Below are 57,671 nucleotides of genomic sequence, written 5' to 3' on the forward strand. Positions count from 1 at the left end.
TTCACAACGCGGTCGCAGGCCGAACGTTAGAGGCGACAGACAGGAGGACACGGGTCAGCGCACGGGCGCTCCATCCGCATGCATCAATGGACAGCTTCAAGATCGATAGTCGACGAACGGCGCATCTATGCCTGGATATGCAGAAGATGTTCGCCGAGGACACGGAATGGCGAACGCCCTGGATGGACCGTGTGCTTCCGGTGGTCGCCGAGATTGCGGCGCGCCACAAACGCCAGACTTTCTTCACCCGCTTCGTTCCGCCCGCCCGAGCGGAGGACGCCAAAGGCTGCTGGCGGAACTATTTCTCTCGCTGGCGTTCCTTCACGCGCGAGGAGATCAATCCCGAACTCATAGAGCTCGTCGAGCCGCTGAAGCGCCTCGTTCCGCCGGCGAGGCTGATCGACAAACCTGGCTTTTCGCCGTTTTTCGGAACGCCGCTTTACGCCGAACTCCGGAGCCTCGATATCGACACTCTGGTCGTGACAGGCGCGGAAACCGACGTCTGCGTGCTGGCGGCCGTGCTGTCGGCGATCGACCTCGGCTTTTTTGTCGTGCTCGTGAAAGACGGGCTCTGCAGTTCGTCGGACGAAACCCACGACGCGATGCTGACGCTCTACGGCAACCGTTTCAGCCAGCAGCTTCGCATGGTGGACGCCGCGGACCTTATCGAGGTCTGGCCGGAGAGCGCCTGAAGGCTTGGACCCAATGCTGGCGAAGCCAGTCTCGAATCAAAGCCTCCGAGCCGCTCAGTCTCCATTCCGCCGCGTCCCCGGTCCCTTGCTGCGATGGGTAGACGGCTTGTCACAAGCGCTTTCTTCGAAGATGTCGTTTATCAGGTACCGTCGACGCCTTTCGATAGGCGCGCGCCTCGACGCTCGGGAGCAGCATGACATCTGATACCGACAAGAAGGACGTGCTGGGCGCAGACGAGGGCCGATTTCGGCTGCTCGTGGACTCCGTCCTCGACTACGCGATCTTCATGCTCGAGGCGGACGGCACCGTCGCGACCTGGAACCGAGGCGCCGAACGCTTCAAGGGTTATTCGGAAGCCGAGATCGTCGGCCGGCACTTTTCGACCTTCTACACCGACGAAGACCGCGCGGACGGCCTGCCTGAGCGCGCGCTCCGGACCGCCCGCACCGAGGGGCGCTTCGAACAGGAGGGTTGGCGGGTCCGCAAGGACGGCAGCCGGATGTGGGCGCACGTCGTCATCGACCCGATCCTGGGCGCGGGCGGCGATCTGCTCGGCTACGCGAAGATCACCCGCGACCTGACCGAGCGCAGAAGCGCTCAGGAGGCGCTCGGCCGCAGCGAGGACCGCTTCGAGATCCTGGTCCAGGGCGTGCGCGATTACGCGATCTACATGCTCGACCGCGACGGCCGCGTAACGAACTGGAACACCGGCGCGCACCACTTAAAGGGCTACACCGAGGAGGAGATCGTCGGGCAGCACTTCTCGCGGTTCTATACGGATGAGGACCGAGGAGTCGGCCTTCCGGTCCGGGCGTTGCGCATCGCGGCAGAAGAGGGACGGTTCGAGCAGGAGGGCTGGCGCGTCCGCAAGAACGGGACCCGGTTTTGGGCGCACGTCATTGTCGATGCGATCCGCAACGAAGCTGGCGAACTGATCGGCTACGCCAAGGTCACCCGAGACCTGACCGAGAAGCGCGAGGCGCAGATCGCTCTGGAGCAGACGCGCGCGGCGCTTGCCCAAGCGCAAAAGATGGAGGCGATCGGCCAGCTGACCGGCGGCGTCGCGCATGACTTCAACAATCTTCTGGCTGTCATCCTCGGCAACCTCGATCTCGCCCGCAAGCGGCTGTCCCGGGGCTCAGGCGAGATCGCCGCGCTAATCGAGAACTCGATCGACGCAGCCCGGCGGGGCGCCTCGCTCACTCAGCGCATGCTCGCCTTCGCCAGACGGCAGGATCTGAAATCCGAGGCGATCGACGTGCCGCAACTCGTCCACGGCATGGCGCATCTGCTGGAGCATTCCGTCGGCCCCTCGATCCAGATCGAGACGCAGTTTCCCCTAGAACTCCCGGCTGCGCGCGCGGACAGCAACCAGCTGGAGCTCGTCATCCTCAACCTTGTGATCAACGCGCGCGACGCCATGCCGGACGGAGGCAGCATCACGCTGTCCGCCCGCGAGGAAACGGTCGCCGCCGCCGACGGGCCGGTTGCGGCGGGCAGCTATGTTGCGCTGGTCGTCAAGGATACGGGCCACGGCATGGACGCCGGCACCCTGGAGCGCGCCGCCGAACCGTTCTTCACGACCAAGGGCGTCGGCCGCGGGACCGGCCTCGGCCTCTCTATGATCCACGGCTTCGCCGAGCAGAGCGGCGGACGTCTGGTCCTGAAGAGCGCTCCTGGCGAGGGGACCTCGGCGGAGATCTGGCTACCCGCGTCCTCCACGGCTCCCGTGACTGCGTCCGACGCCGGAGATCACGAATCCTCAAGCGAGACGACCGTCGACAGGCTGACGATCCTGGTCGTCGACGATGACGGGCTCGTCCTGACGAACACCGCGACGATGCTCGAGGATCTGGGCCATGACGTGTTGGAGGCCGCGTCCGGCGAGGAGGCGCTCCACATCTTCCGCCAGTCGAACAGCATCGATCTGGTCATAACTGACCAGGTGATGCCCGGGATCACCGGCGCGGAGCTCGCGCGGAAGATCCACACGATCAACCCGAGACTCGCCGTGGTTCTCGCAAGCGGGTTCGTGGAGCTTCCGGAACAGCTGGAGCTGAACCTACCCCGGCTGAACAAGCCCTTCATGCAGGCGGATCTTGCGAAAGTGATCGCGGCGCTGTTCTCGAGCTCGGCCGGTCGCCGTGTCGCGAATGCGATCGAATGAGGACCGTGGCGGCGGCCTTGCGGTTGCGCGTCGAAGACTGTTACGAAACGGCGAAAGCCGTTCGTTCGCAGCATCTTGAGCTATTCTAAAGAGCTGCCGATCGCGGGCCGCCGCAGGACCACAAGCCATGCCAGCCGAACCGTCGCCGGACGCCGCCTTCGCGCTGACCGACGCCTCATTCGCAATCGCCGGCCGGACGCTGCTGCAGCCGCTGACCCTCGAGTTCTCGCCGGGATTGGTGACTGGCCTCATCGGCCATAACGGTTCCGGCAAATCGACGCTGCTGAAGCTGCTCGCCCGCCAGCAATCCGCCTCGGGCGGAGCGGTGCGCTATGGCGGGCGGCCGATCGAGAGTTGGGGCTCCCGCCACTTCGCGCGCGAAGTCGCCTACCTCCCCCAACACCCTCCCGCCGCGACCGGCATGAAGGTCAAGGAGCTGGTCGCGCTCGGCCGATATCCCTGGCATGGCGCGCTCGGCCGCTTCGGCGCTGCTGACGCGGCCGCCGTGGAGGAGGCCATGGAACTCGCCGACGTCGAAATCTTCGCCGACCGCATGGTGGACGAACTCTCCGGCGGCGAGCGCCAGCGCGTCTGGCTCGCGATGCTGGTCGCGCAGCAGGCGCGTTGGCTGCTGCTCGACGAGCCGATCTCCGCTCTCGACGTCGCCCATCAGATCGACGTTCTCGCGCTGGTGCGGCGGCTCTCGGAGGCGCGTGGGCTCGGCGTCGTGGTCGTGCTGCACGAGGTCAACATGGCCGCGCGGTTCTGCGACGACATCGTGGCGCTCCATACCGGCCGGCTGATCGCGCGCGGCGCCCCGTCACGCATCGTCGCGCGGGACGAACTCAGCGCCATCTACGGCGTCGGTATGCACGTCCTGCCGCATCCCGTCACCGGCGCGCCTCTCGCCTTCGCGGACTAACGCCGGCGGCTACCGTGAGAGCTTTCGCCAGGCGGAAGGCGTTCGACCCGTCATTTCCTTGAACACCCGCGTGAAGTGCGGCTGATCGGCGAAGCCCGTCGCCGCCGCGATCTCGGTCAGGGGCAGATCGGCGGCAGCGAGCATCAGCTTCGCTCGGCGGACGCGCGCCCTGAGCTGCCAGCGATGCGGCGGCATACCGGTTGCGGCCTTGAAAGCGTGACTGAAATAGCTCGGCGAAAGTCCTGTGAGAGCCGCCAAGTCTCCGAGCCTGATAAAATCGGCGCAGCGCTCCTCGATATAGGCGATGGAGAGACGGAGCTGCCGATCCGATAGCGCAGTGCGGGGGGGCGCTTCCGCCGATCGTGCGAACACCGCTGAGACCAGCGCCGCCACGAGAGCGTCGCCGTAAAGCCCGCTTTCGGCGGCCTCTCGCGTGCAGGCCGCGTCGAGCAGCCGCGCCAGCCGATGCACGCGCTCGTCCACGAACATGAGCCGGGGAACGCCAAGCGCCGTCTCATTGAGGCCGTCCAGCGGCCCGAGGGTCCCGGGATCGAAATGCAGGTCGAGATGGCGGACTTCGGTCGCGCCGGAGGCCTGAAGGCGAACCGGCGCGCCCGCCGGAACGAAGCTCGCCGACCTGAGACTTGAGCCTACGCGGCCTCCGATTTCCCCGCTGTCGAGCGTGATCGCAGCCTCCAGCGGCTCCAGCACGATGAAGATGCGGGGATCGAGCGAGACGTAGTCGCCGATCGCCCCGGCTTCGCAGCGCGCCCGCCAGACTTCGACCAATCCGCTCTCGGACGCGTGCAATTGCGGCGCCCCGACGACCGAGATCCCCTGCCGGGTCGACATCATCCGAGGTCGAAAAGCGCTCATCCCGCCGACCTCGCAGCGACGCGATGGACGCGTGTGGTGTGTTTATGACGCAATTGGACGCGGAAGTATTGCAAAGCCAAAAACGTTCAAGACGACAGCAGAGGATCGAACTCTTAGTGGCCGAACCGGGGCGGTCAAGTCTGCACTTCTCAGTTTAGATTATATAAATTCTAAACTGAGGACTTCGCTTGGGCGCTTTACGAGATTTCTAGCCGTCGGGGACTCAGGTGATCTACCGTTCAAAGCTGAATGCAGCCTTGCTGGCCGGCGTTGCGTTAGCCGCCATCTCGCATGTACAGAATGTCGCAGCGCAACAATCAGGCGATGCGACGGCTCTCGATCAAATTAATGTGCAGGGCGAGGGCCGGAGCGACGCGGCGGGGGGCAAGGGCTCGGGAACCGCGCCGGTCCAGGGCTACGTTCCGACGGCGACAACGACGGGATCGAAGACCAATACGCCGATTAAGCTGATCCCGCAGTCGATCGGCGTCATCGGCCGCGAGCAGATCGACGATCTGGGCGTACGAAAGCCGGACGAGGCAGTGCGTTATTCGGCGGGCGTCTTCGCGCAGCCCTTCGGCGAAGACACCGACAACAACTGGTTCTACATCCGCGGCTTCGACGCGACACAGACCGGCGTCTATCGCGACGGTATGCAGCTATACAATTACGCCTTCGGCAACTTCTATACCGACAGCTATCTACTGGAGCGCGTGGAAGTGTTGCGCGGTGCGTCTTCGGCGCTCTACGGCGGCGGCAATGTCGGCGGGATCATCAACTACGTCAGCAAGCGCCCGCTCGATTACGACTTTGGCCAGATCGAAGTCGGCATTGACAATTACCCGACCGCCTTTGCGGCCTTTGACATCAACAAGGTCGTGCCGAACGACCTCGTCACCAAAGGCGATCCGCTTCCGCCGGTCTGGAAGTATCGCGTGACAGGCAAGCTCGAGGGCGGAGACGGGTACTCGAAGCACGAGGACGGCATCCGCGGGGTCATCCAGGGCGCCGCGACGTATTCCCCCGACGCCGGTACGGATCTGACCGTCTACGCCAGCTACCAGCACATGGACCAGAAGCACGGCGGCGGCGACTTTCTTCCTTATTACGGCACGGTCAAGAGCACGCAGTTCGGTCGGATCGACCGCGACGAAAACTTCTCCGAGCCAGACCTCGACAAATTCGAGCGTCAGCAGGCGATGGCCGGCTACGAACTGAACACCGATGTCAATGAAATGTGGACCGCGCATTCAAAGGCGCGTTTCGCCTACAGCCACGTCGACGAGGTTCAGCTCTACGCGTTCGGCTATCAGGGGCCGCCCTTCAATTTCAACCCGCAGCCCGACGCGACCAACCTGTTGTCGCGCATCAATTTCGATCACGACACCGAAGCCTACAGCTTCACGACCGACAACAATCTCGTGGGCAAGTTCGCAACCGGCGGCCTAGACCACACGCTGCTGTTCGGCGTCGATTACAAGTTCTACCGGATCGACGAAGTGCAGTCCTCGAACCGGTTTCCGCTGGCCGCGACCCCGATCAGCGCGAGCGATCCTGATTACGGCGCGGCGCAGCCACTCCGGGGGCGATACATCGACGAGGCCTCGAACCTAAACCAGCTTGGCGTATACGTTCAGGATCAGATCCGATTCGGCAACGGCTTCATCGGGACGCTCAATGGGCGCTACGATCGGGTGTGGATTGACGGCAAGTACAAGGCCATTCCAGGCGAGGACACCGGCGAGGACACCGATCTGAACAAGGGCCGCTTCAGCGGCCGCGCGGGACTCGGCTACGAGTTCGACAACGGCGTAGTGCCCTACGTCAGCATCGCGAGCACCTTCAACCCGCTGCTCGGCGGCAACGTCGTCGGCAACGTCGCGCCTTTACCCCCCGGCACGACACGCACGCCGTTCAAGCCCGAGACCGGCATCCAGTACGAGGCGGGAGTGAAATACGCGCCGACCTGGTTCAACGGACTGTTCAGCGCCGCGATCTTCGACTTGACCAAGAAGAACGTCGTCGTCGGCCCGTTCCAGGCGCAGACGCAGCTCGGGAAGGTTCGCTCGCGCGGGGTCGAGTTCGAGGCGCAGGCGAACCTGACCGAAAACTGGAAGTTCCTTGGCGCCTTCACCGCTTACCAGCTGAAGATCCTGAAGGATGACATCGCCGCGAACGTCGGCGACCAGCCGTTTCTAGTTCCCGAGGTGATCGGCTCGGCCTTTCTCGACTACACCGTCACGACGGGCCCCTTGAAGGGCGTCAGCGGGGGCGCCGGCGTCAGGTATATCGGCAAATCGGAGGCCACCCAGCCGAACACGGTTAAGGTGCCGGACGCCACGCTCTTCGACGCCGCCGTGCGCTACGAGTGGGACAAGTACAAGGTCAGCCTCAACGTCACCAACCTGTTCGACAAGCGCTTCGTGTCCGGTTGCCAGGGCATCAATGTGTGCTCCTATGGCGAGGGCCGAAAGGCGCTGGTCAGAGCGAGCTATACGTGGTGACAGACCTGCGGCCGCTTCGGCGGCCGCGCGTATCCCTCTGCCGCCGCGGCGTCCTTTTGGGCGCCGCGGCTTTGTCGTTGGCGAGGCCGGCGGTCGCCGCCGCGCCCTCCCGCATCGCCGCAATCGACTGGGCGATGCTCGAGACGACGCTCGCGCTTGGCGTGACGCCGGTCGCAGCGAGCGAACTGCTGCTGTTCCGCAAGGCGGCGATCGAGCCCGTCGTGCCCGATGCGGTCGCCGACCTCGGCCTCCGCGGCTCGATCGCCTACGAGCAGCTTCACGCCGCACGGCCCGATATCGTGCTGATCTCGCCCTGGTACGAGAACCGCGCGCACATCCTGTCCCGGATCGCTCCGGTCGCGAGTTTCTCGATCTACGAACCTGGGCGGCCGCCTTACGACGCTGCGGTCGCCGCGACGCGCGCGCTCGGCATGCGTCTCGGCCGGACGATCGAGGCCGAGCGCGCGATCGAAGAGGCATCTTTGGAAATCGAGGCATGCCGCAGGTCGCTGTCGGCGCTTGGCGGCCGCTCTGTCCTGATCATGAATCTCGGCGACGCCCGTCACTTCCGCGCCTTCGGCGCCGACAGCATGTTCGGCGACGTGCTGGGACGGCTGGGGCTCGCCTGCGCCTGGATCGAGCCCACGGCCTTCGGCGCGTATCCGACGGTCGGCGTCGAGACGCTCGCCGGCATGACCGACGCGATCGTGGTCAATGTTGGACCGACGCCTCCTTCCGCGCTTGCCGAGATGCGCGCGAGCCCGCTGTGGCGCGCCATGCCGTCGATCGCCGAAGGCCGCTTCGTGGAGATGGAGCCCGTAAACCCCTACGGCGCGCTTCGCGCAGCCCGGCGCTTCGCGCGGCTCCTCACAGGCGCGCTCGGCCCGCTCGCCCATGCCTGACCACGCGAGACGCGCGACGGTCGCGGCATGGCTCGTCTGGCTCGGCTTAGCGGGTCTCGCCGCCGCGGTGTCGCTTCAGGAAATCCTCCCGCGCCTCGGTGCGGGCGCGGGTTCCGTCGATCACGCGCTGCTCGTCTATAGCGCCGCGCCGCGCATCGTGATCGCGCTGCTCGCCGGCGCTGCGCTTGGTCTGGCCGGCGCCCTGCTGCAATCCGCGCTCGACAATCCGCTGGCGGAGCCCTCCACGCTCGGCGTTTTCGCAGGCTCTCAGCTCACGCTCGGCCTCGCGGCGAGCTTCGCGCCGGCCCTTGGCGCGCTTGGCCGCGAGGCGGCGGCGTTCGCCGGCGGCGGCGGCGCGGCGGCGCTTGTCTTGGCGCTGTCATGGCGGCGCAGGCTCGATCCGGTCACCGTGGTGCTCTGCGGCATGGTCGTCGCGATGGTCGCGAGTTCGCTCTCGGCCGCCCTCATTCTCGCACGCGGCGACTACCTGTTCGCGCTGTTGATTTGGGGCGGCGGATCGCTCGTCCAGGAAGGCTGGCGCCCGAGCGCGGCGATCGGCGCGGCGCTCGCCGTCGGCCTCGTGGCCGCGGCCGTCATGAGCCGGCCGCTCGCGACGCTCACCGCCGGCGAAGACAGCGCGCGAAGCCTTGGCGCCCCCGCCCCCGTGATCCGCATCGCCGCGCTCACGATCGGCGTGCTGCTGGCGACGACGGTCGCGGCCGAAATCGGGCTGATCGCCTTTGTAGGGCTCGCGGCCCCGACGCTCGCGCGCGCTTCCGGCGCCCGTGCGCCCCGGCAGTTGTTGGCCGCGGCTCCCGCGGTCGGCGCGATCCTGCTGTGGCTGACGGACGCCGTCGTGCAACTCGTCGGTTCGGGCGAGTCCATTCCGACGGGCGCCGCAACCGCGTTTCTCGGCGCGCCCTTGCTGCTCTGGCTGCTGCCCCGCCTTGCGCTCGCCGACCGCCCGACAGCCGTCCGCCCGCCCTCCCGACGAAACCCGCGCGTGACGCTCGGGCTTCTTGCCGCCTGCGCTCTCGTCGCGATCGTGACGGCTCTCGTGCTCGGCCGGGACATGGACGGATGGAGCGTCGCGACGGACGGCGCCTTTAGCGAACTCCTGCCCTTCCGCTGGCCGCGCGTGACCGCCGCCGGCGCCGCTGGCGCGATGCTCGCGGCGGCCGGCGTCGTCCTCCAGCGCATGACCGGCAATCCCCTGGCCGGGCCGGAAGTGCTCGGCGTCGGCGCGGGCGCGGGCGTGGGGCTCGCGGCGGTGCTGCTGCTGACCGGCGCGGCTTCGCTGCCCCTCCAGATGGCGGGCGCGGCGCTCGGCGCCCTGGCGACAGTCGCGGTCATCCTTCTTCTGGCGGGCGGCGGACGGCTTGGTCCGGAGCGCATGCTGCTGGCGGGCGCGGGGATTTCGGCGTTGTGCCTCGCAGCTCTGAACGCCGTGATCGCGACCGGCTCGCGCGACGCGTTCGCGATCCTCGGCTGGATCGCCGGCGCGACCGACGCCGTCGGCCCCGAGCACGCGATCGCGGCCTGCATTGCCGCCGTCCTGTTCGCATCACCGCTGGCGCTAATGCTGCGTTGGCTGGAGACCTTGCCGCTCGGCCTTGCCCCGGCGCGATCGCTTGGGATCGACGTCCCCGCCGCTCGCCTAGCGCTGACGGTGGCGGCGGCATTGCTGACGGGGGCGGCGGCGTTGATCGCAGGCCCGCTGAGCTTCGTCGGCCTCGTCGCGCCGCACGCGGTTCGCGCGGCCGGTCTCTCGCGGCCGGGAGCGCACCTCGCCGGCTCCATGCTCGCGGGCGCGGCGCTGATGACGACCGCTGATCTACTCGCCCGGACGATCGTGTTTCCCTACCAGCTGCCGCTCGGGCTTTTCGCCTCTCTGATTGGAGGGGGCTATCTCATCGTGGCGCTCAGCCGGCGATGATGTCGCGGATTCCAGGGCAATTAGGCCTTGAGCATATCAGATCCATCTCGTAGGCTGCCTACAGTTGATGCGTGATTATCTTTTGGGCGAACGTTTTCGAACCGGGACTTCCAGCGAATGGCTGAAGTGGGCATGCCGGAGGCCACTCTTCGAGGCAACCAAGCCTACGAGCTGATCCGTCGCGAGATCGTCGCGTGCCGGATCCTTCCCGGCGCGCGCTTCACCGAGCCGGAGTTGATGCATCGCTTCTCGCTGGGCAAGGCAAGCCTCCGGATCGCGCTTCAGCGGCTGGTGCAGGCGGGCCTCGTCGCATCCATTCCGCGCCACGGCTATCGCGTGGCGCCCGTCACCGTGAAGGACGTGGACGAGGTCTTCACGCTGCGCGTTGTGCTGGAGCCGTTCGCGGCGCGGCTCGCCGCCGGAAAGGTCAATCGCGCACAGCTCGAGCGGCTGGAGCGCGCCTGCCGCGGGCAGATGCCGGGCGACGTCGGCAACCAGATCGACTTCTTCCTGGAAGCCAACCGCGGTTTCCACATGGCGATCGCCGCCGCCTCCGGGAACGAGCGTCTCTGCCGAACGCTTTCAGGACTGCTCGACGAGATGACGCGGTTGGTGGCGCTCGGCTTCGGCGTGCAGCGGGTGCGCCCGAACATCGAAGACGATCACGCCTTGCTAATCGAGCACCTCGTGGCCGGCGACGCTGACGCCGCGGAGACGGTCGCGCGCCGCCACGTGGAGACGTTCCGCATGATGACGATGGAAAAGGTCCTGGCGAGTCTGAGGGAAACCGCTCTTTTGGCGCCGATCGGCGACGCGCCGCGTGCGCTGGAAGATCGCTGAGCGATGGCGACCGTCCGGGTCCAGAACGTCAGCAAGTGGTTTCCGCGGCGCGACGGCGAGAGCCTGCATGTTCTGCAGAACATCGAACTCGACGTGCCCGAGAAGACGATCGTGGCGATCGTCGGGGAATCGGGCTCGGGCAAGTCCACCTTGCTCAACATCATCGCCGGCTTGGTCAAGCCGGACCGCGGCTGCGTGCTCCTGAACGGCGTCAAATCGAGCGAGTTCACGGACTGGCGGTCGATGACCTACATGTTCCAGGACGACCGGCTGCTGCCATGGCGGACCGCCGCGGCGAACGTCGCCTTCGGGCTCGAGGCGGCCCATGTCTCGCGCGCCGAGCGCAAGCAGCGGGTCGCCGAGACGCTGGCGCTGGTCGGGCTGTCCGACTTCGCCGACCTCTACCCGCACGAGCTGTCCGGCGGCATGCGCAGCCGCGTCGCGCTCGCCCGCAGCCTTGTGACGCGCCCGACGCTTCTGCTGATGGACGAACCGTTCTCGAAGCTCGATCCCACGATCCGCGCCCAGATGCACGCCGAGGTGCTGCGGATCGCGAGCCTGATGGCGATGACCGTCATCTTCGTCACCCACGATCCGGAGGAGGCGGTGGTTCTGGCGAACAAGGTGGTGCTGCTGAACCCGCGCCCCGGCCGAGTCCGCGAAACCCGGACCATAGATCTTCCCTATCCCCGCGACCCGTCCGCCCCTGAGGTGAACGAGCAGGCGCGCGCGCTCAGGCGGAGTCTCTAGAGATGCCGGTCGCGCCGCCCACGCCGCTCGCGCAGGAACGCGCGGAGACCCGCACGCCGACCCACCTCGCCCGCGAGCGTCGGTTGAGGCTGATCGCGCAGCGCCTCGCCCTGATCGTCCTCCTGCTCATCGTCTGGCAGGTCGCCTCGCTCAACGCGCCGGCTTTCGTGCTGCCGAGCCCGAAGCGCGTCTGGGAGGCGTGGTCCGGCCTCGTCGTCACCGCGAACTTCTGGAAGGACTTCGGGATCACCTTCTCCCGGGTTTTCACCGGTTTCGCCTTCGCGGCGGTGATCGGCGTGCTTTTCGGACTCCTGCTCGGCGCCAACGAGAAGCTCGGCGAGTTCTTCGAGCCGGTGCTGACCATCATCAACACGGTGTCCTCCACCATCTGGGCGATCTTCGCGCTGATCTGGTTCGGCCTGTCGAACTGGACGACGATCTTCGTGGTGTTCATGACGGCGATGCCGCTGATCCTGACCAATGTCTGGCAGGGCACGCGCAGCGTGAACGTCGACTTCATCGAGCTCGCGCAGACATTCCGGATGTCGCGTCTGCAGGTGATGCAGAAGATCTACCTGCCGACCATCCTGCCGCCGTTCTTCTCCGCCGCCAGGCTCGCCTTCGGCTTCGGCGCGCGCGTCAGCCTCGTCGCCGAGACGCTCGGCGCCTCGAGCGGCATCGGCTACCGGCTCAGACAGGCGGCCGACCTCGTTCAGACCGATCAGGTCTTCGCCTGGACCCTGACCCTCGTCGCGCTGATGATCGCGCTTGAGGCGCTCATCCTGAAGCCCATCGAGAACCGCCTCTTCTCCTGGAAGAAGCGCGCCGGCGACCAATGACTCCTTCCATCCTGACCCCTCGATCGGAGCAGCTCACGTGAAACGCATCGCAATCGTCGCCGCAGCGTTCGCGGCCATGCTCGGGGCGGCCGCTCCCGCCCAGGCGGAAAAGGTCCGCATCGGCTACTGGAGCTCGGGCGTCAGCCTCGGCTTCGGCGCGGTGCTCGAATCCGGCAAGTTCATGGAGAAGGAAGGGCTGGAGGTCGAGTACGTCAAGTTCCCGGACGTCAACGCGCCGACCAAGGCGATGGCCGCCGGCGGCATCGACTTTGCGCTGGGCGCGCCGGCGGCGGCCGCGATGAGCGTCGCCGCCGACGGGCTGCCGATGTCGATCGTGCTTGCGACCCAGGTGGCGGAACTCGACTTCGTCGTGCCGGACGACTCCCCGATTAAGTCGATGGCCGACCTCAAGGGCAAGAAGATCGGCGGCTCGCCCGCCGGCAGCGCGACGGCCGCCATCGCCTCCGCGGTCTTCGAGAAGAATTACGGCTTCGCCTCCAGCGACTACACGCTGGTGCCGGGCAACGACCCCCGGCTCGCGCAGTTCCTCGTCCAGAAGGATATCGACGCCGCAGCCCTTCGCACGGTCACGCTGGCGCTCGTCAAGGACGTGAAGCTCCGTAAGATCGGCTCGTTCCGCGAGGAGTGGAAGACGCTGTCGAAGTCCGACGCGCCGCCCGTGCTCGGCGTCGGCCTGATGCGCAACGACTGGCTAAAGGCCAATCCCGACGCCGCCGCAAAGGTCGTCGCGGCGATGCGCAAGTGCTTCGAGTTCGGCAAGAGCGACAAGGCCGCCGTGGCGAAGGCGCTGATCGACGCCGCCAACATGAAGGAGGACGACGCCAAGGCCTACGCGGCGCTGTGGGACGGCATCTACACCGTCTCGATGGAGCCCGCGGACGTCGCGTCGCTGAAGGCCGAGTTCGAAGTCTTCAAGTCCGTCTCCGCGGTGAAGGGCGATCTTCCGGATTCCGCCCTCCCCACCGCCCCTTACGAGGCCTCCAAGTCCATCAAGTGACGGGCTTGCCGCCGCGCCGAACGACAAGCGCCCAAGCGCCGCAAGGAGAGAAAGCGATCCAATGCCAGCGACAATGAAAGCCCTGCTGCTCAAGCAGCATGGCGACGTCTCCGATCTCGTCGTCGTGGACGACTATCCGGTTCCGACGGCCGATGCCGGCCACGTGGTGATCCGCGTCGGCGCCTCATCGTTCAACTATCACGACGTCTTCACCGTGAAGGGCATGCCCGGCATCAAGGTGCCAATGCCCGTGATCATCGGCCTCGACATGGCCGGCGAGATCACCGAGCTCGGCGACGGCGTCGAAGGCTGGTCGATCGGCGATCGGGTGCTGGTGAACCCGCTCTACCCGAACAAGGGCCTGATGGGCGAAATGCTCGACGGCGGCATGGCGCAATACTGCAAGGTCTCCGCCGGGCAGCTGATCCGCATGCCGGACAAGGTCAGCTTCGTGGACGCGGCATCGCTCCCAGTCGCCTATGGAACGGCGCACCGCATGCTGGTGACGCACAAGACGGTGAAGGCCGGCGACAAGGTGCTGATCCTCGGCGCAAGCGGGGGCGTCGGCACCGGCTGCGTGATGCTCGCCAAGCAGATGGGCTGCGAGGTCATCGCCTGCGCCGGCAGCGAGGACAAGATGGCGCGGCTGAAGGAGCTCGGCGCCGACCATGTCGTGAACTATCGCGAGACCGACTTCTCGAAATGGGCGATCGAGAAATACGGCAAACCGCAGCGCCGCACTTATGAGGGCGGCGTCGACGTCGTCATCAACTTCACCGGCGGCGACACCTGGGCGCCCTCGCTGAAATGCGTGAAGCGCGGCGGCTCGATCCTGACCTGCGGCGCGACCGCCGGACACGATCCCAAGGAGGACCTTCGCTACATCTGGAGCTTCGAGCTCAAGATCATCGGCTCGAACAGCTTCTACGACGACGACCTTTCGGCCCTGATGGACATGATCCAGGAAGGCGCGCTGAAGCCCGTGGTCGACAAGGAGCTCCCGCTCGAGGAAGCGGCCGAAGGCCTGCGGATGATCCGCGACCGCGAGGTCATGGGCAAGATCGTGGTGACGCCGTGAGCGAGGCTCCCGCGCTCACAGCAGCCGAGGTCGAGGAGAAGCTGCTTCGCGGCCCGTTCCACCAGTGGCTCGGCCTCAAGGTCGTTTCGGTTGGCGACGGCGAGATCGAGCTGAAGGCGAGGTGGCGGCCGGAATGGGTGGTGAACGCCGAGCGCGGCTATGTCCACGGCGGCATTCTGGCGACGCTCGTCGATCTCACCGCCGACTGGGCCCTGGTCTCGAAGACCGGCCGCGGCGTGCCGACGGTCGATCTGCGCGTGGACTATCACCGCGCCGCCATGGGAGGAGACCTGACGGCGAAGGGCAAGGTCGTGAAGTTCGGCGGCACGCTTTCCGTCGCCGAGGCCGAAATCCTCGACCAGGACGGCAAGCTGCTCGCGAGCGGCCGCGGCGTCTACATGACGGCGCCGGCGAAATGACCGGGCCTGCGGAGCCGCTCGACCATGTCGTGGTCAACGTCCTCCGCGGCATGGAGGCGGCGGCCGAACTCTTCGCGGGGCTCGGCTTCACGCTGACGCCGCTCGGCCGCCACTCGCTCGGCTCGATCAATCATCTGATGGTGGCGCCGGGCGCCTATCTCGAACTTGTCGGCGTTCCGGCGGAGGGCAAGCAGCGCCAGGAGGTGCTGGACAGCCCGTTTGGGCTCAACGGCCTCGTGTTCAGATCAACCGACGTCGACGCGACCTACGCACGGCTGAAGGGCGACGATCTCCAGCCGTCCGAGCCGGTGGCGTTCTCGCGCCCCGTCGAGATCGACGGCCGGACGCTCGACGCCTCCTTCCGCACCGTGCGCGTTCCGAACGGCCTGTTCCCTGCGGGCCGGGTATATTTCTGCCAGCACCTGACGCCCGAATTCGTCTGGCGCGACGAGTGGCTCGAACACCCGAACGGCTTCTGCGGCTTCGATCGCATCGCGGTCGGCTCCGCCAATCCCGAGATCGACGCGGCGCGCTACGTCTCGGCGACCGACGCCGACGCTGAGCCTCATGGCGCCGGATGGCGCGTCGCCGTCGGCGATTTCGTGATCGACGTCGAGCCGGCAGAGCGTCCGCGCTTCATCGCGCTTGGGCTGCGGTTCCGCGGCCTCGACGAGCTCGCGCGGAGGGCGAAGGCGCTCGCCGCCGATGTTCGATGGTCGGAGACGGGACATGACGCGGCGACGCTGACGATCCCCTCATTTGAACTGCGCATCGAATGCCGGAGCGTCGCATGACGAACCCGCTCAACCTCGGCGACGTCGTGAACCGGACCGGCGCGCCCGACGTCCCGATGATCATCGGTCTCGATTTCGACGGCGCGGAGACCACGTTGTCGCGCGCGGAGCTCGACGCGATGGCCGACGCCTTCGCGCGCGGCCTGCTCGCACGCGGCCTGAAGCGCGGCGACCGGGTCGCGATTCTTTCCGCCAACCGGCCCGACTACGTAGCGCTGGCGCTCGGCGCGATGCGGGCCGGGATCGTGCCGGCGCCGGTCAATTTCAAGTTCCCGAAGCGGACGATCGCCGACGTCTTGGCGGACAGCGGCGCGCGCGTGGTGTTCTGTGACGCCGCCCGGCGCGATCAGGTCCCGGAAGGCGTCGAAGCCGTCGATTTCGACGGCCCGGCGCTGGCGTCGTGGCTCGATCCGGGACCGTTCGAGCCGGTGACGCCCGCAGCCGACGAGCCTGGACTGACGCTCTACACGTCCGGCTCCACGGGCAAGCCGAAGGGCGTACTGCTCAGCCACGCGTCCCACCTCTGGGTCGTCCGCACGCGCATGGCCGACGACGACCTCGCGGGCGAGCGCCTGCTGGTGGCGGCGCCGCTCTACCACATGAACGCGCTCGCCAACGTCCTGCTCGCCTGCGCGAGCGGGGCGACAGTCGTGCTGCTTCCGCAATTCCAGGCCAAGGCCTACATCGAAGCGATCGACCGGCTGCGCTGCACGTGGGCGACCGCCGTGCCGCCGATGATCGCAATGATGCTGCGCGAGAAGGAGGCGCTGAGCCAAGCGGATCTCGCGAGCGTCCGTGTGGTCCGCATGGGTTCCGCGCCGGTCAACGACGCGCTGGCGGGCCAGATCCGCGCCCTGCTGCCAAACGCGCGCATCATCAACGCCTACGGGACTACCGAGGGCGGTCCGGTCGTATTTTCGGACAAGGGAGGCGCGCCGAGCGGCTCGGTCGGCCGTCCGCATCCCGACGTCGTGGTGCGGCTCGTCGGTGGGACTGCGCCCGAGACCGGCGTGCTGCAGATGAAGAGCCCCGCGATCATGCTCGGCTACCACAACCGGCCGGACGTGCGCTCGCCGATCACTGAAGACGGGTTTTACGACACCGGCGACGTGTTCCGGCGCGACGAGGACGGCTTCTACTTCTTCGTCGGCCGCGTCGACGACATGTTCGTCTCCGGCGGCGAGAACATCTTTCCGGGCGAGGTCGAGGCCGTTCTCGAAACCCATCCCGACGTGCTGCAGGCGAGCGTCGTGCCGGTCGACGACGAGATCAAGGGCCAGAAGCCCGTGGCTTTCGTGGTGCGTCGGCCGGGCTCCACGGTCGACGAGCAGGCGCTGAAGACCTTCGTGCTCGAGAACGCCCCGGCTTACGCGCATCCCCGCCGCGTCTGGTTTCTCGACCAGATGCTGCTCGCCTCCACCAACAAGATCGACCGGGCGGGCTTACGCGCCCGCGCCGAAGCCGAGCTGAGGAACGCGTGATGCTGGCGCTTCGCGAGCCACTGTCCGTGGCGCACGGCGCCGACCTCACGCGCCGCGCCTGGGTCTCGCAGGCGATCGCCCGCATCGAGACGGACATCAACCGTTCGGCCGACACGCATCTTATCCGGCTGGAGCTGCCGCGAGCGCCGGGGATCGACCTCTACCTCAAGGACGAGTCCAGCCACCCGACCGGCAGCCTCAAGCACCGGCTGGCCCGCTCGTTGTTCCTTTATGCGTTGTGCAATGGCTGGATCGGGCCGGAGACGACGATCGTGGAATCGTCGAGCGGCTCGACGGCGATCTCGGAAGCCTATTTCGCCAGGCTGCTGGGCCTGCGCTTCATCGCCGTGATGCCGCGCACGACCTCGCGCGAGAAAATCGCCGCCATCGCGTTCCATGGCGGCGAGGCCCATCTCGTCGATCGCGGCGACGTCTCCGGCGAAGCCGAACGGCTGGCGCGGGAGATCGGCGGCCATTTCATGGACCAGTTCACCTATGCCGAGCGGGCGACGGACTGGCGCGGCAACAACAACATCGCGGAGTCGATCTTCGCGCAGCTCTCGCTGGAAGACCGTCCGACGCCCGACTGGATCGTGTGCGGCGCCGGCACCGGCGGCACGTCGGCGACGCTCGGGCGATATATCCGCTACAGGAAATATCCGACCTCGCTGTGCGTCGCCGATCCCGAAAGCTCGGTCTTTCACCGGCACTACGCAGAGCGCTCGGTCCACAGGGTCGAGGCCTGCGACAGCGTGATCGAGGGGATCGGTCGGGCGCGGGTCGAGCCGTCCTTCCTGCCGGAGCTCGTGGACCGGATGATCGCCGTTCCGGACGCGGCCTCCGTCGCAGCCGCGCGCATGACGAGCGGGCTGCTCGGCCGCGCCTGCGGCGGCTCGACCGGCACGAATGTGTGGGCGTGCCTCCAGATCATCGAGGAGATGATTGCGGACGGCAGGCAGGGCTCGATCGTGACGCTGCTGTGCGATTCCGGCGAACGCTATCGGTCCACAATCTTCAACGACGAGTGGCTTGCCGGACGCGGCTTCGACCTGGGGGCGCCGCTCGCCAGGCTGGACGTCGTGTTCGGCGCAGCATGATGAGGACAGCGACCATGACGAACGGGTTCGACTGGACCGCCGGCTATCCTTCGCGCCGCATGCCCATGTTCGGGCGCAACGTGGTCTCGACCTCGCATCCGCTCGGCGCGCAGGCCGGGTTGAAGACGATCTGGCGGGGCGGCAACGCGGTTGACGCCGCAATCGCGGCGGCCGCCGTCATGGCGCTGGTCGAGCCGTGCAGCAACGGCCTCGGCTCCGACGCCTATTGCATCCTGTGGGACGGCAAGGAGCTTCACGGCCTGAACGGCTCCGGCGGCGCGCCGGCCGCCTGGACGCCGGACTACTTCACGCGGAAATATGGCGAGGGGCGGGAGCGCCCGCCGATGCGCGGCTGGGATTCCGTCACCGTACCCGGCGCGGTCGGCTGCTGGGTCGCGCTCAGCGAGCGGTTCGGCAAGCTGCCTTTCGCCGACCTGTTCGAGCCAGCGATCGAGATCGCGGAGCGCGGCTATCTCGCGCCGACCGTCGTGCAGGGCAAATGGGCGGCCGCCGCGGGGGTGCCCGATCTCGTGAAACAGCCGGGCTTCGCCGAGCTGTTCCTGCCCCGCGGTCGTCCGCCCGAGGTCGGCGAGCTGGTGACGCTTCCCGGCGCGGCGCGGATGCTGCGGGCGATCGCCGAGACCAAGGGCGCAGCGCTCTATGGCGGCGAGATCGCGGAGGCCCTGGAGCGTCATGCGCGCGAGAACGGCGGTTCGATGACGGCCGCCGATCTCTCAGCCTTCCAGCCCGAATGGGTGGAGCCGATCTCCAAGAACTACCGCGGCTACACCGTCCACGAGATTCCCCCGAACGGTCAGGGCATCGCGGCGCTGATCGCGCTCGGCATCCTGCAAAACTTCGATCTGAAGGAGCTCGCCGCGGACGGCGTCGACGCACAGCATCTCGCGATCGAGGCGATGAAGCTCGCTTTCGCCGACACCTACGCGCATGTCACGGACCTCGCGCATATGAAGGTTACGCCGGCGCAGTTGCTGGACGACTCGCACCTGGTTGAAGCCGCTAAGCTGATCGATCCCCGGCGGGCCCAGAAGTTCGCGGCGCGCAACCCGGTGAAGGGCGGCACCATCTACCTTACTGCCGCCGACGAGAGCGGCATGATGGTGAGCTTCATCCAGTCAAATTTCATGGGGTTCGGCTCAGGAATTTGCCTGCCGGAATGGGGCCTGTCGCTGCAGAACCGCGGCTACGGCTTCCACCTCGACCCCGCGCATCCGAATGTCGTCGCGCCGGGCAAGCGGCCGTTCCAGACCATCATCCCGGGCTTCCTCACCAAGGACGGCCAGCCGGTGATGAGCTTCGGCGTGATGGGCGGCAACATGCAGCCGCAGGGCCATGTGCAGACGCTGATGCGGATGATCGACTTCGGGCAGAATCCTCAGGCCGCGTGCGATGCGCCGCGCTGGCGGTTCAACGCAGGGCTCGACATCAACGTCGAGGCCACGATGCCGAAGGCGACCGTCGAGGCGCTGAGCGCGCGCGGGCACGAGATGAGCGTGATCGACGACAGCTACCAGGATTTCGGCGCCGGCCAGTTCATCTGGCGCATGGGCGACCCGTCGATACAGGGCTACGCTGCGGCGAGCGACCCCCGTCGCGACGGCTACGCCGCCGTGGGCTGACGCGACATTCGTTCTCGTCGCGCCGACGGAACGGGGCCTGCGCCCAAACGCTTATCTCGGAAAGCCTTTGTCGGCGGTGATAGCCGCCGCCGGCGCGTCAGGGATATTCGAGATGCGATTTGCTCTGGGCCTCATCACGATCCTCATGATCGGCGGCGCCGCCGGCGCGCAGGAGCCCGGAGGTCCCGGGCCGGATCGGAGCACGCTCTCAAACGAAGCGCGTTCGGGCCAGAACGCGTCGCGGCTCGGGATGCCGCAAGCGATAGAGATCGCGGAGAAGAGCGGACAGGGTCGCGCCGTCGGAGCCACTTTCTCGCCGTTTGCACAGGGTGGCGGCTCGCACGAGGTCATCGTCCTGAAGGCTGATGGAAGCCTCGCCCGCTTCAACATCGACGCCAATACCGGCAACGTCATCGGCGTGACCAACCAGATCCTGCAGAGCTACGTCACCCGGCTCACTCCAGACGGAGTCGGCTCGGCCAAGACGTCGCTTCTCCAGGCGATCTCCGTCGCCGAAGGAGGGAAGGCGCGCGCCATCGGTGCACAGACGGAACAAAATGGCGACACCGTCTCTTACGAGATCACGGTCGCTGGCGACGGCGGCGAACGCAGCGTCCACGTCGCGGGAGACGGAAAGATCCTTCCCGATTGACGGACAAGCCGGAGTGACCGCGATGACGAAGCCTTCGAGCAAATCGCAAGTAAAGGATGACGCCAAAGGCGCCATGGCCCCATCGCAGGGTGACTCCCACAATAACGGCGTCGATAGCGCAAATCCGGCCGGAGACCGGGATGCGACGCGCAAACCCGACGACCACGCCCAGCCGAAAAGGCCGGTCACTGGGGAAGCGCCAAAGCCTTCGAATTGAGCTGGACGATTTTTCCAACATGAGGTGGCGACGATGGACGAGCTGACGCAGAAAATCAGAGAGCGCGCCTTCCAGCTTTGGGAAGAAGCGGGCCGGCCCGAGGGTCAGGAGGACGAGCATTGGGCGCAGGCGGAGCGGGACATCCGGGGCTCTGGCGACGAGTCGGAAAGCGAAGAGAGCCGGCTCGATAAAAGCCTTGAAGAAACGTTTCCGTCCAGCGATCCGCTATCCGAGTCTCAGCCCGGCGGCGGGATCACCGGCCCAGGGGATGAATCTTCAAAGACCTGAGCCCGGCGCGCTTTCCGTGCTACAATCGGATATGGCAAAACATCGGTTCAAAGTTGGCGACGACGTGCGGCTGTTCGGCACGTTCGAGCGTCCCTCCAACACAAATTTCAAGGTCGTCCGGTTGATCCCGGGCGATCGCGAAGATCTGCCGCCCGCGTATCGGGTGAAGTCGGCTTCGGAAGGCCATGAGCGCATGGTCAAGGAAGACGAGATCAGGCTAGCCTAACGCTGCAACTTTCTGATTCGCGCTTCGGCGACGCGGCCCGTATCGCCGATACGGACGTGCGCCCAACGCGCGCTTGGACAATTCGACCAATCCCGCGAAGCCGCCCAATGGGAGCAGGGTCCCGTTGGCTCTCTATATGAGAGGTCTGGAGGCTTCATGATGACCGCGCCGGACCACCCACAGACGTCCCAGCCCGTGCGCGCCGCGATGATGGGCCGTTGTCCCCATTGCGGAGAGGGCAATCTGTTCGACGGCTTCCTGGAGCTCGCTCCGCGATGCGAAGTCTGCGGCCTCGACTACTCATTCGCAGACCCTGCTGACGGTCCGGCGTTCTTCTCCATCACCCTGGCGTGCCTACCGTCAGTCGGCTTCGCGACCTGGCTCGAGATCGCTCATCAGGCGCCCTACTGGGTCCACGCCGTAACGACCCTGCCCCTTTTGCTCGTCACGATGATCCCGCCGTTGCGGCCGCTCAAGGGATGGTTCGTCGCGAGCCAGTACGTGAACGACGCCCATGAAGGGCAGCTCACCTTTAAGAACTGAGCGGACCGCCGACTACGCCGCGTGCGTCGACAGTTCGAGCAGATCGAGCTCCGCCTCGACCTGTCGATAGGCGTCGTCGCCAATATCCCCGGATCTCCGCAATTCCGCTATCGCGTGGCGCGCATCGGCGACCGCGCGGCGGCGAAGCGCGTTGTGGGGCATGTCCGCCGGCTCCTCCCCATCCTTCACGCGGCTGAGGACGTCGCTGTACTCCTCACGCACCCGCGCAGCCGCGGGCGACGGATCGTCTTCAAACCCCGCCAGCACTGCCTTGAGCGCTTTCCGCCGGGCAAGAGTGACCTCATGGTCAACGCCGCCATCGTGCGGAATACGGAGCGCCGCGATCAGCGGCTTCAGCGTCAGGCCTTGAACCACCAGCGTGCCGAACACGACCACGAATGCCGTGAGTTGAATGAAGTCGCGATACGGAAAGTCGGTCGGCAGCGCCATGGCCGCGGCGAGCGAGACGATGCCGCGCATGCCCGACCATCCGATGACGACGCCGCCTTTCACGCCGAGCGGCATGAGGCGGGGCGTCTTGCTCTCACGCGCGACCGCCCTGCTCTCCCGCACCGCGTAGAGCATCACCCAAGCGAGCCGCACGCCTACGACCAAGCCCAGCATAAGGAGTGCGGCGAGCCCGAAGCTCCAGCGCTGGCCGGGCGCCAGGGCCTCGAAGATCGGGCCGATCTGTAGCCCGATGACCAGGAACGCCACCGCGTTCAGGACGAACGTCACGGCTTCCCATATCGCGAAGGACGGCACGCGAAGCCTCGCCGGGAGGTCATCGCCTTTGCCGCGAGCGATCGTCAGCCCGAAGACGACCGTGGTGACGACCGCCGACAGGCCAAGATGTTCAGCGAGCAACCAAAGACCGAAGGTGTTGACGAACTGGAGAATAACCGAAGTCGGCGCGTCATCGATCTGGTTGATGAGCCACTTGACCGGACGCGCGAGAAGCCAGCCGACGACTGCGCTGCCGAAGACGACGACCACAAAGGTCGGGACGGCGGTCGTCACGCTGAACCCGCCGGCCGCGACTGCGCCGACGGCGAGCTTGTAGATCAGAAGCGACGAGGCGTCGTTCAGGAGGCTCTCGCCTTCCAGTATCTTACGAATCCGATAGGGCGGGCTGACCTGGCGCAGAACGGCGAGCGCAGCGACCGCGTCGGGCGGCGCGAGCAAAGCGCCGAGAGCGACGGCGGCGCCCCATGGTATATCTGGAAAGATGAAATGCGCCGCCGCGGCGACTGCCGCGGTCGTCAGTCCGACCGCAAACAGCACAAGGGAGCCGACCGGCCGCCAGTTCGCGCGCAGGTCGCGCAGCGACGTGTCATAGGCTGCATCGAGCAACACAGGGGCGACGAACAGAGCCAGGATCAGTTCCGGCGGCAGGTCGAGCCGGGGCGCGTTCGGCAGGAAAGCCGCCAGCGCGCCGGTGATCGCCAGCAGGGCTGGATAGGGAGCGTTCATCCGCTCCGCGATGAGGGAGAGCACGACGACGCCGAGAAGCAGCACCAAGAGCGTCTCGAAGACGAGCATTGGCTAGAACGCCTTTCTTGGACTGCAGCGAGCATCAACCGGCGCGGTCGATTCATTCCGCCAGGCTCTCGGCAGCATTGCGGATAATAGAAGACGGCATTCCATCCGATTTGGGAATGCGAACGCGCCGGACATTGAGCCAGGGCTAGCGGCGCCGCTGCGCGTCCGCGTCCATCTCTCCGGCGCATGAAAGCGGGGCCGGGTCTGCCCGGCACTCCTCACGGACCGAACTCTCCGGGCGCGCCGTCGCGCATGCGGAGAGCGCGAGAAGGGCGACGAGCGTCAGAAGAGCGGCCGGCGCGATAGGCATGCCAGGGGGAGCCTCAAATGTACGACGAGGTGAGCTCCGGCGGCTCCTCGAGCGCATGGCCGATGAAGTCGAGCGCGCCGGCGATCTCCGTGCGGGTCGATGGGCCGCCGATGCAGACGCGGACCGCCTCAGCCGGCGCGCCGTCGACGGTAAAGACGTCGCTCGCGACCACGCCGATCCCGGTTTCGCGCATATGGCCGACGAAGGACGACCGCGTCCATGGCGCCGGCAGATTGATCCAGAGATTGAAGCTCAAGGGATCGGAAACGAAGGAGCCTCGCGGGAGGATCTCGGCCGCGAGCTTCTGGCGCGCCGCGGTCTCCGCCCGGATGAAGCGAAGGATGGCGTCGGCCGTGCCATCCTCGATCCAGACCGTCGCAAGCGACACGGTGAGGGGCGACGCCATGACGTTGGCCGCCCTGAGCGCCGCGACGAAGGGCCATGCGGCGCGCGCGCTCGGCGCCACCATATAGGCCGCGCGTAGGCCCGCGCCGATGCATTTGGCGAGGCCCGCGACGTGCCATGTGAGGTCGGGCGCAATGGCGGCGAAGGGCGAGATCTTTCGCGTCGGGATGAAGCCATAGGCGTCGTCCTCCACGATCGGCAGCTCGTAGGCGCGCGCGACGGCTGCGAGGGCCGCGCGCCGCGGCTCGGAGATCGTCAGCGTGGTCGGGTTTTGAAGCGTCGGGTTGAGGTAGACCGCTTTCGGCCTGAAGCGCTCGCAAGCCTCTCCCAGGGCGTCCGGTGTCACGCCGTCAGCATCCATCTCAAGGCCGATCAGCCTGACGCCAAGCTGCGCGGCGATCGCGCGGATTCCGGGATAGGTGACGCGCTCGCACAGCACGACGTCGCCGGGCTTTGCGAGAATGCCGACAATGCCGAGCAGCGCGGCGTGAGCTCCCGGCGTCACGAACACGCGGTCCTGCGTCGGCACCAGAGCGCGGCGCCCGAGCCAGGCGGAGGCGGCGTCCTTGTCGGCAGGCGACCCACCGAATCCCTGATAGCGCAGCCGCGCCACAATATCGCGCGAGACTTCCGTAACGCCCGCCCGCATCAGATCGAGCAGCTCCGGGTCCGACGGCTCCGGCGGCAGGTTCATCGAGAGGTCGGCGGACAGCCGCGCCGAGGCGCGCAGCGACGTCGTCTTGGGCGCGCCCGCGACGAACGTCCCCTGCCCCACCCGCGACGCGATGAGGCCGCGCTTCTGCGCCTCGACATAGCCGCGCGCGACCGTTGTGAAGTCGACCCTGATCCGCTTCGCGAGCGCGCGCTGGGGCGGCAGCCGGTCGCCGACGGCAAGCCGACCGGACCGGATGTCGGCCGCGATCAAATCGGCGATGGCGAGATAGCGGGGCTTGTCGCTCAGCGACAGGTCCGGGCTCCAGGTCATCTACGAGCGTCCTTCATCGGCGGCATGCAACCGGAATATTGACTGGATTGCTCCTCCTGTCGAGCGGACTGTCAATACCGTCAAATTGGCGCCCGTCCGATGAGCTGCCAAGGATCAACTTCGTGGCGCCGCGAGAGGACGGCTGCTTCGAACTCGCATTTAAGGCTTCGAATTGACTGCGAAATTGACCGGATAATGAAACTCATAATGACCGCATTCCTATTTAACGGTTTGGCACGCCCGTTGCTCCTCCTCGGAACGTTTCCGCGGCTGTGTCCGCGACCTGAGAGGAGAGCGCGATGCCTGCAGTCACGAAGCCCGCGAACCAGAAGGGCGACTTTCTCGTCGACTACGAACAGAAGGTCTTCGAGGACGTCAAAGCCGCTCCGGGCGAGAAGGCCCTAGTCACCTTCCACACCGTCGCCTTCGAAGGCTCGATTGGGTTGGTGAACCTGCTGCAGGCCTCGCGCCTGATCGCGAAGGGCTTCGAGACCTCGGTGCTGCTCTACGGCCCCGGCGTCACGCTCGGCGTGCAGCGCGGCTTCCCGAAGCTCGGCGACGAGGCCTTCCCCGGCCACCAGAACTACACCGCCCGCATCGAGAAGATCATCGCCGACGGCGGCAAGGTCTATTGCTGCCGCTTCGCTCTCCAGGCGCTCTACGGCCACGGCGAGGGCGCTCTGATCCACGGCATCATCCCGATCAGCCCGCTGGACGTGCTCGACGTCGTGCTTCTGCACCGCCGGGATAACGCCTTCATCCTCGACACCTGGACGCTCTGATCCAGCCGTCATCCCGGACGGCCGAAAGGTCGATCCGGGATGACGAACGGGGCGGAGGGAGATTGCGATGACCGAAGGACGCATCGTCCGCGCCGCGGCTGTGCAGATCGCGCCGGACCTCGAGGACGGCGCCGGCACGCTGACGCGCGTCCTCAACGCGCTCGACGAAGCTGCGGGCAAGGGCGCGGATCTCGTGGTGTTTCCCGAGACGCTGATGCCCTGGTACCCGTACTTCTCCTTCGTCCACCCGCCGGTCGCGATCGGCGCGGAGCACTTAAGGCTCTACGAGAACGCGCCGACGGCGCCGGGGCCGGAGATCGACGCGGTCGCCGCGGCCGCGCGGCGGCTCGGAACCGTCGTCGTGCTCGGGATCAACGAGCGCGACCACGGCACGCTCTACAACGCCCAGCTCGTCATCGACGCCGATGGCTCGCTGAAGCTCAAGCGCCGCAAGATCACGCCGACCTATCACGAGCGGATGATCTGGGGCCAAGGCGACGGCTCCGGGCTAAAGGTCGTCGACACCAAAGTCGGTCGCGTCGGCGCGCTTGCCTGCTGGGAGCACTACAACCCGCTCGCCCGCTACGCGCTGATGGCGGCGCACGAGGAGATTCACGCGGCGCAGTTTCCGGGGTCCATGGTCGGCCAGATCTTCGCCGACCAGATGGAGGTGACGATCCGTCACCACGCGCTCGAGAGCGGCTGCTTCGTGGTCAACGCCACGGGATGGCTGACCGACGCCCAGCGCGAAAAGATTTCGCCCGACGAGAAGCTGCGCAAGGCGCTGACCGGCGGCTGCTTCACCGCGATCGTCTCGCCCGAAGGCGCGCTGCTCGGCGAACCGCTCACCTCCGGCGAAGGCATTCTCGTCGCCGATCTCGACATTGCGCTCGTCCTGAAGCGCAAGCGGATGATGGATTCCGTCGGGCACTACGCCAGGCCCGAACTGCTCAGCCTCATTCATGACGACCGGCCGCAATCGCCTGCAACGCGGCGTGCGGCGCAGACCACTTTCTCCGGGAGCATGCCCGATGAAGCCGATGACCAGCGAAGCCTCCCCGACCTTGGCGACGGAGGACCTGATCAACGAGTTGCAGTCCTTCGGGGTCCGGCTCGTCGACCCTAGCGCGGGCGCGAACAGCCGCCGAGGCGGCGCGGGGCCTTCGGACCACAAGGCGATCACCATCGACGGCATGACCGTGATGGCGCCGGTCCACACCGCGCCGGCCTTCGAGAGCCCCTACCTCGTCGAGAAGCCGGACGCGTTCGGCCGAAGCCGCATCACCCGCGACGGCGCGGCGATCGCCGAGGTCTCGTTTCCGCTCGCGCCGAAGTTCTACGGGCTGACGACCGCGGATGGCGTGCCCTACTCCCACATCGCTACGTTGCACGGGCGCGACGTGCTGGCGACGACGGTGCTGCAGACCTGCATCCGCTATCAGAGCCGCACCAAAACCTGTCAGTTCTGCGCGATAGGCCAGTCGCTCGCGGCGGGACGCACCATCGCCCACAAGACGCCCGAACAGCTCGGCGAGGTCGCCGAAGCCGCCGTCCGCCTCGACGGCGTCAAGCACATGGTCATGACCACCGGCACGCCGAAGGGCTCAGACCGCGGCGCGGCCGTGCTGGCCGAAAGCGCGGCCGGCGTGAAGGCGCGGGTCAATCTGCCCGTCCAGGTCCAATGCGAGCCGCCGGACGACGATGCCTGGTTCGGACGCCTGCGCGAATCCGGCGCCGACGCCCTGGGGATGCATCTGGAGGCGGTGTCCGAGCCGGTGCGCCAGCGGATCATGCCGGGTAAGGCGACAGTCTCGGTCGACCGCTATTTCGAGGCCTTCGCCGCCGCCGTTCCGGTGTTCGGGCGCGGCCAGGTGTCGACATACATCCTCGCCGGGCTCGGCGACACGCGTGAAGAGCTCCTCGGGATCTGCGAGCGACTGACCGCGATCGGCGTCTACCCCTTCTTGGTGCCGTTCACGCCGATCTCCGGCACGCCGCTCGAGAGCCATCCGACGCCCTCCGCCGCGTTCATGGCGTCAATCCTTGGGCCGTTGTCGCGGATGCTGGTGACGAGCGGGCTTAAGGCCGTCGACGTGAAGGCCGGCTGCGCGAAATGCGGCGCCTGCTCGGCGCTCGCGACCTACGAACGGGGGCTCGCGCAATGATGTTCGACGCGGTCGTCCCCTTTACGCCGTCGGGCTACCAGATCAAATGGGCGGTCGGCGCCTGGGAGAAGAACGGCGCGGCCGCGCTCCGCCGCGCGGTGTTCTGTGAGGAGCAGAAAATCTTCGAGGGGCACGACCGCGACGCGATCGACGAGATCGCGATCCCGCTGGTCGCGATGTCCTCGCTCGTCATCGCCCATGACGCGGTCGTCGGCACGGTTCGCATCCACGAAGAGAGCCCCGGCGTGTGGTGGGGCTCGCGCCTCGCCGTCGCCGCCGACCACCGCCGCGTTGGCGCGCTGGGCGCGGCCCTCATCCGACTCGCGGTGTCCTCGGCCCACGCCCGCGGCTGCGAGCGCTTCTACGCTCATGTGCAGGCGCAGAACGGGCCGCTGTTCCGCCGGCTGAAGTGGCGGGTTCTGGAGGAGATGGAGATCCACGGCCGCCCCCACCTCAAGATGGAGGCGGACCTCTCCTTCTATCCGCCGTTCCTCACGCCGGAGGCCGGTTTTCTGACGCTCGCGCGGAGGGCCGCGGCGTGACGATCGACGTCGACGAACTGGCGGAGACGATCAGGGCCGGCGCGGGTATGGCGGCGAAAGCCGACGTCGCCCGAGCGGCTGAAAGGCTCGGCCTGTCCGGCTCGTCCGTCGTGCCGGTCGGCGACGATTGCGCCGCGATCCCGCAGGAGGACGGCTTCCTGCTGCTCGCGATCGAAGGCTTCATGAACGCCTTCGTCGAACGCGACCCCTGGTTCGCTGGCTGGTGCGGCGTGATGGTCAACCTTTCCGACGTCGCCGCTATGGGCGGCCGCCCGATTGCAATCGTCGACGCCATCTGGGCTGCGGGCGAGGACAAGGCCGCGCCGGTCTTGGAAGGCATGCGCGTGGCGGCCGAGCGCTACGGCGTGCCGATCGTCGGCGGCCACACCAATCTCGACTGCGACCGCGGGCAGCTCTCTGTCGCCGTGCTCGGCCGCGCCAAGGCGCTGCTGACGAGTTTCGACGCGAGGCCTGGCGACCGGCTGATCGCTGCGATCGACCTGCGCGGCCGCTACCGCGAGCCTTTCGACAATTGGGAGGCCGCGACCGACGCGCCCGCCGAGCGCCTGCGAGGCGACCTCGCTTTGTTGCCCGCGATTGCGGAAGCGGGTCTTTGCCGCGCGGCGAAGGACATCAGCCAGGCCGGCGTCGTCGGCACCGCCGCCATGCTCGCCGAATGTTCCGGCGTCGGGATCGAGATCGATCTTGCTTGCATCCCGCACCCCGAAAGCGTCGTGATGGACCGCTGGCTTCGGAGTTTCCCGAGCTTCGGCTATTTGCTCGCAGTCGCGCCGGACAATATCTCAAAGGTCGTCGACCTCTTCGGCCGCCGAGGGATCGCCGCCGCCGATATCGGCGCGGTCAATCGGGGCGGAAAGGTCGAGATCGCAGCCGACGGACATCGGGCGACCGTCTGGGACTTCGGGGAACGCCCGCTGATCGGCTGCGCGTCGGATCGAGCGCTGGCATGAGCGCCTATCCGAAGATGCGCGTCGCGCTGCTGTGCCATTCCGTCAACCCGCGCGGCGGCGTCGTGCATGCGCTCGAACTCGCGGCCGCGCTAGCCGAGCTGGGTCACGATCCCGTGGTGCACGCGCCCGACCCGGAAGGGGCCGGCTTCTTTCGGCAAACAGCGTTCCAGACAGTGAGCGTGAAGGCAGCCGCGGTTGAGGGCGACACGACCGCGCTCGTGACCTCACGCGTCGCCGACTATGTCAGGCATTTCGAGGCTCCGGCCGCCCGCCGGTTCGACGTATTCCACGCGCAGGACGGCATCTCCGGCAACGCGCTCGCGACGTTGAAGACCGAAGGCGCGATCTCGCGCTTCGCCCGCACGGTCCATCATCTCGACGATTTCGCTGATCTGCGTCTTGCGGCGCTGCAGGACCGGTCCGTCACGACCTCCGACGCCCGCTTCGTCGTGAGCCGGCTGTGGCGCGAACAGCTCCGCGCCCGCTTCGGCCTCGGCGCGACGCTCGTCGGCAACGGCATCGATCTCGCCCGCTTCCGCGCCGAGCCGGACGGGCGCGAACCCTTGCTGCGCGCGCGTCTCGGGCTAGGCGTCGGCCCGATCGTGCTCGCCGTGGGCGGCGTCGAGGCGCGCAAGAACACCATGGCGTTGCTCGAGGCGTTCCAGCAATTCCGCAAGCTCCACGAGCGCGCGCAGCTCGTCGTCGCAGGCGGCGCTTCTGTGCTCGACCACGACGCCTATCGCGCCGCGTTCGGCGCCGCCTTCGTCGCGAGCGGACTGCCAGCCGAAGCGCTCGTCCTCACCGGCCCGCTCCCTGACGCCGACATGCCGGCTCTCTACAGGCTCGCCGACATGCTGGCCTTCCCCTCGATCAAGGAAGGTTTCGGGCTCGTCGTGCTTGAGGCGATGGCGACCGGCCTGCCCGTCGTCGCGTCGCGCATCGCGCCCTTCACCGAATATCTCGGCGAGCGCGACGTCGTCTGGTGCGACCCCAAAAGCCCGCGCTCGATCGCCGACGCCATGATGATCGCGCTGTCGGAGCCGGTGCGCTCGCGCCTATCCGAGCGCGGGCCGGTCGTCGCCGCCCGTCACGGCTGGGCTGAAGCTGCGCGCGCGCATCTCGACGTCTACGCCCGCCTTGCGGAGGTCGCCCATGCCTGAGATGCGCTTCACCATCCGCTGGCCCGACGGACGGCAGGAGAGCTGTTACTCGCCCTCGCTCGTGGTGCGCGAGCATATGACGGCCGGCGAGAGCTACCCGCTGGACGATTTTCTCGCGCGCGTCCGCACGTCCCTGACGATCGCGAGCGACAGGGTCGAGAAGCTCTATGGCTTCCCCTGCTCGCGCGCGCTCGGCCAGCTCGCCCGTATCGAGAGCGCGGCCAAGGGCTTTTCCGCCGCGCCCGACCCGCGCGTCGCCGTCGAATCCTTCGAAATCTGAACGGAGCGCACGTCATGAGCGACGCTGCAAAAGAACATGTCAGCGTGGTCGTCGTTGGCGGCGGTCAGGCCGGGATCTCGACGAGCTACTGGCTGAAACAGCGCCGGATCGACCATCTGGTTTTCGAGCGAAAGACCGCGGGCCATGTCTGGAGCGACGCGCGCTGGGACACGTTCTGCCTGGTGACCCCGAACTGGCAGTGCGACCTGCCCGGCCACCCCTATAACGGGCCGGATCCCGACGGCTTCATGGTGAAGGATGAGATCGTCGCCTACGTCCGGGCCTTCGTCGCCAAGGTCGCGCCGCCGATCCGAGAAGGCGTCTCGGTCGACCGGGTGACGAAACGCCCGGAAGGCGGCTTCATGGTCACGACCTCTGAAGGCGACTATACCGCCGCCGAGATCGTGGTGGCCTCCGGCGGCTACACCATCCCGATCGTGCCGCGCATGGCCGAGCGGCTGCCCGCGACGATCGCCCAGATCCATTCCGAGCAGTATCGCAATCCGCAGCAACTGCCCGAGGGCGGCGTGCTGGTGGCCGGCTCCGGCCAGTCCGGCGCGCAGATCGCGGAGGATCTGCATCTCGCGGGCCGCAAAGTGCATCTGGCGGTCGGCCAGGCGCCCCGCTGCGCCCGGTTCTACCGCGGCCGCGACGTCGTCACCTGGCTCGCCGACATGGGCTATTACGAGATGACCGTCGACGAGCACCCGCTTCGCGAGGGCGTGCGCGACAACACCAACCATTACGTCACCGGCCGCGACGGCGGGCGCGACATCGACCTCCGCCGCTTCGCCAAGGAGGGGATGGAGCTCTACGGCGTGCTGGAGGACTTTTCGGACGGCCGCCTCAAGTTCCGCGAGAACCTCGCCGAGAGCCTCGCCTTCGCGGACAAGACCTACAACGGCATCAACGCCGCGATCGACAAGCACATCGCCGAGACGGGCGTCGAGGCCCCGCCGCCCTCCGTCTATGAGCCGGTCTGGGAGCCGGAGGCGGAGCGCGGAACGCTTGAGCTCGAAGGCTCAGGCATCACCTCGATCGTCTGGTGCATCGGCTTCCTGCCGGACTTCAAATGGCTGGACGCCAGCGTTTTCAACGGCGCTGGGCGGCCGATGCACAAGCGCGGCGTGACGACCGAAGAGGGCGTCTCGTTCATCGGCCTGCCCTGGCTCAACACCTGGGGCTCCGGCCGATTCGGCGCGGTTGGAAAGGACGCGGAGCACGTCGTCTCCAAGATCGCGGAGCGGCTATCCATGCGCCGCCCCGCGCTCGGGCTCGCCGTCTGATGACCATCTCAGTCGATCCTGCCCGTCTCGAGGCCGAACCGGTTCACGGGGCGCGCCGGACGAGCGCCTTCCTGCTGGGCATGCCGGAGCTCTGCCTCGGCGGACTTTCCGAGACGTGGCTGCTGAAAGAGTGCGGCGGGCTGCACTGGCGGCTGATCGCCGATCTCGCCGGGAAAGACCGCCCGGAATTTCGCGACGAAACCGGCGCAAAGGTCTACGCGGCTTTTTGCGCGGCCAGCGCCGAAGGGCTCAGGCTGAACGTATTCGAGGAGCACGACCGCCTGGAGATCGTCTCCGAACTGGCGCAAGCCTCCCGCCCTCGCATCGCCAGCCGGCACGTTCTGATGAAGAATGGCGCGGCGATGGGCGCCGTGGAGCTGCTCTCGACCTTCGTTCGCCGCGAGCAGGCCGGCCGCAACCGCTCCATCGCCCGGGTGACGCTGCCCGAAATCCCCGACGCTGCTCAAGGCGCCGATCTTTTGGTGTTGCGGCTTGCCGCCAAGCTGCGCGGAGATTGGAAGACGCATCTGGGTTTCGAGCGAGCGGAGGGCTTACACGGGCCGTCCGCGATCTTCCGGCCCTGCCCGAGCCAGGACTTCAACGGCGCCGGCCTGCTCTATTGCGCCTCGTACCAGGCGTTCGCGGACCGCGCGGAGTGGGAGTTGCTCGACGTCGCGCCGACGATGGCGACGCGTTCGCGCGACGTCGCGTTTCACGGCAACATCGAGCCTGGCGAGCGCATCCGCCTCACCGTCCGCGGCCTGCGAAGCGGGGCTGAGACCGTCGCCCACTGGATGGCGGTGGAAGGCGCGAAGGACGGACGGCCGCTCGCCGACATCTTCACGACGCGCAAACGGACGGCCTGATCTCTGTCGACAGACGGCGCGACACGCTCGCATAGCGCGCGCTCGTGCAGTATGGGCTGACGATGCCCTGCGGCGCCGGCCCCGCTCGGCTGAGCGACAAGCCGGGGGAGAAGACGTCCGTGCAGGAAGCCGCCGCCTACGATCCGCTCGTTCCGATCTCGCGGGAAGGCCGCGCCTTCGCCGGCGGCGACGCCTTCGCGCTGTGGTTCTCGCTCGGCGTCGGCCTGCTCGTGCTGCAGGCGGGTGCGCTGCTCGTGCCGGCGCTCAGCCTCAGCGCCGCCTTCGCCGCGATCGTCTGCGGCACGGCGATCGGCGTAACGCTGCTTGCCTCCGCTGGCGTCGTCGGCGCGGACACCGGCCTCTCCTCCATGGCCGCGCTGCGGCCGGCGCTCGGCATTCGCGGCGCATCGCTGCCGACTGTCCTCAATGTCGTCCAGCTCGTGGGCTGGGGCTCATTCGAGATCATCGTGATGAGCGACGCCGCGGACACGCTGGCGAGCCGCGTCGTCGGCGTCTCGGCGCCGATGGTCTGGACCGTGCTGTTCGGCGCGCTCGCGACGTTGCTCGCCGCCGGCGGCCCGGTCTCCTTCGTGCGCCGTTTCCTGCGGGCGTGGGGGCTTTACCTCATCCTCGCGGCCGCCGCGTGGCTCACCTACGCGCTGCTCGCGAATCACGACCTTTCCGAACTGCTGTCCCGGCCCGGAACCGGCGGCATGGGCTTTGGGGCCGCCGTCGATCTCGCGGCCGCCATGCCGCTTTCCTGGCTGCCGCTGATCGCCGACTATACCCGTTTCGGCCGCTCGGCCGGGGGCACCTTCCGCGGCGCGGCGCTCGGCTATTTCGTCGCCAACGTCTGGTTCTACGGGCTCGGCGCGACCTGGGCGCTGGCCTCCGGCGGCGAAGCCTCGCTCGCGACCACGCTCGCCTCGGCCGGCGCTGGGCTCGCGCTGCTGCTGATCCTGCTCGACGAGACCGACAACGCCTTCGCCGACATCCATTCGGCCGCGGTCTCCGGCGGCGCTCTCACGCGGGCGCCGGTTCGGCCGCTCGCGATCGGCGTCGGCGTCGTCTGCACGTTGATCGCGCTCTTCCTGCCGCTCGGGCAGTATGAAAGCTTCCTGCTGCTGATCGGCTCGGTCTTCGCGCCGCTGTTCGGCGTCGCGCTGGCTGACCACTTCATCGTCCGCAAGCGGCGGATCGAGGCTGCGGAGATCGACCGGCGAGGCGGCGCCTATTGGTACGCCGGCGGCTTCGGTCTCGCAGGTCTCGGGGCGTGGGTCGCGGGCATCGCCGTGTACCAGGCGATCAGCAATCTCGCGCCCGATCTTGGCGCCACGATCCCCAGCCTGCTGGCCGCGGGCGTCATTTACGTGGCGGCGACACGGCTGATCGGACGGCGCTAGGCGCTGGCCGTCAGCGGCCGCGCCGTCTCCTCCATCGCCTCCGCGACCAGCCCGTAGGAGCGCAGCCGCGCCGCGTGATCGTAGATCGCGGCGGCGACGATGAACTCGTCCGCGCCGGTGCGTTCGACCAGCGCGTCGAGGCCGCGGGCGACCGTTTCGGCGGAGCCGACGACTGCGCAGGAAAGCATCGAATGGACATGCGCCTTCTCACGCGGCGTCCAGTACGCCTCAATGTCATCGATCGGGGCAGGCAGCTTTCCGCGGGTCCCCCGCACCATGCGGGTGAACTGCTGCTGGGCGGAGGTGAACAGCCGCCGGGCCTCGGCGTCCGTCTCGGCCGCGACAGCGTTGACGCCAACGATCACGTGAGGCCGCGCGAGTTGGGCTGAAGGCTCGAACCGCGCCCGATAGAGCGCGACGGCCTCGTCGAGCGCTTGCGGCGCGAAATGTGAGGCGAAGGCGTAAGGCAGGCCGAGCATGGCGGCGAGCTCCGCGCCGAACAGGCTGGAGCCAAGAATGAAGAGCGGCACATTGGTGCCCGCGCCCGGCACGGCCTGGATCACCTGGTTGTCGCCGGCCGGCGCGAGCAGCGCCTGCAGCTCCAGAACGTCGCGCGGGAAATTGTCGGCGGAGGAATGGTCGCGCCTCAGGGCGCGCAGCGTCTGTCCGTCGGTGCCGGGCGCGCGGCCGAGGCCGAGATCGACCCGGCCGGGATAGAGCGTGGCGAGCGTGCCGAACTGCTCGGCGATCACCAGCGGCGAATGGTTCGGCAGCATCACGCCGCCCGCGCCGATGCGGATGGTCGAGGTTTTTCCGGCGACGTAGCCGAGCGCGACCGCGGTCGCGGCGGAGGCGACGCCGACCATGTTGTGATGCTCCGCCATCCAGAACCGGCGGTAGCCCAGCCGCTCCGCATGGCGGGCGAGATCGGCTGAATTCCGCAGAGCGTCTGCGGGCTCGCCGCCTTCCGGCACGAAAGCGAGGTCGAGAACTGAGAGCGTCGTCATGGGTCGCGATCCTTTTCGGCCCCGAAGATGGGGACGGCGCGTGCGGATCGGAAGTCAGTGCGCGGGTTTCGCCTTTGCGCTCCGCAGGATCATCGCGAGCGGGATCATCGCGGCCGACATCAGGCCGAGGACGAAGAACACGTCGATGTAGGCCCAGAAAGTGACCTGCGACTGCACCTGGTTGGCGATCCACGACATCGCTTGACCGCTTGCGTCCCCGCCGCCGCGCGCCGCGAAAGCCTGCGTCGCCGCGCGCATCGCCTCCTGATAGGCGGGGTTGGCGAGATCGATGTGCTCGACCAGCCGGGTCTGGTGGAACTGCTCACGGTGAGCGAGCACGTTCTGCGCGACGCACACGCCGATCGAGCCGCCGACATTGCGGGCCATGTTGATCTGCGCCGAGGCCTGATCGGTCTGGTCGGGCTTGATGCCGATATAGGAGGCCGCCGTGATCGACAGGAACACGAGCGGCAGCCCGGCTCCGACCCACATGCGCGCGCTTGCGAAGAACCAGAAGGTGGAATCTGCGTAGAGCGAGGTGAGGTGATACATCCCGACCGTGATGATTGCCGCCCCCGAGGCGATCATCCACTTCGCGGGCACTTTCCCTGAAAGCCGGCCCGCCAGCACCATCATGCAAACGGTGACGACGCCTCCCGGCGCGAGCGAAAGCCCCGCGAGGGTGGCGGTGTAGCCATAGAGCTCCTGCACGATCTGCGGCACGAACTGCGTGGTCGAGATCAGGATCGCCCCGGTGCCGAGCATCACCACGAAGCAGGAAGCGAACTGCCGGCTCTTGAGCAACGTCAGGTCGACCGCCGGGTTCTTCCTCGTGAGCAGCCAAGGGAACATCAGCACGAAGGCGGCGGCGCCGATCGTCGTGAAGGTCACGATCAGCGTCGAGTCGAACCAGTCCTCGCGTAGCCCCTCGTCGAGGACGACCTCGAGCGAACCGAGGAAGGTGGCGACCAGCAGGAAGCCGACGACGTCGAAGCGCACGCCTTCCTCCTTCAGGCGCTCGCGCTCCTCGATCGCGGCCTTCGAATCCTGCAGCAGCCACCCCATCAGCAACAAGGCGACGACGCCGATCGGGCCGTTGATCAGGAAGCACCAGTGCCAGGAGACGTTGTCGGACAGCCAGCCGCCGAGCGTCGGGCCGACGACCGGCGCGACCACGATGGCGACCCCGTAGAGCGCGAAGGCCTGCCCGCGTTTCTCGGGCGGGAAAGCGTCGGCCAGGATGGACTGCGCTAGCGGCGCCATGCCCCCTCCGCCGAGCCCCTGCAGGACGCGGAAGAACAGTAGAGACTCGAGGCTCCACGCGAAGCCGCAGGCGATCGAGGCGATTGTGAACAGCGTCACGCTCGCCATGAAGAACAGCTTCCGGCCGTAGCGCTTGGCAAGGAAGCTCGAAGCCGTGAGCGCGATCGCATTCGCGACGAGATAGCTCGTCACCACCCACGCCGCTTCATCCGGCCCGACCGCGAGCCCGCCGGAGATGTAGCGCAACGCGACGTTCGCGATGGTGGTGTCGAGCACCTCCATGAAGGTCGCGAGCGCGACGACGATGGCGATCGCCCAGGGGTTCTTTGCCGCCCCTGCTTCCGGGGCCTCGCTCATCTGACGTGGACGGTCGGCACGACCGACATGCCGGGTCCGATCGCGACGTCGTCCGGCCATCTGTCGACGACGATCTTCACAGGAATGCGCTGCGTGACCTTCACGTAATTGCCGGTGGCGTTCTCCGCTGGCAGCAGGCTGAACGCGGTGCCTGAGCCCGGTTGCACCGAGTCGACCCGGCCTTTGACGTCGCGATCGGGGTAAGCGTCGATCTCCAGATCGACCGCCTGACCGGGCCGCATGTCCGTGACCTGCGTCTCCTTGAAGTTCGCGGTCACCCAAATCTCGTCCGGCACGAAGTTCGACAGCCCCGCGCCAGCTTGAGCGAACTGCCCCTTCGATCCGGTAAACCGCACCAAGCGGCCGGGCTGGGCGGCGCGAACTGTGGTGTAGCCGAGGTCGAGCTCGGTTTGCGCGAGACGCGCCTTCGCCTGATCGAGCTGCGCGACCGCGTTCGAACGCTGAGCCTTGAGCGAACCGACCTGCTTGTCCGCCGCGACGACGCCCGCCTTCGCCTCGGCGAGAGACGATTGCTGCTGGAGAAGCGTCGTATTGGTCTGCTGCTGGCGCTGGACGCTGCCGGCGCCGGTCTGCGCCAGATCCTTGTAGCGGGAGGCGTCCTCCTGCGCGAACTTCAGCGAAGCCTCGGCATTCTCGACACGGCTCTTCGCCACATCGACCTGCGCCTGCTGCGCCGCGATCTGGGCGTCGGCGTTCTGGACGGAAGCCTCCGCCGCCTCGACCTGCGCACGGGCCTGCGTCACGGCGACCTCGTAGTCTCGCTTATCGATCTCGAAGAGCACCGCGCCCGCCTCGACATGCTGGTTGTCGGAGACAAGCGCATCGACGACATAGCCGGAGACCTTGGGCGCGACGACATAGGAGCGCGCGTCGACGAAGGCGTCGTCTGTGGTCTCGAACGGATAAACGTAGATCTGCCAGTAGGCGTAGCCGGCGACTGCGATCAGCAGAGCGCCGATGACTGCTCCGGCGAAGAGCAGCGGATGGCGCCGAAGCGCGCTTGGCTTCTTCTCGTCGCCCGCCGCCGCGTCGGCCGGCTGCTGGACGTCGCGCTCTTTGCGCTCGGGCGCGCGCCGGTCGCGGTCAGGCTGCGGCCGTTCCCCGGTCTCCACTCGTTGATCCATCGCGACCCTTCCGCAACTGCAAGACGCGGAAGCGAAACGGCGTTTCACGCGCCCGTGTTCCGGGCGCAGGCGCATGGAAGGCGCGCGCTGGACGCGCGACTGAGCGTCTAGCATCGTCTTCGACGTTACTGCGGCGCGCCGGCGAGCACTCTGAAGGCGCGCAGCTTGGCGTCCGGCGCAAGTTCGACCGGCGCGAGCCATGCAGGCGGAGTCGACGACAACAGCGCGGCGGCGAACCCGTCAGGATGTCTCTTCGCCGCCGGCGTGACGCCTGCGTCGAGCGGGCAGACCACCACATAGGCCGCCCGACGGGATACCGTCACAGCGCGCGCCGCCTCCTCGCTGCCTTCGAAAGCGTCGAGCGCGTCGCTGATCCCTGCGACGTTCCGGTGGTAGGGCGCGGCCACCGCGGAAAGCCGAGAGAACGCCAGAATGAAAGGCCCGGTGTCGACGGTATTCAGCGCGAGCCCGGCCGGGAGCGCGTCGAGCGATGCGTAATCCCTTGAAGGGCAGGAGGAGGCCACGCGCTTCCCGTCAATCGGTGGGAGGCCCGCGAGCGTCGCGACGCCGAGCCCGAGCAGCGCGAGCGCGACCGGGCTCAGCGCCACCACGGCGGCAAGGACGCGGGGCATGCCACCGCGCCCGAACGCTAGCGCCCCCATCGGCAATAGCGGCCCCGCCATCGCGAATGCGAGCCCCATCCCGCGCGACTGCCACGCGGTCACGGCGAGCGCCGCGGCGAACATGGCGCAGGCGGTCGCGACTGCCCAGAAGACCTCGCGGCTTGCCGTCGCAACCGCCCAGATCGCGACGCCAAGCGATACGAGCAGGGGCGTTCCGATAGCGAGCGCCATCGTGGGCGCGTCGCGCGTCAGCACAAAGAACGGCTGCGCCTCCTCCACCTTCGCGAGCCAGTCGCTCCGCAGCCGCTCAGGCAGCATCGCGTAAGGCGAGGAGAGGCAGTTGGGAGCGACGAGCCACAGAGCGGCGCCAGTGGCCAAGCCGACCTGAGCGAGGGCGAACAGGCGCGAGGCCCGGCTTTCGCCTCCGAGGCGCGTGGCGAGCGCCAGTCCAAGGCCGCCTACGATCGCGATGGCGAGATGGCCTGCCCCCAGCGTATCGCAGACGCGCGCCAGCCAGCTTTCGACCGACAGCGTCGTCAACGCGACGACGACCGTTCCGCCCGCGAATGTCGCGCCGAACAGGGCGGCGCCCCTCGCGAGGCCTTCGCCAACCAAGGCCCAGCGCAGCGCGATCATCGTTGCGCAGACCGCCACGTGCGGCGCGGTCTCCATGCCAATGCCGGTCATCGCTGCGGCCGCGCAACCGGCGCCGATCGCGGCCTTTTTCGATCGCTCAAGCTTTAGCGCACAGGCCAGCAGGATGAGAGCAAGCGCGATCTGCGCGCCGTGATGGTCCAGCGCGCCGGGCGCGAAGCACCGTGTCACGGCGGGCGAAGCCACCAGCAGAAGGGCGCCGATGGCGCCCGCGCGATCGCCTGCAAGCGTCCGGCTCGCGGACGCCACTGCGAGCAGCGCCGGCAGCAGAAGGATGAGCGGCCAGAGCGTCAGCGTGGCCGCGAGCGCGCGATCTCCGGGCATGGCGAGGCCGAACAACTTGAGCAGCAGCGCGATCGGCAGATCGATCAGCCGCGACCAATGCATGATCACGCCGTCCGGCGGATTGAGCCGGCGCTGGGTGAGGTCGAACCAGCCCTGCCCGCCGAGCCAGTCCCGAACCTCGACGAGACGCATGGCGTCGTCGGTCGACATCTTCTCAACGACGCTCGAAAACTCCGGGACCGCGGACGCAAGGGCGAAGATCGCCCAGATCAGCACGACGATGCCCGCGCCCTCGGATAGGGCCCAGAGATCGCCGCGCTCTGGCGTCGCGGCGTGGGACATCGTCATCATCGGCGGCCTTCGCGGAACGCGTGATCCTCAAGACGATCACCCGGTCATGGTTAGAAAGCCGTGAAGCTCCGAAGGCCCGTATCGCTCCGGCGTGGGCGGTATTATCGTCGTCGCCAAGGCTCCCCCGCGAGGAGCCGCCGGGGGGAAGAAGACAGCGATGCATAGGGCTTTAGGTCTTAAAATCGTTGCGGGACTCTTCGCCCTCGGGCTTGTCCTCGCGCCCGCAGCGGCCCAGACCCCGCCGGGCTTCCAGAACCGGGCTGCGCTTGAGAGCGCGCTGAAGCTCGAGGCGAGGCTGAAGCGCGAGGCTCAGTCCGATGCGCGTTCGGCGGCCGACCTCGTCAAACAGGGCGTCGCGCAGATCCGGAGCGAGAGCTGGCGCGAGGCCGCGGTGACCATGGCGATCGCGGCAGGCAAGTCGCCGAACGACGAGCAGCCCTGGCGCAACCTTTCGGTCGCGCTCACCCGCGTCGAAAGCGATGATTATTCCGAGAAGGAATCCCTGCGCGAACAGGCGGTCGGCGCCGCATGGCGCGCCTATCAACTGAGCGGCGACTCCAAAACCCGAGCCCGGGCGCTCGCCGTGCTCGCCAACGCTTTCGCCACTAAGGAGGACTGGCGCCCAGCGCTCGACGCCTACAAAGCGAGTCTCGCGCTCGTTGAGGGCCCTGACGCCCGCCAAGCCTATGAAGCGATGCGCGCCGAGCACGGCTTTCGCGCGCTCGACTATTCCGTCGACAGCGACGCCGCCTCGCCACGCGCTTGCGTTCAGTTCTCCGAAGATCTCGCCAAAGGCCGCGTCGACTTCTCGCCTTACGTCGCGCTCCGCGGAAACGACTCTCCCGCGGTGACGGCGGACGGCCAGCAGGTTTGCGTCGACGGCCTGAAACACGGCGAGACCTACGACCTGGCGATCCGGTCGGGTCTCCCGTCCAACGTCGACGAGCCGCTCGGCGCTTCGAAAGATTTCCACATCTATGTCCGCGACCGGGCGCCGACCGTGCGCTTCACCGGCCGGAACTACGTGCTGCCATCGACCGGCCAGCAGGGGGTGCCCGTCGTCTCGGTCAATGTCGACGCCGTGCTCGTCGATCTGTTCCGCATCGGCGACCGCAGCCTCGCGCAGTCCGTCGTCTCGGGCGATTTCCAGAAGCAGCTCGACGGCGAAGAGATCGAGAAGCTCAAGAGCGACCAGGCGGCGCATGTCTATTCCGGCGAGCTTGCGGTCGAGCGCCAGCAGAACGCCGACGTCACCACCGCCTTCCCGGTCTCCGAGGCCGCGCCGCAGCTGAAGCCCGGCGTCTATGTGCTCGCCGCCCGCCCGAAGAACGCCGTCGAGCCTGAATCCTGGGACGCGCGGGCGACGCAATGGTTCGTGGTCTCCGATCTCGGCCTCACCGCGGTCTCTGGAACCGAAGGGGTGCGCGCCTTTACGCGATCGCTCGCAAGCGCCGGCCCGATTGAAGGCGTCGAGCTTCGCCTGATCGCGCGCGACAACGAGGTGTTGGCGACCGCGAAGACGGACGCGCAGGGCTTCGCCAGCTTCGAGGCAGGCTTGACCCGAGGCCAAGGCGGCCAGGCGCCCGCCGTTCTCGTGGCCTCCGCTCAGGGAGATTACGGCTTCCTCGACCTGACCAAGCCCGGCTTCGACCTTTCCGACCGCGGCGTTGGCGGCCGCACGGCGCCGGGGCCGCTCGACGCGCAGCTGTTCGCCGAGCGCGGCGTCTATCGCTCCCGGGAGACGGTGCGCCTTACCGCTTTGCTGCGCGACGATTCCGGCAAGGCGGTCGAGGGCATGCCGCTGACGCTCGTGGTGACGCGGCCCGACGGCGTCGAAGACCGCCGCGTCGTGACGCCGGATGGCGGGGCGGGCGGACGAACGCTCGACCTTCCCCTGATCGATCAGGCGCAGGAAGGGACGTGGCGCGTCGAGGCGCTGGCCGACGCCAAAAGCGCGCCGATCGGGTTGACCAGTTTCCTCGTCGCGGATTACGTGCCGGAGCGGCTGGACCTCAAGATCGCGAGCCAGGCACAGACGCTCGACAGCGCCGGCGCGAGCGTTTCCGTCGACGGGCGCTGGCTCTACGGCGCGCCGGCCGCCGACCTCGCGATCGAGGGCGACGTCACCCTGCGCGTCCGTGAGAGCGCCTTGCCGGGCTTCGAGGGCTACCGCTTCGGCCTTGCGGACGAGACGGTCGCGCCGACCCGCACGCCGCTCGACGGCCTCGGCCGCACCGACGCCAAGGGGCTCGCGACGATCCGCGTGGCCGAACCCGCCCTCCCGGAGACCACGCGCCCGCTCGAAGCGGAAGTCGCGATCCGCCTGGCCGAGCCTTCCGGGCGCACGCTGGAGCGCAAGCTGACGCTGCCCGTCGCCGCAAGTGGAACGCGCATCGGCGTGAAGCCGCTGTTTCAAGACCGCGTCAGCGATGGCGAGACCGCACGCTTCGAGATCCGCGCGATCGGCGTCGACGGCAAACCGGTCGCTTCGCGGGACCTGAATTGGCGGCTGGTGCGGATCGAGACCAGCTACCAATGGTACGCGACCAACGGGCGCTGGAACTTCGAGACCGTAAACCGCACCCGCCGTGTCGCCGACGGGACGGTCGACGTCTCCAGTGACGCGCCCGCCCGCGTCGAGGCGAAGGCGGATTACGGCCGTTATCGGCTGGAGGTTTCGAGCGCGGATCCGCAAGGGCCCGCGACGAGCGTCGCCTTCGACGCCGGCTATTTCGCCGCGGCTTCCGCCGACACGCCGGACATGCTCGACGTCGCGCTCGACAAGGCGGCCTACCGGCCGGGCGATCAGGCGACCGCGACCCTCGGTGCCCGCTTCGCCGGAAAGGCGACCGTGATGGTCGTTGGATCCGGAGTGATCGACCAGCAAACGGTGGACGTATCCGACAAGGGCGCGAGCGTGCGCTTTCCCGTGACGAAGGCGTGGCGGCCGGGCGCCTATGTCGTCGCCTTCCTGCATCGCCCGCTCGACGCCAGGGCGAGCCGCATGCCCGGCCGCGCGGTCGGCGTCGCTTACGCCGCGATGGACCCTGCGGACCGCACGATCGGCGTTGCGATCGACGCGCCTAGCCAAGTTGAGCCGCGACGCACGGTCGACGTTTCGCTGAAGCTTGCGAACCTTGCGGCGGGCGAAAAAGCTTATGTGACGCTCGCCGCCATCGACGTCGGCATCCTCAATCTCACGCAATACAAGCCGCCCGCGCCCGATACGGCGGTGTTCGGCCAGCGGCGACTGAGCGCCGAGCTGCGCGATCTCTACGGCCAGTTGATCGACGGCATGGGCGCAAAGGCCGGCAAGCTGCGCTCCGGCGGAGACGATTCTGGCGCCGGCGGTCTGCAGGACACGCCGACCCAGGCGCCGCTCGCGCTGTTTTCCGGCGTGCTGGAGGTCGGGCCTGCCGGCGAGGTGGTCGTGCCGCTCGAACTCCCGGCTTTCAACGGCACGGCGAAGCTGATGGCTGTGGCGTGGTCGAAGGACAAGCTCGGCCACGCTTCAAAAGACATGGTGATCGCCGATCCCGTGGTCGTGACTGCGGCGTTGCCCCGCTTCCTCGCGGACGGCGACCGCTCGCGTTTGAGGCTCGACGTCGACAACGTCTCGGGGCCGGCCGGCGATTACGCCGTCGAAGTGAAGACGTCCGGCCCAGTCCAAGCGACCGGAGCCGCGAAGACCCTGAAGCTCGCCGCCAAGGCGCGCGGTGCGCTCGACATTCCGCTCGCGGCCAGCGGGATCGGCGCGGCGCGGCTCGAGGTCTCACTGAAAGGGCCGGACGGACGCGCCTTCGTCCAGGCCTTCGCGCTCGACGTGAAGCCCGCCACCGCGCCGATCATCCGCCGCAACGTCATCGCGCTCGCCAAGGGCGCGGGCGTCACCGTCTCGCGCGACATGCTGGCCGACATCGTTCCCGGCACGGGGTCGATCGCGCTGACCGTCAACAAGCCGGGCATGCTTGACGCCGCGACCTTCAAGCTCGCGCTCGACGGCTATCCCTATGCCTGCTCGGAGCAGCTTTCGAGCCGCCTGCTCGCCGTGATCTACGGCGACGCCGCGACCGCGGGCGTCCCCGCCGCAGAGGCCAGGGCCAAGGCGAACGACATCGTCGCGCGCATCCTGTCGCGGCAGGACTCCAACGGCTCCTTCGGCCTATGGAGCGCGGAGGGCGGCGACCTCTGGCTCGACTCTTACGTCGTCGACGTGCTCAGCCGCGCCCGCGCGGCCGGTTACCCCGTCGCCGACCAGCCTTTCGCGCAGGGGCTCGACAATCTCCGCAATACGATCGGGCTCAGGAACGACTCGACCGAAAGCGACATCGCCTACGCCCATTACGTGCTGGCGAAATCCGGCCGACCGCTGATCGGCGATCTGCGCTACCTCGCGGACGTCAAGATCGAGGAGTTCGCGAGCCCGCTCGCCCGCGCCGAGATCGGGGCCGCATTGGCGCAGGCCGGCGATTTCCAGCGCGCCCAGAAAGCTTTCGCGGCGGCCGAGATTACCCCGCCGGACGATGCGGCCCGCGCCGATTTTGGCTCCCCGTTGCGTGATCAGGCCGCGATCGTCGCGCTTGCGTCCGAGACGAAGGCCGGCGGTGCGATCACATCCGGCCTGCTCCGCCGGATCGGCGCCGCGCGCCGCGACCGGGCGACGCTCACCACGCAGGAGAACGCCTGGCTGCTGCTCGCGGCGCGAGGCTTGAAGAGCCAGTTTGCGGACCTGACGCTGACCGTTGACGGCCGGCCGCGCCAAGGCGCGATCGACGAAACGTTTTCGCCCGAACGGCTGGCGACTGGCAATGCGACGGTCGCGAACGCCGGGCAGACGCCGCTCGAGGCGGTCGTCACGGTCCGGGGATCGCCGATCGCGCCGGAAGGTCCCGCGGAAAATGGCTTCCGACTGGAGCGGCGCTACTACACGACCGCAGGCGTCGAGGTCGATCCGTCCAAGGTGGCCCAGAACACACGGCTCGTCGTGGCGCTGACCGTCACCGAGCCCGAGCCGCGGCCGGGGCGCGTGCTGGTGGTCGACCGCCTGCCGGCGGGCTTCGAGATCGACAATCCGGAGCTCGTCACCAGCGCGAAGACGGAGGCCTTCGCCTTCCTTGGCGATTCCGACGCGCCGCAGCCCGTGCATTCCGAATTCCGCGACGACCGCTTCGTGGCGGCCTTCGATCGCGACGCTGATGGGCCGGCGGTCTATTTCGCAGCCTATGTCGTCCGCGCGATCGCGCCCGGCCGCTACGCCCAGCCGGCCGCCTCGGTGGAGGACATGTACCGGGCAGACCGCTTCGCGCGGACAGGCGCGGGGGTCGTGGAGGTGACGGCGAAGTGAGGCGTCTGCTCGCCTCCGCCTTCCTGGTCGCTCTCATCGGCGGCTCCTTCGCCGCGATCTCGCTCGCCTCCGTTCCCGCGCCCTCCCCCGGCCGCGCAAATTCGCTCTCGACCCTCGTGCTCGACCGGGACGGCCGGCTGCTGCGCCCGTTCGCCGCCGCTGACGGCGCGTGGCGGCTGCCTGTCGCGCGGAGCGACGTCGACCCTCGCTTCCTCAAGCTGCTACTGGCCTATGAGGACAAGCGCTTCTTCGCTCACCGCGGGGTCGACCCCATAGCCGTGCTGCGCGCCGCCGGACAGGCGGTTCGCGCGGGCGGCGGCGTCTCGGGAGGATCCACGCTCACCATGCAGGTGGTGCGGCTGCTGACGCCGGATCGTTCGCGCAACCTCGCCCGCAAGTGGCGGGAAGCCGGCGCAGCGCTCGCGCTTGAACGCGCGCTCGGCAAGGAAGGCGTGCTCGACCTCTATCTCAGGCTGGCGCCCTATGGCGGCAATCTCGAGGGGGTGCGCGCGGCGAGCCTCGCCTTCTTCGGCAAGGAGCCCGCGCGGCTCTCGACCGCGGAGGCGGCGCTGCTCGTCGCGATCCCACAATCGCCCGAGGCGCGCCGCCCGGATCGCGACCGCGCTGCCTCGCGCAAGGCGCGCGACCGTGTGCTCGCCCGCCTGGCGGAGGCCGGAGCGATTTCGTCGGCCGAAGCCGATCACGCGCGAGAAGAGCCGGTGCCGGATGGCCGCCGCCCGTTTCCAACATTGGCCGCGCATGCGGCCGAGGACGCCGCACGGCGCGCCGGCGCCGGCGGCGTCATGCGGCTCACCATCCGCCGCGATCTTCAGCGCGAGCTCGAAGCGCTCGCGCGCGACAGGGCGCGGGCGCTGGGGCCGGGCCTCTCGGTCGCGATCCTCGCGGTCGAGCACGCGACCGGAGCGATCGAGGCCTCGGTCGGTTCGGCGGACTATTTCGACGCGAGCCGGGCGGGCGGCCTCGACCAGACCCGCGCCGTGCGCTCGCCGGGCTCCGCACTGAAACCGTTCATCTACGCGCTCGCCTTCGAAAACGGGATCGCGGCGCCCGAAACCTTGATCGAAGACCGGCCCGTCCGCTTCGGCGATTACGCCCCGCGCAATTTCGACCAAGCGTTTCACGGCACGGTGAGCGCTGGCCAAGCGCTCGCGCTGTCGCTCAACATCCCGGCCGTCGCCCTCCTCGACGCCGTCGGCCCGGCGCGTTTCGTCGCGCGGCTCAAAGGGGCGGGCGCAGGCGTGTTCCTGCCGGCTGGCGAGGCGCCGGGTCTCGCCGTCGCGCTCGGCGGCGTCGGCGTCCGGCTGATCGACCTCGCGACGCTCTACGCCGGACTCGCGCGCGGCGGCGGCGCGGTCCCGCTCACCGACGATCCAATGGCGCTCTCCGAACCCTCCGCGCCTGGGCGGCGGCTCGCCGACCCGATCGCGGCGCGGCAGGTCGCCGACGCGCTGCTCAAGAGCCCTCCGCCGGAGGCCGCGCTCGGCGGCCGGCTCGCCTTCAAGACCGGCACCTCCTACGGCTATCGCGACGCCTGGGCGGTCGGCTTCGACGGCCGCCGCGTCATTGCGGTCTGGGCCGGGCGGCCGGACGGCGCGTCGAGCGCCGGCCTCGTCGGCCGCGAGGCCGCCGCCCCCATCCTGTTCGACGCTTTCGCCCGCACGGGCGAGCCGCTTCTTGCCCTGCCTCCCATGCCCGAGGCCGCGCCGCTGACGCTGGCCGAACTTCCCGCACCGCTCCAGCGCTTCCGCGCAAACGGCGCTCCGCCGCCGGTCTTGGGCGCGCGCGAGACGGCGCCGCTGGCCGTCGCCTATCCCCCGGACGGCGCGCGGGTCGAGATCGAGGAGGGCGCGGAGCTTGCGCTCAAGGCGGCCGGCGGCGTGTCGCCGTTCCGCTGGCTGGTCGACGGACGTCCGCTTCCGCCGGATCGACGGCGCGAGGCGTTCTGGCCGGTCGCAGGCGCGGGGTTTTCACGCGTAACTGTAATGGACGCCACCGGAGCCACCGCGTCGGCTTCGATCAGGCTGGAGCGGGGATCCTAAGATGACAACGTGAGGCTCTACGCCTTCTCGCCCTGCTCCAGCGCCGCCGTAAGCTTCGTACGGATCGTCGACTGACGGCTGGTGGACGCGATCTTGGCGCCCGTGAGATCGGTCACGTAGAACACGTCGACCGCGCGCTCGCCGAAAGTCGCGACATGGGCGGAGGCGATGTTGAGGTTGAGCCGCGAGATCGCGTTGGTCAGGTCCCACAGCAGACCCGGTCGGTCGAGCCCAACGACTTCGACCACGGTGTGTCGGTCCGACCAGGCGTTGGTGACGGTGACCTCCGGCGGAATGTGGAAGGGACGCGTCTTGCCGCGATTGGTGGCCTTGGCGCGGTTCGCAATGCTCTCGCCGAGGCGGATCTCTCCGCGGAGCGCCTGCTCCACGCTCGACGCGATGCGACGGGCGCGGCGAAGTTCGTCCTCGTCGTCGGGGAAGGCGCGCGCAATGAAGATGGCGTCGACCGCGAAGCCGTCCGTCGTCGTGTTGATGTGCGCGTCCAGGATATTGGCGCCGGCTGCGGCGCAGGCGCCGGCGATGACCGACAGTAGCCGCGGATGGTCGGGCGCGATCACCGTCAGCTCCGTCACGCCGCGGAAGGCATCCGTCGTCACGTCCGTCGCGAGCTTGGAGCCGTCCTCGTCAGTCGCCGCCAGAAGACGCGCGTGGGAGGCGGCGCGGTCGGCCTCGATCTTGAGCCAGTACGGCGCGTAATGGCGCTGCGCGTAGACCTCGAAGGCCTCGTCGCTCCAGTCCGGAAGGCGCGTTCGTAGCTCCGCCTTCGCCTGCTCGACGAGGCTGCGGCGGTCGCCCGTGGAGTGGCCGCCGGTCAGCACCAGCTCCGTCTCCCAATAGAGCGTGCGGAGAAGCTGGCCCTTCCAGCCGTTCCAGACGCCAGGGCCGACCGCCTTGATGTCGCAGATCGTCAGGATCAGCAGCATCTTCAGCCGCTCTGGAGACTGCACGATCTTGGCGAAGTCCTCGATCGTGCGGCGATCCGAAAGGTCCCGCGACTGCGCGACGATCGACATCGTCAGATGACGCTCGATCAGCCAGGCGACCGTGTCGGTCTGGGCCGGCGTCAGCCCAAGGCGCGGGCAGAGCCGTCGCGCGATCCGGGCGCCGGCGATCGAGTGATCCTCGGGCCGCCCCTTGGCGATGTCGTGCAGGAACAGCGCGACATAGAGCGCGACGCGGTCGCGCACCGACGGCATCAGTTCGTTGGCGAGCGGATGGCTGTCGGCCGCGCCGCCCTCGTCGATCTCCGCCAGAACGCCGATCGAGCGAAGCAGATGCTCGTCCACCGTGTAGTGGTGGTACATGTTGAACTGCATCATCGCGACGATCTTGCCGAAATCGGGGATGAAGCGGCCCAGCACGCCGGTTTCGTTCATGCGCCGCAGCACCGTCTCCGGCGCGCGCCGCGACGTCAGGATCTCGAGGAACAGCGCATTCGCTTCGCGGCTGTCGCGCAAAGCCCCGTCGATCAGCTTCAGGGACTTGGTGATCAGCCGCATCGCGTCCGGGTGGAACGCCAATCCATAGGAGTCCGCAATGTGGAAGAAGCGGATGATGTCCACGGGATCGCGAGTGAAGACCTGGTCGTCGCGGACGTTCAGCCGCTCGTCGTCGATGACGAAGCCGTCGCTTTCACTTGGCGCGCGGCGCTTGCGGGAGCGGCGGAAGCCGGTGAGGAAGCGGTCGAGCCGAGGCTTGGGCTTGGCATGCCGGACTTCCAGCGCGTGGCAGAGGATGGCGGTAAGATCGCCGACGTCTTTCGCGACCAGAAAATAGTGCTTCATGAAGCGCTCGACGTCGCGCAGGCCGGGATGCTCGGTGTAGCCGAGCGCCACCGCGATCTCGCGCTGCAAGTCGAAGGACACGCGCTCCTCCGCGCGGCCGGCGATGAAGTGCAACTGGCAGCGCACCGCCCAGAGGAAATCCTCGCACTTCTTGAACATGCGAAGCTCGGCGGCGGAGAACAATCCGACCTCTACGAGGTCGTTTACGTCGCGGACGCGATAGACATATTTCGCGATCCAGAACAACGTGTTGAGGTCGCGGAGGCCGCCCTTGCCTTCCTTGACGTTGGGCTCGACGAGGTAGCGTGAAGCGCCGACGCGTTTCAGCCTCTCGTCACGCTCGGCGAGCTTCGCTGCGGCGAACTCGGCGGCCGTGCCCTCAACGACCTCCTTGTCGAAGCGCCGGATAAGGTCGCCGACGATTTCTTCGTCGCCCGCGAGATAGCGCGTCTCGAGCACGGCGGTGCGGATCGTCATGTCGGACTGGGAGAGCCGCACGCATTCGTCGATCGAGCGGGTCGCGTGGCCGACCTTCAGGCCCATGTCCCAGAGCGTGTAGAGGATAGCCTCGACCACGCTCTCGCCCCAGGCGGTCTTCTTGTACGGAAGCAGAAACAGCAGGTCGACGTCCGATCCCGGCGCCATAGAGCCGCGGCCGTAGCCGCCGACGGCGGCGACTCCCAACCGTTCGCCGGAGGACGGGTTTGTGCGGGGGTAGAGATCCTCGGTGGCGTGGTGGAACAGCGCCTGAATGACTCCATCCATCTGCGCCGAAAGCCACTCGGCGCAGGCCCCGCCGGCGCCGTCCTCGTTCAGCCAGCGCCGAGCGGTCTCGCGGCCTTCTGCGAGCGACTGCTTAAGGAAGGCGACGACGGCCAGCCTGAGCGCGTTCGAATCGCCCTTGTGCTCCTTGGCGAGCGCCGAAAGCCCGGCCTTCAGCGCGTCGCGGTCCACGATCTCCTTGAGCGAGCGCGCTGCGCGCAGGCGTTGGCGGACGGTGGACATCAAGGCGCAGACTCAGAAATCAGGGCTTCAGCGAAGCGGCGGACCATAGGCGGCGCCATGCGAAAGCGCCATGGCGGCCCGAGATTACGGCTCCGACCTTTACAAGACGTCGCCGTCCCGGCGTTTTGAGCGCCTGATCAGCTTTGCCCGCGGAGATTTTTCAGGCGGTACAGCGCGTCGAGCGCCTCGCGCGGGGTGAGCGCGTCGGGGTCGATGGCGTCGAGCGCTTCCACCGTCGGGTCAGGGCCCTCTTCCGCCACGCGGCGAGCGGCGGCGAACAGCGGCAGTTCGTCGATTATGCGCTCGACCGGCGAGGCGCGGTCGGCGGCCTCGAGCTCGTCCAGCACGGCTTTCGCTCGCCGGACTACCGATGCGGGCAGCCCGGCGAGCTTCGCGACCTGCACGCCGTAGGACCTGTCGGCGACGCCCGCTGCGACCTCATGGAGGAACACGACCTCGCCCTTCCATTCGGCGACACGGACGGTCGCGTTGCGCAACCGCTCCAGCCGGCGCGCGAGCGCCGTGAGCTCATGGAAGTGGGTCGCGAACAGCGAGCGGCAGCGATTGGTTTCGTGCAGATGCTCGATTGTCGCCCAGGCGATCGACAGCCCGTCGAAGGTCGCTGTTCCGCGGCCGATCTCATCGAGGATCACCAGCGAGCGCGGCCCGGCGGAGTTCAGGATCGCGGCGGTCTCAACCATCTCGACCATGAAGGTCGATCGCCCGCGCGCGAGGTCGTCCGCGGCGCCAACGCGGCTGAACAGGCGGTCGACCGCTCCAATATGGGCGGAGGCCGCCGGCACGAAGGCGCCGGCCTGGGCGAGCACGGCGCAGAGCGCGGCCTGCCTGAGGTAGGTCGACTTGCCGCCCATGTTGGGCCCGGTCACGAGCTGAATCAGCCCGCCTTCGGCGCCCGGCGCCGAGAGGTCGACGTCGTTCGGCACGAAGGGCTTTCCGCCTGCTCGCAGCGCGACCTCGACGACCGGATGGCGGGCGCCTTCGAGGCGGAAGTCCAAGCTGTCGTCGACATGAGGGCGGACGTGGTTTTCGGCAATGGCGACTTCAGCGAGGCCCGCGGCGACGTCGAGCGCGTCGAGCGCATCGGCGGTCGCCCGCAGACCGGCCCAACCTTCCGTTACATGCGCCGCGAGCTGCTCGAAGGTGTCGAGCTCGATCCTGAGCGCCGCGTCGCCGGCCTCGCCGATCCGCCGTTCAAGGTCGCCGAGTTCGGTCGTGGTGAAGCGCATCGCGCCGGCCATGGTCTGGCGGTGCACGAAGGTCTCGCCGTGCGGCGCCTTCAGCAGCCGCTCGCCATGCGCCTGCGGGGCCTCGATGAAATATCCCAGCACGTTGTTGTGCTTGATGCGCAGCGTACGGATTTCGGTCGCGTCGGCGTAAGCCGCCTGGAGCTGCGCAATCACCTTGCGGCTCTCGTCCCGAAGCGCGCGGGTGGCGTCGAGCTCCGCGTCGCTGCCCGCCCGCACGAAGCCGCCGTCGCGCTTGAGCAAAGGGAGATCGGGGCCAAGCGTCGCGGCGAGCTCCCGCCCGAGCGCGTGGTCCGCCGAGGCCAGCGCCTCGGCGATTGCCGTGACTTCCTCCGGCGCGCCGGCGAGCGCCGCCAGCCGGGCGCCGAGCCCTTCGGCGGCCGCCAGCGCATCGCGGATCGCGGCGAGATCGCGCGGACCGCCGCGCCCGAAGGCGACGCGCTGCGCCGCGCGGGCGAGGTCGGGCGCCGAGGCGAGCGCGGCGCGGACGGCGCGGCGAAGGTCCGGCGCCTCGACGAAGGCGGCCACCGCATCGTGCCGCCGGGCGATCGCTTCGGGCCGCAGAAGCGGCCCCGCGATCCGCATGCCAAGCAGACGCGAGCCGCCGGCGGTGACGCAGCGGTCGACGGCGTCGAGCAGGCTGCCCTCGCGCTCTCCGCTGAGCCTACGCGTCAGCTCCAGATTGGCGCGGGTGGCGGCGTCGATCTCCATGATCTCGCCGCGCCCCTCGCGGACCGGCCGCGACAAAGGCGGTCGGCTGGCGAGTTGGGTGCGTTCGAGATAGCCGACGATGGCGGCCGCCGCCGCAAGCTCCGGCTTGGTCAGCGCGCCGAACCCGTCCGTCGTCGCGACGCCGAAATGCGCGGAGAGCCGCGCCTCCGCCCGCGCGGGATCGACGAGTTCGCGGGGGGCGGGCGTCACCGCCGCGCGGGTTTCGGCGAGCTGGTCCCGAAGCTCCTCGACTAGCGCGTCGGGCACAAGGACCTCCGCCGCTTCAAGCCGCGCCAGCGCGGGCGCGAGGCCGTCGGCCGCGACCTCCGTGACGGCGAAGGCGCCGGTCGAGACGTCGACATGCGCCAGGCCGAAGCGGACTCCGCCCGACGCGCCGCGCCCGCGGACAAGCGCCGCCAGCAGATTGGCGCGCCGCGGCTCCAGCAGCGCGTCCTCGGTGAGAGTGCCGGGGGTCACGAGGCGCACGACGTCGCGCCGGACGACCGACTTTCCGCCGCGCTTCTTCGCCTCTTTCGGATCCTCGGTCTGCTCGCAGACCGCGACGCGGAAGCCGAAGGCGATCAGGCGCTGGAGGTAATCGTTCGCGCGGTCGACCGGCACGCCGCACATCGGGATGTCTTCGCCGAGATGCTTGCCGCGCTTGGTCAGCGCGATGCCGAGCGCCCGGCTGGCGGCTTCCGCGTCGGCGAAGAACATCTCGTAGAAATCCCCCATCCGGTAGAACAGCAGGCTGTCCGGATTGGCGGTCTTGATCTCGAGATACTGCTCCATCATCGGCGTGGGACGCGCCGATGATGCGGCCGAGACGTCGTTCATCGTCGGGCGCCGGGATGATGCGGAGGCTTCTTAAATCGCGATTCCGGAAGGGGGGCAAACCACGCCGCGTCCATTTCTGTGCAAAGGCTCGGGCTCCACGCTCCGCGGCGCTGCTTGACGGTTCGCTCGTTTCTTGTACCGTTCGGTAAAGACTTTCCCGTCTAGTACAGGAGCTCGCTATGTCAGGTCGTCCGCCTTATCCCCCTTTTACTGCCGAGACCGCGGCCCAGAAGGCGCGCGGCGCCGAAGACGCGTGGAACGGCCGTGACCCCGCGAAGGTCGCGCTCGCCTATACCGAGGACAGCGTGTGGCGGAACCGCGCCGAGTTCATCAAGGGCCGGGCCGAGATCGAGACGTTCCTCACCCGCAAATGGGCGCGCGAATTGGAGTACCGGCTGATCAAGGAGGTTTGGGCCTTCCACGAGAACCGCATCGCCGCGCGCTTCGCCTATGAATGGCGCGACGACAGCGGCCACTGGTTCCGCTCCTACGGCAACGAGAACTGGGAGTTCGACGAGATCGGCCTGATGCGCCGGCGGCTCGCCAGCATCAACGACCTGCCGATCGCGGAGAGCGACCGCAAGTTCCACTGGCCGCTGGGCCGCCGGCCGGACGATCATCCGGGCCTGAGCGACCTGGGACTCTGAGGCGCATCGTGGCGAGGACTGTCGCCGAACGCTCCGACGCCCTGCCGGCGCTTGGCGAATGTTTCCGTGAGCACGGCTACGAGGGCGCGAGCCTCGCGCTGATCGGCGAGGCGACCGGCCTCGGCAAGGGCAGCCTCTACCACTTCTTCCCCGGCGGTAAGGCGGAGATGGCGGCGGCCGTCCTCGCCGAGATCGACGGCTGGTTCGAGCGGGAGATCTTTGCGCCTTTGCGCGAGGCCGATCCGCCAGGACCGGGGATCACTCACATGTTCGAGGCGACAGAAACGTATTTCCGCTCCGGCCGACGGGTCTGTCTCGTGGGCGGCTTCGCGCTGAGCGACGCGCGAGACCGTTTCGGGGCAGCGGTGAAGGACTATTTCGCGCGCTGGATCGACGCGCTCTCGGCCGCTCTCCTGCGCGCCGGCTGGGAGCGGAAAGCTTCGCGCGCCGCGGCCGAGGACGTGGTCGGCGGCATCCAGGGAGCGATCGTGCTCGCGCGATCGCTCGACGACCCCCGAGCGTTCACCGGCATGCTGGCGCGGATGCGAGAGCGGCTGATGAGCTGAGCGCGTTCGGCCGCGCAGCTTAGCTCGCTAGATCGGCCACGACGGCGTCGAGCACGGGGAATCCCTCCGGCGTCACGCGAAGCCGGTCGGTCCCAACACGCTCGACCATGCCGTCCATGATCAGGTCGTCGATCCGCCTGTTGTCGAGCCTGCGACCGGAGATGCGGTGGAAGCGAGCGAGATCGATGCCCTCCTTGAGCCGCAGGCCCATCACCAGAAATTCGTCGGCCTGCGCCTCGAGACCAAGGCTTTCATCTACGACGAGGCCATGCCCACCCGCCTCGACTGCGCTCGCCCAGGCTTCAGGATTCCGCTCGGTCGAAAGCTCGCGTCGGACGTCGTTCACCACCAGTCGGCCATGCGCGCCGGGACCGATCCCGGCATATTCGCCGTAGCGCCAGTAGACGAGGTTGTGGCGGCTCTCGCAGCCGGGCCTCGCATGGTTCGAGATCTCGTAGGCCGGCATGCCGGCGGCGTTGCAGACGTCCTGCGTCACATCCCACAGCGCGCGGCCTGTCGCCTCGTCGGGCGTTTGTAGCTTGCCGGCCTTGTGGAGCGCGAAGAAGGGCGTGCCCTCCTCGATTGTCAGCTGATAGAGCGACAGATGCTCGGTTCCGAAGCCGATCGCGCGCTCGAGCTCAGCGCGCCAATCCTCCGGCGACTGGCCGGGACGGGCGTAGATCAAATCGAACGAGACCCGCGGAAAAATCTCGGTCGCGAGGCCGACGGCGGTCAGCGCCTCGTCCACAGAGTGCATACGGCCGAGCCTCTTGAGATCGAAATCGTTCAGCGCCTGCACGCCGAGCGAGACACGGTTGACGCCGGCGGCGCGATAGCCGCGGAAACGATCGGCTTCGACGCTGGTCGGGTTCGCCTCCAGCGTGATCTCGGCATTGTCGGCGACCTCCCAGCGATCTGCGATGGCGTCGAGAATCCCGGCGACGGTCTCCGGCTTCATCAGCGAGGGCGTGCCGCCGCCGAAGAACACGCTCTCCACCCGTCGCCCCGGCGCGAGCGCCGCCATGTGGCCGATCTCCCGGACGTAAGCGTCCAGGAACCGGGATTGGTCGATCTCATGCCGCCGGACATGGCTGTTGAAGTCGCAATACGGGCACTTGGCCGCGCAGAACGGCCAATGCACGTAGACCGCGAAGCCCGGCTCGTCCGGTATCACCGCGGCGGCCCTTCGGGGAACAGCGCCGACATCAGTTCGCTGAATGCTCGCGCGCGATGCGACAGGCCGGTCGCGTGGCCGTCGTCGCTCCATTCGACGCCGTGCTTCTCGTCGGCGGTCATCTCGCCGAACGTGCGGTGGTGGCCGTCGGGCAGAAAGATCGGGTCGTAACCGAAGCCGAGCTCGCCGCGCGGCGGCCAAACGACGACGCCCTCCACTGACCCTTCGACGGCCAGCATCTCGCCCGACGGCCACGCGAGGCAGAGCGCCGCCACGAAGGCCGCCTCGCGCTCCTCGGGCGCGCTCGCTCCGCGATCCTGCAGATCCTCCTCGACGCGCGCCATGGCGGCGGAAAAATCCTTGTTCGGCCCGGCCCAGCGGGCGGAGAAGATGCCCGGCGCGCCCCACAGCGCCCTGACAAACAGGCCGGAATCGTCGGCGAGCGCCGGCAGGCCGGAGGCGGTCGCGGCTGATGTCGCCTTCAGCGCGGCGTTCTCGGCGTAGGTCGTGCCGGTCTCGTCGGGCTCGGGCAAGCCGAGCTCGGCCGCCGAGACGAGCTCCAGCGGAAACATGGCCAGCAGTTCGCGGAATTCGCGAAGCTTGCCGGAATTATGCGTCGCGATGACGAGGCGGGAGCCGAGCGAGGGCAGGCTCATGCGCGGCTCCGACGGGGCGTTCATCACGCCACAGCCAGCTTCTGCAGCTCGACGAGCTGGGCGCAGCCGGTCTTGGCGAGGCCGAGCAGGGTCATCAGCTCAGCTTCGGAGAACGGCGCGCCTTCGGCCGTGCCCTGAACCTCGACGATGCCGCCGGAGCCGGTCATCACGAAATTGGCGTCGGTCTCGGCGTGGGAATCCTCGGCGTAGTCTAGGTCCAGTACGGGCACGCCCTTGTAGATGCCGCACGAGAGCGCGGCGACGTGGTCCTTCAGCGCCGGGCCTTTCAGCATGTCGCGCGCCTTCATCCAGACGAGGCAGTCGTGCAGCGCGACCCACGCGCCTGTGATTGAGGCGGTGCGGGTGCCGCCGTCGGCCTGCAGGACGTCGCAATCCACGGTGATCTGCCGCTCGCCGATCATCTTGAGGTCGACGACGGCGCGCAAAGATCGGCCGACAAGGCGCTGGATTTCCTGCGTCCGGCCGGAAGGCTTGCCGAAATTGACCTCGCGGCGCGTCCGCTCGTGGGTTGCGCGCGGCAGCATGGAATATTCCGCCGTCACCCAGCCCTTGCCCTGCCCGCGCAGCCAGCCCGGCGCCTTCTCCTCGAGGCTCGCCGCGCACAGCACATGCGTCTCGCCAAACTTCACGAGGCACGAGCCCTCCGCATAGCGCGCGACTCCGCGCTCCAGCGAGACGGGCCGCATGGCCTCGGGGGCGCGCTTCGACGGACGGATCGACATAAGGACCTTGGGGACAGAGCGGATGGGCGCACGTTCTGCCTGCGCCGCGGCTTGCGGGCAAGGGGATGACGGCAGGACCGACGTTTCCTCACGTGATTCGAGACGGCCCGGACCATTGACGCGGACCGAAAAAAGTCGCGACGATCCCAAGATGTCGTTTGAACGTCCGATCCGAGAGCCGCAACCGGGCCTCGCCCAGCTCGACCGCCGCTCGCGCGAAATTTTCCGCTCCATCGTCGACAGCTATCTGACGACGGGTGAGCCGCTCGGCTCGCGCAACCTGTCGCGCCTGCTGTCGGTCTCGCTGTCTCCCGCTTCTGTGCGCAACGTGATGGCGGACCTCGAAGGGCTAGGCCTGATCTACGCGCCGCACGCCAGTGCCGGCCGGCTGCCGACCGAACTCGGCCTGCGCTTTTTCGTCGACGCGATGATGGAGGTCGGCGACCTTTCCGTCGCCGACCGCGACGCGATCCAGCGCCAAGTCGCGGCCTCGAACCGCGACCGCAGCTTCGAGGAGGTGCTGACCGACGCCTCGGCCATGCTGTCGGGCCTTTCGCGCGGGGCCGGCGTGGTGGTGACCGCGAAGCATGACCC

The 57,671-nt window shown here is 68.1% G+C and carries 47 protein-coding genes (1 of these 47 running past the window's edge); 35 read left to right on the forward strand and 12 right to left on the reverse strand.

What is annotated here, in order from left to right; all coding sequences use genetic code 11:
* The first annotated feature begins 86 nt into the window (after positions 1-86).
* The 3 genes from EYR15_RS12875 to EYR15_RS12885 all read left to right on the forward strand — a co-directional run bounded on the left by EYR15_RS12875 (position 87) and on the right by EYR15_RS12885 (position 3,782).
* The gene (locus EYR15_RS12875) at positions 87-692 is read left to right on the forward strand and encodes a cysteine hydrolase family protein (protein ID WP_131003956.1); all 606 of its coding nucleotides are present in this window, start codon (positions 87-89) and stop codon (positions 690-692) included.
* A gap of 194 nt (positions 693-886) precedes the next feature.
* Positions 887-2,860, forward strand: a complete 1,974-nt coding sequence (locus tag EYR15_RS12880) for a hybrid sensor histidine kinase/response regulator (protein WP_131003957.1) — start codon at positions 887-889, stop codon at positions 2,858-2,860.
* Positions 2,861-2,987: 127 nt separating this feature from the next.
* Entirely contained in the window at positions 2,988-3,782 is a 795-nt protein-coding gene (locus tag EYR15_RS12885; protein WP_131003958.1) for an ATP-binding cassette domain-containing protein, read from the forward strand.
* A 9-nt stretch (positions 3,783-3,791) separates the two neighbouring features.
* Here the strand turns inward: EYR15_RS12885 and EYR15_RS12890 are convergent, their stop codons facing one another.
* Entirely contained in the window at positions 3,792-4,658 is an 867-nt protein-coding gene (locus tag EYR15_RS12890; RefSeq protein WP_131003959.1) for a helix-turn-helix domain-containing protein, read from the reverse strand.
* Positions 4,659-5,008: 350 nt separating this feature from the next.
* Between EYR15_RS12890 and EYR15_RS12895 the strand changes: the two genes are divergently transcribed.
* From EYR15_RS12895 to EYR15_RS12970, 17 genes are all read left to right on the forward strand, one after another.
* Positions 5,009-7,162, forward strand: a complete 2,154-nt coding sequence (locus tag EYR15_RS12895; RefSeq protein ID WP_245498303.1) for a TonB-dependent siderophore receptor — start codon at positions 5,009-5,011, stop codon at positions 7,160-7,162.
* A gap of 77 nt (positions 7,163-7,239) precedes the next feature.
* On the forward strand, positions 7,240-8,064 hold the full coding sequence (locus tag EYR15_RS12900; protein ID WP_245498304.1) for an iron-siderophore ABC transporter substrate-binding protein: 825 nt from the start codon (positions 7,240-7,242) through the stop codon (positions 8,062-8,064).
* The gene (gene fhuB / locus EYR15_RS12905; protein WP_131003961.1) at positions 8,057-10,000 is read left to right on the forward strand and encodes a Fe(3+)-hydroxamate ABC transporter permease FhuB; all 1,944 of its coding nucleotides are present in this window, start codon (positions 8,057-8,059) and stop codon (positions 9,998-10,000) included. Before EYR15_RS12900 ends, fhuB begins: the two co-directional genes overlap by 8 nt.
* Before the next feature lie 117 nt (positions 10,001-10,117).
* Positions 10,118-10,840 carry a GntR family transcriptional regulator gene (locus EYR15_RS12910; protein ID WP_245498305.1) on the forward strand — a complete coding sequence of 241 codons (723 nt, stop codon included), beginning with the start codon at positions 10,118-10,120 and terminating at the stop codon, positions 10,838-10,840.
* 3 nt (positions 10,841-10,843) lie between these two features.
* Entirely contained in the window at positions 10,844-11,590 is a 747-nt protein-coding gene (locus EYR15_RS12915) for an ABC transporter ATP-binding protein (RefSeq protein ID WP_131003962.1), read from the forward strand.
* Positions 11,591-11,592: 2 nt separating this feature from the next.
* Positions 11,593-12,429, forward strand: coding sequence for an ABC transporter permease (locus EYR15_RS12920; RefSeq protein WP_131003963.1), 837 nt, complete (start codon positions 11,593-11,595; stop codon positions 12,427-12,429).
* Positions 12,430-12,466: 37 nt separating this feature from the next.
* Complete coding sequence (locus EYR15_RS12925; RefSeq protein ID WP_131003964.1) at positions 12,467-13,447, forward strand: ABC transporter substrate-binding protein; 981 nt, start codon at positions 12,467-12,469, stop codon at positions 13,445-13,447.
* A 61-nt stretch (positions 13,448-13,508) separates the two neighbouring features.
* Positions 13,509-14,525: a zinc-binding dehydrogenase gene (locus EYR15_RS12930; RefSeq protein WP_131003965.1), complete on the forward strand. Its 1,017-nt coding sequence runs from the start codon at positions 13,509-13,511 to the stop codon at positions 14,523-14,525.
* The gene (locus tag EYR15_RS12935) at positions 14,522-14,944 is read left to right on the forward strand and encodes a PaaI family thioesterase (RefSeq protein ID WP_131003966.1); all 423 of its coding nucleotides are present in this window, start codon (positions 14,522-14,524) and stop codon (positions 14,942-14,944) included. Before EYR15_RS12930 ends, EYR15_RS12935 begins: the two co-directional genes overlap by 4 nt.
* A complete protein-coding gene (locus EYR15_RS12940; protein ID WP_131003967.1) occupies positions 14,941-15,738 on the forward strand; it encodes a VOC family protein in 798 nt (265 codons plus the stop codon). Before EYR15_RS12935 ends, EYR15_RS12940 begins: the two co-directional genes overlap by 4 nt.
* A complete protein-coding gene (locus tag EYR15_RS12945; protein ID WP_131003968.1) occupies positions 15,735-17,219 on the forward strand; it encodes a class I adenylate-forming enzyme family protein in 1,485 nt (494 codons plus the stop codon). Before EYR15_RS12940 ends, EYR15_RS12945 begins: the two co-directional genes overlap by 4 nt.
* Entirely contained in the window at positions 17,219-18,316 is a 1,098-nt protein-coding gene (locus EYR15_RS12950; RefSeq protein ID WP_131003969.1) for a PLP-dependent cysteine synthase family protein, read from the forward strand. The genes EYR15_RS12945 and EYR15_RS12950 overlap by 1 nt, the downstream gene beginning before the upstream one ends.
* Positions 18,317-18,330: 14 nt before the next feature.
* Entirely contained in the window at positions 18,331-19,956 is a 1,626-nt protein-coding gene (locus EYR15_RS12955; protein ID WP_131003970.1) for a gamma-glutamyltransferase family protein, read from the forward strand.
* 112 nt (positions 19,957-20,068) lie between these two features.
* Positions 20,069-20,608, forward strand: coding sequence for a PepSY domain-containing protein (locus tag EYR15_RS12960; protein WP_131003971.1), 540 nt, complete (start codon positions 20,069-20,071; stop codon positions 20,606-20,608).
* 250 nt (positions 20,609-20,858) lie between these two features.
* Positions 20,859-21,113, forward strand: a complete 255-nt coding sequence (locus EYR15_RS12965) for a DUF2934 domain-containing protein (RefSeq protein ID WP_131003972.1) — start codon at positions 20,859-20,861, stop codon at positions 21,111-21,113.
* A 64-nt stretch (positions 21,114-21,177) separates the two neighbouring features.
* Complete coding sequence (locus EYR15_RS17000) at positions 21,178-21,339, forward strand: hypothetical protein (protein WP_165455498.1); 162 nt, start codon at positions 21,178-21,180, stop codon at positions 21,337-21,339.
* Between the two features lie 159 nt (positions 21,340-21,498).
* Positions 21,499-21,882 carry a DUF983 domain-containing protein gene (locus tag EYR15_RS12970; RefSeq protein ID WP_205741650.1) on the forward strand — a complete coding sequence of 128 codons (384 nt, stop codon included), beginning with the start codon at positions 21,499-21,501 and terminating at the stop codon, positions 21,880-21,882.
* 12 nt (positions 21,883-21,894) lie between these two features.
* On the opposite strand, the gene EYR15_RS12975 is transcribed toward EYR15_RS12970, so the two are convergent.
* Positions 21,895-23,424, reverse strand: coding sequence for a cation:proton antiporter (locus EYR15_RS12975; RefSeq protein WP_131003974.1), 1,530 nt, complete (start codon positions 23,422-23,424; stop codon positions 21,895-21,897).
* Positions 23,425-23,747: 323 nt separating this feature from the next.
* The gene (locus tag EYR15_RS12980; protein WP_131003975.1) at positions 23,748-25,124 is read right to left on the reverse strand and encodes an aminotransferase-like domain-containing protein; all 1,377 of its coding nucleotides are present in this window, start codon (positions 25,122-25,124) and stop codon (positions 23,748-23,750) included.
* A 299-nt stretch (positions 25,125-25,423) separates the two neighbouring features.
* On the opposite strand from EYR15_RS12980, the gene EYR15_RS12985 reads away from it, so the two are divergent.
* The 10 genes from EYR15_RS12985 (at position 25,424) to cytX (ending at position 34,579) form a co-directional block, all read left to right on the forward strand.
* Positions 25,424-25,906: an MSMEG_0572/Sll0783 family nitrogen starvation response protein gene (locus EYR15_RS12985; RefSeq protein WP_131003976.1), complete on the forward strand. Its 483-nt coding sequence runs from the start codon at positions 25,424-25,426 to the stop codon at positions 25,904-25,906.
* A gap of 67 nt (positions 25,907-25,973) precedes the next feature.
* Positions 25,974-27,032, forward strand: coding sequence for a Nit6803 family nitrilase (locus tag EYR15_RS12990; protein WP_131003977.1), 1,059 nt, complete (start codon positions 25,974-25,976; stop codon positions 27,030-27,032).
* The gene (locus EYR15_RS12995; protein WP_131003978.1) at positions 26,938-28,071 is read left to right on the forward strand and encodes an MSMEG_0568 family radical SAM protein; all 1,134 of its coding nucleotides are present in this window, start codon (positions 26,938-26,940) and stop codon (positions 28,069-28,071) included. Before EYR15_RS12990 ends, EYR15_RS12995 begins: the two co-directional genes overlap by 95 nt.
* The gene (locus EYR15_RS13000) at positions 28,068-28,613 is read left to right on the forward strand and encodes an MSMEG_0567/Sll0786 family nitrogen starvation N-acetyltransferase (RefSeq protein ID WP_131003979.1); all 546 of its coding nucleotides are present in this window, start codon (positions 28,068-28,070) and stop codon (positions 28,611-28,613) included. The genes EYR15_RS12995 and EYR15_RS13000 overlap by 4 nt, the downstream gene beginning before the upstream one ends.
* Positions 28,614-28,660: 47 nt before the next feature.
* On the forward strand, positions 28,661-29,584 hold the full coding sequence (locus EYR15_RS13005; RefSeq protein WP_245498315.1) for a sll0787 family AIR synthase-like protein: 924 nt from the start codon (positions 28,661-28,663) through the stop codon (positions 29,582-29,584).
* The gene (locus EYR15_RS13010) at positions 29,581-30,744 is read left to right on the forward strand and encodes an MSMEG_0565 family glycosyltransferase (RefSeq protein WP_131003981.1); all 1,164 of its coding nucleotides are present in this window, start codon (positions 29,581-29,583) and stop codon (positions 30,742-30,744) included. Before EYR15_RS13005 ends, EYR15_RS13010 begins: the two co-directional genes overlap by 4 nt.
* Complete coding sequence (locus tag EYR15_RS13015; protein ID WP_131003982.1) at positions 30,737-31,024, forward strand: MSMEG_0570 family nitrogen starvation response protein; 288 nt, start codon at positions 30,737-30,739, stop codon at positions 31,022-31,024. The genes EYR15_RS13010 and EYR15_RS13015 overlap by 8 nt, the downstream gene beginning before the upstream one ends.
* A gap of 14 nt (positions 31,025-31,038) precedes the next feature.
* The gene (locus EYR15_RS13020; RefSeq protein ID WP_131003983.1) at positions 31,039-32,310 is read left to right on the forward strand and encodes an MSMEG_0569 family flavin-dependent oxidoreductase; all 1,272 of its coding nucleotides are present in this window, start codon (positions 31,039-31,041) and stop codon (positions 32,308-32,310) included.
* On the forward strand, positions 32,310-33,176 hold the full coding sequence (locus EYR15_RS13025) for a Pnap_2097 family protein (protein WP_131003984.1): 867 nt from the start codon (positions 32,310-32,312) through the stop codon (positions 33,174-33,176). The genes EYR15_RS13020 and EYR15_RS13025 overlap by 1 nt, the downstream gene beginning before the upstream one ends.
* A gap of 119 nt (positions 33,177-33,295) precedes the next feature.
* Positions 33,296-34,579, forward strand: a complete 1,284-nt coding sequence (cytX, locus tag EYR15_RS13030) for a putative hydroxymethylpyrimidine transporter CytX (protein WP_245498306.1) — start codon at positions 33,296-33,298, stop codon at positions 34,577-34,579.
* On the opposite strand, the gene EYR15_RS13035 is transcribed toward cytX, so the two are convergent.
* The 4 genes from EYR15_RS13035 to EYR15_RS13050 form a co-directional block, all read right to left on the reverse strand.
* Positions 34,576-35,586 (reverse strand): LLM class flavin-dependent oxidoreductase, encoded by a 1,011-nt coding sequence (locus tag EYR15_RS13035; RefSeq protein ID WP_131003985.1) that lies wholly within the window; start codon positions 35,584-35,586, stop codon positions 34,576-34,578. The two genes, cytX and EYR15_RS13035, sit on opposite strands and share 4 nt — an antisense overlap.
* Positions 35,587-35,640: 54 nt before the next feature.
* On the reverse strand, positions 35,641-37,206 hold the full coding sequence (locus EYR15_RS13040) for a DHA2 family efflux MFS transporter permease subunit (protein ID WP_131003986.1): 1,566 nt from the start codon (positions 37,204-37,206) through the stop codon (positions 35,641-35,643).
* Positions 37,203-38,351 (reverse strand): HlyD family secretion protein, encoded by a 1,149-nt coding sequence (locus tag EYR15_RS13045; protein ID WP_131003987.1) that lies wholly within the window; start codon positions 38,349-38,351, stop codon positions 37,203-37,205. Before EYR15_RS13045 ends, EYR15_RS13040 begins: the two co-directional genes overlap by 4 nt.
* 125 nt (positions 38,352-38,476) lie before the next feature.
* Positions 38,477-40,264 (reverse strand): hypothetical protein, encoded by a 1,788-nt coding sequence (locus EYR15_RS13050; protein ID WP_131003988.1) that lies wholly within the window; start codon positions 40,262-40,264, stop codon positions 38,477-38,479.
* A 157-nt stretch (positions 40,265-40,421) separates the two neighbouring features.
* On the opposite strand from EYR15_RS13050, the gene EYR15_RS13055 reads away from it, so the two are divergent.
* Positions 40,422-45,608 (forward strand): alpha-2-macroglobulin family protein, encoded by a 5,187-nt coding sequence (locus tag EYR15_RS13055; RefSeq protein ID WP_131003989.1) that lies wholly within the window; start codon positions 40,422-40,424, stop codon positions 45,606-45,608.
* Positions 45,605-47,668 carry a penicillin-binding protein 1C gene (pbpC, locus tag EYR15_RS13060; protein WP_131003990.1) on the forward strand — a complete coding sequence of 688 codons (2,064 nt, stop codon included), beginning with the start codon at positions 45,605-45,607 and terminating at the stop codon, positions 47,666-47,668. The genes EYR15_RS13055 and pbpC overlap by 4 nt, the downstream gene beginning before the upstream one ends.
* 17 nt (positions 47,669-47,685) lie before the next feature.
* Here the strand turns inward: pbpC and EYR15_RS13065 are convergent, their stop codons facing one another.
* Together EYR15_RS13065 and mutS are read right to left on the reverse strand one after the other, a co-directional pair.
* Entirely contained in the window at positions 47,686-50,478 is a 2,793-nt protein-coding gene (locus EYR15_RS13065) for a [protein-PII] uridylyltransferase (protein ID WP_131003991.1), read from the reverse strand.
* A 137-nt stretch (positions 50,479-50,615) separates the two neighbouring features.
* A complete protein-coding gene (gene mutS / locus EYR15_RS13070) occupies positions 50,616-53,291 on the reverse strand; it encodes a DNA mismatch repair protein MutS (RefSeq protein ID WP_131003992.1) in 2,676 nt (891 codons plus the stop codon).
* A 179-nt stretch (positions 53,292-53,470) separates the two neighbouring features.
* Here mutS and EYR15_RS13075 point away from each other — a divergent pair, with 179 nt between their 5' ends.
* Positions 53,471-53,938, forward strand: coding sequence for a nuclear transport factor 2 family protein (locus EYR15_RS13075; RefSeq protein WP_131003993.1), 468 nt, complete (start codon positions 53,471-53,473; stop codon positions 53,936-53,938).
* Between the two features lie 8 nt (positions 53,939-53,946).
* The gene (locus EYR15_RS13080) at positions 53,947-54,504 is read left to right on the forward strand and encodes a TetR/AcrR family transcriptional regulator (RefSeq protein ID WP_131003994.1); all 558 of its coding nucleotides are present in this window, start codon (positions 53,947-53,949) and stop codon (positions 54,502-54,504) included.
* 19 nt (positions 54,505-54,523) lie between these two features.
* On the opposite strand, the gene hemW is transcribed toward EYR15_RS13080, so the two are convergent.
* From hemW to rph, 3 genes are read right to left on the reverse strand one after another with little or no spacing between them, the layout of a single operon-like run.
* Positions 54,524-55,675: a radical SAM family heme chaperone HemW gene (gene hemW, locus EYR15_RS13085; RefSeq protein WP_382237819.1), complete on the reverse strand. Its 1,152-nt coding sequence runs from the start codon at positions 55,673-55,675 to the stop codon at positions 54,524-54,526.
* Positions 55,675-56,334, reverse strand: a complete 660-nt coding sequence (gene rdgB, locus EYR15_RS13090; protein WP_131003996.1) for an RdgB/HAM1 family non-canonical purine NTP pyrophosphatase — start codon at positions 56,332-56,334, stop codon at positions 55,675-55,677. The genes hemW and rdgB overlap by 1 nt, the downstream gene beginning before the upstream one ends.
* 23 nt (positions 56,335-56,357) lie before the next feature.
* Positions 56,358-57,071 carry a ribonuclease PH gene (gene rph, locus EYR15_RS13095; RefSeq protein WP_131004058.1) on the reverse strand — a complete coding sequence of 238 codons (714 nt, stop codon included), beginning with the start codon at positions 57,069-57,071 and terminating at the stop codon, positions 56,358-56,360.
* 157 nt (positions 57,072-57,228) lie between these two features.
* Between rph and hrcA the strand changes: the two genes are divergently transcribed.
* Positions 57,229-57,671, forward strand: partial view of a heat-inducible transcriptional repressor HrcA gene (gene hrcA, locus EYR15_RS13100; RefSeq protein WP_131003997.1) — the start only. Its footprint extends 643 nt past the window's final position; the window shows 443 of its 1,086 coding nt (coding positions 1-443); it begins with the start codon at positions 57,229-57,231; the stop codon falls past the right edge of the window.

This window comes from Hansschlegelia quercus (genome assembly GCF_004310425.1).
Lineage (GTDB): Bacteria > Pseudomonadota > Alphaproteobacteria > Rhizobiales > Methylopilaceae > Methylopila > Methylopila quercus.

Coding starts and splice junctions, on each gene's coding strand:
- EYR15_RS12990 (WP_131003977.1), top strand. CDS start 25,974: ATGACCGAAGGACGCATCGTCCGCGCCGCGGCTGTGCAGATCGCGCCG.
- EYR15_RS12995 (WP_131003978.1), top strand. CDS start 26,938: ATGAAGCCGATGACCAGCGAAGCCTCCCCGACCTTGGCGACGGAGGAC.
- EYR15_RS12950 (WP_131003969.1), top strand. CDS start 17,219: ATGCTGGCGCTTCGCGAGCCACTGTCCGTGGCGCACGGCGCCGACCTC.
- EYR15_RS12975 (WP_131003974.1), bottom strand. CDS start 23,424: ATGCTCGTCTTCGAGACGCTCTTGGTGCTGCTTCTCGGCGTCGTCGTG.
- EYR15_RS13020 (WP_131003983.1), top strand. CDS start 31,039: ATGAGCGACGCTGCAAAAGAACATGTCAGCGTGGTCGTCGTTGGCGGC.
- EYR15_RS13025 (WP_131003984.1), top strand. CDS start 32,310: ATGACCATCTCAGTCGATCCTGCCCGTCTCGAGGCCGAACCGGTTCAC.
- EYR15_RS13010 (WP_131003981.1), top strand. CDS start 29,581: ATGAGCGCCTATCCGAAGATGCGCGTCGCGCTGCTGTGCCATTCCGTC.
- EYR15_RS12885 (WP_131003958.1), top strand. CDS start 2,988: ATGCCAGCCGAACCGTCGCCGGACGCCGCCTTCGCGCTGACCGACGCC.
- EYR15_RS13035 (WP_131003985.1), bottom strand. CDS start 35,586: ATGACGACGCTCTCAGTTCTCGACCTCGCTTTCGTGCCGGAAGGCGGC.
- EYR15_RS13040 (WP_131003986.1), bottom strand. CDS start 37,206: ATGAGCGAGGCCCCGGAAGCAGGGGCGGCAAAGAACCCCTGGGCGATC.
- EYR15_RS12985 (WP_131003976.1), top strand. CDS start 25,424: ATGCCTGCAGTCACGAAGCCCGCGAACCAGAAGGGCGACTTTCTCGTC.
- EYR15_RS12875 (WP_131003956.1), top strand. CDS start 87: ATGGACAGCTTCAAGATCGATAGTCGACGAACGGCGCATCTATGCCTG.
- EYR15_RS12890 (WP_131003959.1), bottom strand. CDS start 4,658: ATGAGCGCTTTTCGACCTCGGATGATGTCGACCCGGCAGGGGATCTCG.
- EYR15_RS12910 (WP_245498305.1), top strand. CDS start 10,118: ATGGCTGAAGTGGGCATGCCGGAGGCCACTCTTCGAGGCAACCAAGCC.
- EYR15_RS12880 (WP_131003957.1), top strand. CDS start 887: ATGACATCTGATACCGACAAGAAGGACGTGCTGGGCGCAGACGAGGGC.
- EYR15_RS13000 (WP_131003979.1), top strand. CDS start 28,068: ATGATGTTCGACGCGGTCGTCCCCTTTACGCCGTCGGGCTACCAGATC.
- mutS (WP_131003992.1), bottom strand. CDS start 53,291: ATGAACGACGTCTCGGCCGCATCATCGGCGCGTCCCACGCCGATGATG.
- EYR15_RS13015 (WP_131003982.1), top strand. CDS start 30,737: ATGCCTGAGATGCGCTTCACCATCCGCTGGCCCGACGGACGGCAGGAG.
- fhuB (WP_131003961.1), top strand. CDS start 8,057: ATGCCTGACCACGCGAGACGCGCGACGGTCGCGGCATGGCTCGTCTGG.
- EYR15_RS13005 (WP_245498315.1), top strand. CDS start 28,661: ATGGCGGCGAAAGCCGACGTCGCCCGAGCGGCTGAAAGGCTCGGCCTG.
- EYR15_RS12945 (WP_131003968.1), top strand. CDS start 15,735: ATGACGAACCCGCTCAACCTCGGCGACGTCGTGAACCGGACCGGCGCG.
- EYR15_RS12965 (WP_131003972.1), top strand. CDS start 20,859: ATGGACGAGCTGACGCAGAAAATCAGAGAGCGCGCCTTCCAGCTTTGG.
- EYR15_RS12940 (WP_131003967.1), top strand. CDS start 14,941: ATGACCGGGCCTGCGGAGCCGCTCGACCATGTCGTGGTCAACGTCCTC.
- EYR15_RS12955 (WP_131003970.1), top strand. CDS start 18,331: ATGACGAACGGGTTCGACTGGACCGCCGGCTATCCTTCGCGCCGCATG.
- EYR15_RS12930 (WP_131003965.1), top strand. CDS start 13,509: ATGCCAGCGACAATGAAAGCCCTGCTGCTCAAGCAGCATGGCGACGTC.
- EYR15_RS12920 (WP_131003963.1), top strand. CDS start 11,593: ATGCCGGTCGCGCCGCCCACGCCGCTCGCGCAGGAACGCGCGGAGACC.
- EYR15_RS13050 (WP_131003988.1), bottom strand. CDS start 40,264: ATGATGACGATGTCCCACGCCGCGACGCCAGAGCGCGGCGATCTCTGG.
- EYR15_RS12970 (WP_205741650.1), top strand. CDS start 21,499: ATGACCGCGCCGGACCACCCACAGACGTCCCAGCCCGTGCGCGCCGCG.
- EYR15_RS13045 (WP_131003987.1), bottom strand. CDS start 38,351: ATGGATCAACGAGTGGAGACCGGGGAACGGCCGCAGCCTGACCGCGAC.
- EYR15_RS13075 (WP_131003993.1), top strand. CDS start 53,471: ATGTCAGGTCGTCCGCCTTATCCCCCTTTTACTGCCGAGACCGCGGCC.
- EYR15_RS12960 (WP_131003971.1), top strand. CDS start 20,069: ATGCGATTTGCTCTGGGCCTCATCACGATCCTCATGATCGGCGGCGCC.
- rdgB (WP_131003996.1), bottom strand. CDS start 56,334: ATGAGCCTGCCCTCGCTCGGCTCCCGCCTCGTCATCGCGACGCATAAT.
- EYR15_RS12915 (WP_131003962.1), top strand. CDS start 10,844: ATGGCGACCGTCCGGGTCCAGAACGTCAGCAAGTGGTTTCCGCGGCGC.
- EYR15_RS13055 (WP_131003989.1), top strand. CDS start 40,422: ATGCATAGGGCTTTAGGTCTTAAAATCGTTGCGGGACTCTTCGCCCTC.
- EYR15_RS12980 (WP_131003975.1), bottom strand. CDS start 25,124: ATGACCTGGAGCCCGGACCTGTCGCTGAGCGACAAGCCCCGCTATCTC.
- EYR15_RS13065 (WP_131003991.1), bottom strand. CDS start 50,478: ATGTCCACCGTCCGCCAACGCCTGCGCGCAGCGCGCTCGCTCAAGGAG.